Annotated in this window: 46 protein-coding genes and 5 tRNA genes; 22 read left to right on the forward strand and 29 right to left on the reverse strand. The window is 70.4% G+C overall.

The features are described from left to right. The 7 genes from rpmF to ACWD01_RS16145 all read right to left on the reverse strand — a co-directional run bounded on the left by rpmF (nt 1) and on the right by ACWD01_RS16145 (nt 7,228). Nucleotides 1–174: a 50S ribosomal protein L32 gene (gene rpmF, locus ACWD01_RS16115; protein ID WP_026165248.1), complete on the reverse strand. Its 174-nt coding sequence runs from the start codon at nt 172–174 to the stop codon at nt 1–3. Between the two features lie 2 nt (nt 175–176). Then, nucleotides 177–809, reverse strand: a complete 633-nt coding sequence (locus ACWD01_RS16120; protein WP_451162256.1) for a YceD family protein — start codon at nt 807–809, stop codon at nt 177–179. 135 nt (nt 810–944) lie between these two features. After that, nucleotides 945–2,042 carry an ATP synthase F0 subunit B gene (locus tag ACWD01_RS16125; protein WP_451162175.1) on the reverse strand — a complete coding sequence of 366 codons (1,098 nt, stop codon included), beginning with the start codon at nt 2,040–2,042 and terminating at the stop codon, nt 945–947. A gap of 94 nt (nt 2,043–2,136) precedes the next feature. Further along, entirely contained in the window at nt 2,137–2,619 is a 483-nt protein-coding gene (gene coaD / locus ACWD01_RS16130) for a pantetheine-phosphate adenylyltransferase (RefSeq protein ID WP_356895778.1), read from the reverse strand. A gap of 26 nt (nt 2,620–2,645) precedes the next feature. After that, nucleotides 2,646–3,227 carry a 16S rRNA (guanine(966)-N(2))-methyltransferase RsmD gene (gene rsmD, locus ACWD01_RS16135; protein ID WP_451162177.1) on the reverse strand — a complete coding sequence of 194 codons (582 nt, stop codon included), beginning with the start codon at nt 3,225–3,227 and terminating at the stop codon, nt 2,646–2,648. A gap of 111 nt (nt 3,228–3,338) precedes the next feature. Continuing rightward, nucleotides 3,339–5,522, reverse strand: a complete 2,184-nt coding sequence (recG, locus tag ACWD01_RS16140; protein ID WP_451162179.1) for an ATP-dependent DNA helicase RecG — start codon at nt 5,520–5,522, stop codon at nt 3,339–3,341. A 92-nt stretch (nt 5,523–5,614) separates the two neighbouring features. Beyond that, nucleotides 5,615–7,228: a DAK2 domain-containing protein gene (locus ACWD01_RS16145; protein ID WP_451162181.1), complete on the reverse strand. Its 1,614-nt coding sequence runs from the start codon at nt 7,226–7,228 to the stop codon at nt 5,615–5,617. Between the two features lie 292 nt (nt 7,229–7,520). On the opposite strand from ACWD01_RS16145, the gene rpmB reads away from it, so the two are divergent. Then, nucleotides 7,521–7,706, forward strand: a complete 186-nt coding sequence (gene rpmB, locus ACWD01_RS16150) for a 50S ribosomal protein L28 (protein WP_003957616.1) — start codon at nt 7,521–7,523, stop codon at nt 7,704–7,706. Nucleotides 7,707–7,841: 135 nt separating this feature from the next. Here the strand turns inward: rpmB and thiD are convergent, their stop codons facing one another. Together thiD and ACWD01_RS16160 are read right to left on the reverse strand one after the other, a co-directional pair. Continuing rightward, a complete protein-coding gene (gene thiD, locus ACWD01_RS16155) occupies nt 7,842–8,636 on the reverse strand; it encodes a bifunctional hydroxymethylpyrimidine kinase/phosphomethylpyrimidine kinase (RefSeq protein WP_451162184.1) in 795 nt (264 codons plus the stop codon). A 10-nt stretch (nt 8,637–8,646) separates the two neighbouring features. Continuing rightward, nucleotides 8,647–9,618 carry a thiamine-phosphate kinase gene (locus ACWD01_RS16160; protein WP_451162186.1) on the reverse strand — a complete coding sequence of 324 codons (972 nt, stop codon included), beginning with the start codon at nt 9,616–9,618 and terminating at the stop codon, nt 8,647–8,649. A 239-nt stretch (nt 9,619–9,857) separates the two neighbouring features. Between ACWD01_RS16160 and ACWD01_RS16165 the strand changes: the two genes are divergently transcribed. Both ACWD01_RS16165 and ACWD01_RS16170 read left to right on the forward strand, forming a co-directional pair. Next, nucleotides 9,858–10,091, forward strand: a complete 234-nt coding sequence (locus ACWD01_RS16165) for an Lrp/AsnC family transcriptional regulator (RefSeq protein ID WP_326785316.1) — start codon at nt 9,858–9,860, stop codon at nt 10,089–10,091. A 20-nt stretch (nt 10,092–10,111) separates the two neighbouring features. After that, nucleotides 10,112–10,582, forward strand: coding sequence for a DUF3515 domain-containing protein (locus ACWD01_RS16170; RefSeq protein ID WP_451162188.1), 471 nt, complete (start codon nt 10,112–10,114; stop codon nt 10,580–10,582). Nucleotides 10,583–10,610: 28 nt separating this feature from the next. On the opposite strand, the gene ACWD01_RS16175 is transcribed toward ACWD01_RS16170, so the two are convergent. From ACWD01_RS16175 to ACWD01_RS16185, 3 genes are read right to left on the reverse strand one after another with little or no spacing between them, the layout of a single operon-like run. Beyond that, nucleotides 10,611–11,768, reverse strand: a complete 1,158-nt coding sequence (locus tag ACWD01_RS16175) for a D-alanine--D-alanine ligase family protein (RefSeq protein WP_451162190.1) — start codon at nt 11,766–11,768, stop codon at nt 10,611–10,613. A gap of 34 nt (nt 11,769–11,802) precedes the next feature. Continuing rightward, the gene (locus ACWD01_RS16180) at nt 11,803–12,813 is read right to left on the reverse strand and encodes an NAD(P)H-dependent glycerol-3-phosphate dehydrogenase (RefSeq protein WP_451162192.1); all 1,011 of its coding nucleotides are present in this window, start codon (nt 12,811–12,813) and stop codon (nt 11,803–11,805) included. After that, complete coding sequence (locus ACWD01_RS16185; RefSeq protein WP_451162194.1) at nt 12,810–13,562, reverse strand: lysophospholipid acyltransferase family protein; 753 nt, start codon at nt 13,560–13,562, stop codon at nt 12,810–12,812. The genes ACWD01_RS16180 and ACWD01_RS16185 overlap by 4 nt, the downstream gene beginning before the upstream one ends. Before the next feature lie 147 nt (nt 13,563–13,709). On the opposite strand from ACWD01_RS16185, the gene cofC reads away from it, so the two are divergent. Further along, on the forward strand, nt 13,710–14,474 hold the full coding sequence (cofC, locus tag ACWD01_RS16190) for a 2-phospho-L-lactate guanylyltransferase (protein WP_451162196.1): 765 nt from the start codon (nt 13,710–13,712) through the stop codon (nt 14,472–14,474). Between the two features lie 173 nt (nt 14,475–14,647). Beyond that, nucleotides 14,648–14,851: a hypothetical protein gene (locus tag ACWD01_RS16195; protein WP_451162198.1), complete on the forward strand. Its 204-nt coding sequence runs from the start codon at nt 14,648–14,650 to the stop codon at nt 14,849–14,851. Between the two features lie 115 nt (nt 14,852–14,966). Here ACWD01_RS16195 and ACWD01_RS16200 read toward each other — a convergent pair whose 3' ends face one another. The 4 genes from ACWD01_RS16200 to leuC form a co-directional block, all read right to left on the reverse strand. Further along, complete coding sequence (locus tag ACWD01_RS16200; RefSeq protein ID WP_451162200.1) at nt 14,967–15,620, reverse strand: HU family DNA-binding protein; 654 nt, start codon at nt 15,618–15,620, stop codon at nt 14,967–14,969. Between the two features lie 144 nt (nt 15,621–15,764). Beyond that, nucleotides 15,765–15,992: an SCO5555 family protein gene (locus ACWD01_RS16205; RefSeq protein ID WP_451162202.1), complete on the reverse strand. Its 228-nt coding sequence runs from the start codon at nt 15,990–15,992 to the stop codon at nt 15,765–15,767. 104 nt (nt 15,993–16,096) lie between these two features. Continuing rightward, nucleotides 16,097–16,690, reverse strand: a complete 594-nt coding sequence (leuD, locus tag ACWD01_RS16210) for a 3-isopropylmalate dehydratase small subunit (protein ID WP_451162204.1) — start codon at nt 16,688–16,690, stop codon at nt 16,097–16,099. Nucleotides 16,691–16,695: 5 nt separating this feature from the next. Next, on the reverse strand, nt 16,696–18,120 hold the full coding sequence (gene leuC, locus ACWD01_RS16215) for a 3-isopropylmalate dehydratase large subunit (protein WP_451162206.1): 1,425 nt from the start codon (nt 18,118–18,120) through the stop codon (nt 16,696–16,698). Nucleotides 18,121–18,264: 144 nt separating this feature from the next. Between leuC and ndgR the strand changes: the two genes are divergently transcribed. Further along, nucleotides 18,265–18,981 (forward strand): IclR family transcriptional regulator NdgR, encoded by a 717-nt coding sequence (gene ndgR, locus ACWD01_RS16220; RefSeq protein WP_058942291.1) that lies wholly within the window; start codon nt 18,265–18,267, stop codon nt 18,979–18,981. Nucleotides 18,982–19,116: 135 nt separating this feature from the next. After that, a complete protein-coding gene (locus ACWD01_RS16225; RefSeq protein ID WP_356895560.1) occupies nt 19,117–19,365 on the forward strand; it encodes an SCO4226 family nickel-binding protein in 249 nt (82 codons plus the stop codon). A gap of 170 nt (nt 19,366–19,535) precedes the next feature. Here ACWD01_RS16225 and ACWD01_RS16230 read toward each other — a convergent pair. The 7 genes from ACWD01_RS16230 to ACWD01_RS16260 form a co-directional block, all read right to left on the reverse strand. Next, a tRNA-Glu gene (locus tag ACWD01_RS16230) sits at nt 19,536–19,608 on the reverse strand. 17 nt (nt 19,609–19,625) lie between these two features. After that, nucleotides 19,626–19,697: transfer RNA gene (locus ACWD01_RS16235), tRNA-Gln, on the reverse strand. Between the two features lie 16 nt (nt 19,698–19,713). Beyond that, nucleotides 19,714–19,786 (reverse strand) — tRNA-Glu (locus tag ACWD01_RS16240). A gap of 86 nt (nt 19,787–19,872) precedes the next feature. Beyond that, a tRNA-Glu gene (locus ACWD01_RS16245) sits at nt 19,873–19,945 on the reverse strand. Nucleotides 19,946–19,966: 21 nt separating this feature from the next. After that, nucleotides 19,967–20,038, reverse strand: a tRNA-Gln gene (locus tag ACWD01_RS16250). A gap of 90 nt (nt 20,039–20,128) precedes the next feature. Further along, nucleotides 20,129–20,848, reverse strand: coding sequence for an HAD family hydrolase (locus tag ACWD01_RS16255; protein ID WP_451162209.1), 720 nt, complete (start codon nt 20,846–20,848; stop codon nt 20,129–20,131). Between the two features lie 64 nt (nt 20,849–20,912). Next, nucleotides 20,913–21,593, reverse strand: coding sequence for a DUF4241 domain-containing protein (locus ACWD01_RS16260; protein ID WP_451162259.1), 681 nt, complete (start codon nt 21,591–21,593; stop codon nt 20,913–20,915). Nucleotides 21,594–22,108: 515 nt separating this feature from the next. Between ACWD01_RS16260 and ACWD01_RS16265 the strand changes: the two genes are divergently transcribed. From ACWD01_RS16265 to ACWD01_RS16285, 5 genes are all read left to right on the forward strand, one after another. After that, nucleotides 22,109–22,252 (forward strand): hypothetical protein, encoded by a 144-nt coding sequence (locus ACWD01_RS16265; protein ID WP_451162211.1) that lies wholly within the window; start codon nt 22,109–22,111, stop codon nt 22,250–22,252. Nucleotides 22,253–22,369: 117 nt separating this feature from the next. Beyond that, nucleotides 22,370–22,849 (forward strand): DUF6507 family protein, encoded by a 480-nt coding sequence (locus ACWD01_RS16270; RefSeq protein ID WP_451162213.1) that lies wholly within the window; start codon nt 22,370–22,372, stop codon nt 22,847–22,849. Beyond that, nucleotides 22,846–24,888: a hypothetical protein gene (locus ACWD01_RS16275; RefSeq protein ID WP_451162215.1), complete on the forward strand. Its 2,043-nt coding sequence runs from the start codon at nt 22,846–22,848 to the stop codon at nt 24,886–24,888. The genes ACWD01_RS16270 and ACWD01_RS16275 overlap by 4 nt, the downstream gene beginning before the upstream one ends. Further along, complete coding sequence (locus ACWD01_RS16280) at nt 24,885–25,733, forward strand: hypothetical protein (RefSeq protein ID WP_451162217.1); 849 nt, start codon at nt 24,885–24,887, stop codon at nt 25,731–25,733. The genes ACWD01_RS16275 and ACWD01_RS16280 overlap by 4 nt, the downstream gene beginning before the upstream one ends. Nucleotides 25,734–26,093: 360 nt before the next feature. Continuing rightward, nucleotides 26,094–27,539: a DUF6177 family protein gene (locus ACWD01_RS16285; protein ID WP_451162219.1), complete on the forward strand. Its 1,446-nt coding sequence runs from the start codon at nt 26,094–26,096 to the stop codon at nt 27,537–27,539. Between the two features lie 126 nt (nt 27,540–27,665). On the opposite strand, the gene ACWD01_RS16290 is transcribed toward ACWD01_RS16285, so the two are convergent. Continuing rightward, complete coding sequence (locus tag ACWD01_RS16290; RefSeq protein WP_451162221.1) at nt 27,666–27,974, reverse strand: GntR family transcriptional regulator; 309 nt, start codon at nt 27,972–27,974, stop codon at nt 27,666–27,668. Nucleotides 27,975–28,135: 161 nt separating this feature from the next. Between ACWD01_RS16290 and ACWD01_RS16295 the strand changes: the two genes are divergently transcribed. Together ACWD01_RS16295 and ACWD01_RS16300 are read left to right on the forward strand one after the other, a co-directional pair. After that, nucleotides 28,136–28,483, forward strand: coding sequence for a hypothetical protein (locus ACWD01_RS16295; RefSeq protein WP_451162223.1), 348 nt, complete (start codon nt 28,136–28,138; stop codon nt 28,481–28,483). Continuing rightward, nucleotides 28,480–28,725 (forward strand): hypothetical protein, encoded by a 246-nt coding sequence (locus ACWD01_RS16300; RefSeq protein ID WP_451162225.1) that lies wholly within the window; start codon nt 28,480–28,482, stop codon nt 28,723–28,725. The genes ACWD01_RS16295 and ACWD01_RS16300 overlap by 4 nt, the downstream gene beginning before the upstream one ends. 383 nt (nt 28,726–29,108) lie before the next feature. Here ACWD01_RS16300 and gltX read toward each other — a convergent pair whose 3' ends face one another. The 3 genes from gltX to ACWD01_RS16315 form a co-directional block, all read right to left on the reverse strand. Continuing rightward, nucleotides 29,109–30,584 (reverse strand): glutamate--tRNA ligase, encoded by a 1,476-nt coding sequence (gene gltX / locus ACWD01_RS16305; RefSeq protein WP_451162227.1) that lies wholly within the window; start codon nt 30,582–30,584, stop codon nt 29,109–29,111. Then, on the reverse strand, nt 30,577–31,350 hold the full coding sequence (locus ACWD01_RS16310; protein ID WP_451162229.1) for a fumarylacetoacetate hydrolase family protein: 774 nt from the start codon (nt 31,348–31,350) through the stop codon (nt 30,577–30,579). The genes gltX and ACWD01_RS16310 overlap by 8 nt, the downstream gene beginning before the upstream one ends. A 493-nt stretch (nt 31,351–31,843) precedes the next feature. Then, a complete protein-coding gene (locus tag ACWD01_RS16315) occupies nt 31,844–32,020 on the reverse strand; it encodes a hypothetical protein (RefSeq protein WP_451162231.1) in 177 nt (58 codons plus the stop codon). 607 nt (nt 32,021–32,627) lie between these two features. Between ACWD01_RS16315 and ACWD01_RS16320 the strand changes: the two genes are divergently transcribed. From ACWD01_RS16320 to ACWD01_RS16355, 8 genes are all read left to right on the forward strand, one after another. After that, nucleotides 32,628–36,296 carry a nitrate- and nitrite sensing domain-containing protein gene (locus tag ACWD01_RS16320; RefSeq protein WP_451162233.1) on the forward strand — a complete coding sequence of 1,223 codons (3,669 nt, stop codon included), beginning with the start codon at nt 32,628–32,630 and terminating at the stop codon, nt 36,294–36,296. Nucleotides 36,297–36,304: 8 nt separating this feature from the next. After that, nucleotides 36,305–36,718, forward strand: a complete 414-nt coding sequence (locus tag ACWD01_RS16325) for a roadblock/LC7 domain-containing protein (protein ID WP_005311457.1) — start codon at nt 36,305–36,307, stop codon at nt 36,716–36,718. Nucleotides 36,719–36,853: 135 nt separating this feature from the next. Beyond that, nucleotides 36,854–37,258, forward strand: a complete 405-nt coding sequence (locus tag ACWD01_RS16330) for a DUF742 domain-containing protein (protein ID WP_005311458.1) — start codon at nt 36,854–36,856, stop codon at nt 37,256–37,258. Continuing rightward, nucleotides 37,239–37,820: a GTP-binding protein gene (locus tag ACWD01_RS16335; protein WP_137993156.1), complete on the forward strand. Its 582-nt coding sequence runs from the start codon at nt 37,239–37,241 to the stop codon at nt 37,818–37,820. The genes ACWD01_RS16330 and ACWD01_RS16335 overlap by 20 nt, the downstream gene beginning before the upstream one ends. 351 nt (nt 37,821–38,171) lie before the next feature. Next, a complete protein-coding gene (locus tag ACWD01_RS16340; RefSeq protein WP_451162235.1) occupies nt 38,172–41,468 on the forward strand; it encodes a nitrate- and nitrite sensing domain-containing protein in 3,297 nt (1,098 codons plus the stop codon). Between the two features lie 10 nt (nt 41,469–41,478). Continuing rightward, entirely contained in the window at nt 41,479–41,892 is a 414-nt protein-coding gene (locus ACWD01_RS16345) for a roadblock/LC7 domain-containing protein (RefSeq protein ID WP_005311461.1), read from the forward strand. 120 nt (nt 41,893–42,012) lie between these two features. Beyond that, nucleotides 42,013–42,630, forward strand: coding sequence for a DUF742 domain-containing protein (locus tag ACWD01_RS16350; RefSeq protein WP_451162237.1), 618 nt, complete (start codon nt 42,013–42,015; stop codon nt 42,628–42,630). After that, nucleotides 42,611–43,192, forward strand: coding sequence for a GTP-binding protein (locus ACWD01_RS16355; protein ID WP_050791473.1), 582 nt, complete (start codon nt 42,611–42,613; stop codon nt 43,190–43,192). The genes ACWD01_RS16350 and ACWD01_RS16355 overlap by 20 nt, the downstream gene beginning before the upstream one ends. Before the next feature lie 425 nt (nt 43,193–43,617). Here the strand turns inward: ACWD01_RS16355 and ACWD01_RS16360 are convergent, their stop codons facing one another. Next, the gene (locus ACWD01_RS16360; protein ID WP_451162240.1) at nt 43,618–43,827 is read right to left on the reverse strand and encodes an acyl-CoA carboxylase subunit epsilon; all 210 of its coding nucleotides are present in this window, start codon (nt 43,825–43,827) and stop codon (nt 43,618–43,620) included. A 26-nt stretch (nt 43,828–43,853) separates the two neighbouring features. Then, a partial coding sequence (locus ACWD01_RS16365) for an acyl-CoA carboxylase subunit beta (protein WP_451162242.1) occupies nt 43,854–45,130 on the reverse strand: 1,277 nt, incomplete at its 5' end.

The raw sequence follows: 45,130 nt of genomic DNA on the forward strand, positions 1-45,130 counted from the left end.
TCAGACCTCGAGGACCTGGCGCTTGTTGTAGGTGCCGCAGCTCGGGCACGCGATGTGCTGCTGCTTCGGCTCCTGGCAACGCTCACACGAAACCAGGGTGGGGACCGCAGCCTTCCACTGCGACCGGCGGTGGCGCGTGTTGCTGCGCGACATCTTCCGCTTCGGAACAGCCACGGCTACTTCTCCTGCTTCTCGTCGACGCCCGCTTCGGCGCCGCCCATGTTGTCCTTCTCGCCGTCCTGAATGGTCTCGGCGAGTCCCTGCAGTGCCGCCCAACGGATGTCGACGGCGTCGTGGTGGTGGTCCGGGTTCTCGTCCAGCCTGACCCCGCACTGGGGGCACAGGCCTTCGCAGGTCTCCCGGCACACCGGCTGCATCGGCAGTGCGAGCACCACCGCATCACGCAGCACGGGTTCGAGGTCGAACAGGCCGTCCTCGATGAAGAGCCTGTCCTCGTCCTCTTCGCCGTCGACGGGCTCCGCGGTGCGGCCCCTGTCGTCGGCGTCGGGGTACGTGAACAGCTCCTGGAAGTCCGCGGCGACGTCATGGCGCAGCGGCTCCAGACACCTTACGCACTCCCCCTCGGCGCTCGCACGGGCGGTGCCTGTGACGAGCACACCTTCCATGACGGACTCGAGGCGGAGGTCCAGCTCCACCGGCGCGCCTTCCGGCACACCGACGACATCGGCGATGCCGAGGTCCTTGGGAGCGTCGACCGTGCGGGAGATCCGCTGGAGCGCACCGGGCCGCCGCCCCAGCTCGTGCGTGTCGAACACGAGGGGGTTGCGATGGTCGAGGCGCGTGCTCAGGGGACTTCCTGCTTTCGGTTCGTGGGGAGGGCCGTCCCGGTTCGCGGTGCGAAGCGGGCAGCCGGGATCGCGGAACTACGCGCGACCGAAGGACCAGGGTACTTCAACTGCCGCGATAGACCCAATCCGGGCCGTTCAGCGCCCCTGCTCGTAGCGGTTCAGCTGATCCAGGTCGATCATGCCGGTGTCGAACAGGCTGGTCTCGTCCAGCGCGGCGCCCTGCTGCGCCTGCGGCTGGTGCTGCGGGGGCGCGGGCGGCTGCGCCGGGACGGGCGGCTGGGGCTGTCCGTAGCCGTACGCGCCCTGGTGCTGGTAGTTGCCGTACGACGTCTCCTGGCCGTACGCCTGGTCCTGGCCGCCGTATCCGCCCGCCGCGTACGGGTCGGGCTGCTGGTAGCCCGCGTACGCCTCCTGCGGCTGGTACGGGTACGGGTCGGGCTGGGCGGGCGGCTGGGGCTCGGGCTGCCGGTAGGCGTACGCGTCCTGGCGCTCGCGCTCGGGGGCCGGCTCGGCGATCTCCGCGAGGCCGGCGAGGTAGTCCGCGTCGCTGGTGTGCTGGTGGCCCGCGGCGTCCTGGGCGGCCATGTGCGCGCCGAGATCGTCCGTGGCGATGCGTCCGTGCAGCTTCTGCCGGCCCCGGCCGACGGCGTCCAGGGTCTTGGTGAGCACGGCCTCGAAGGCGCCGAGCTTGGTGTCGACGTACTGGTCGGCGCGCTGGATGAGGGTCTGCGGGTCGTCGCTCGGCTCCGGTGCGTCCTCGTCGGCGTAGCCCTGCTCGTCGAGGCCGGGGCCACGGCCGAGGAGCTTCTCGCGGCCGCGGTCGACCGAGCCGATGGTCTTGGTGAGGACGACCTCGAAGTTGGCGAGCTTGGAGTCGACGTAGTCGTCGGCCTCCGCGCGGATCTCGTCGGCCTCGCGGCGGGCCTCGGAGAGGATGCGGTCGGCCTCGTCCTGGGACTGCCGGGCGACCTGGGTGTCGGAGACCAGGGAGCCGACCTCGGCGCGGGCGGACCGGATGATCTGCTCGGCCTCGCGGCGGGCCTGGTCGACCAGCTCCTCGCGGCCGCCGATGAGCTCCTGGGCCTGGGCGAGCGAGCCGGGAAGCGCGTCACGCACCTCTTCGAGCATGGCGAGCAGCTCGGCGCGGTTGACCACGCAGGACGCCGACATGGGCATGGAGCGGGCGCCCTGGACCACTTCGACGATCTCGTCGAGCTTCTTCTGCACGTCCACCGTGGTTCGCCACTCTCTACTGCGGATTGGAGACGGACGGGCACGACTGTACGGCCAGTCCGCGGCCGCCCGGCACCGGATGACGGATTGTCCGTCAGCCCTTCTCCGCGAGCCGCTGGACGAGCGCCCGGTGGACCGTCGCCGGCAGCAGATGTGAGACGTCGCCGCCCCAGGCGGCGACCTCCTTGACCAGGCTGGAGGAGAGGAAGCTGTAGGTCGGGTTGGTGGGGACGAACAGCGTCTCCACGCCCGAGAGGCCGTTGTTCATCTGGGCCATCTGCAGCTCGTAGTCGAAGTCGCTGACCGCGCGGAGCCCCTTGACGATCGCGGGGATGTCGCGTTCCTTGCAGAAGTCGACGAGGAGGCCGTGGTGGGACTCCACCACGACGTTCCCGTAGTCACGGGTGACCTCGCGGATCATTTCCATCCGCTCGTCGACCGTGAACAGCCCCTGCTTCGACTTGTTGATCATCACCGCGACATGTACGACGTCGTACAGCTTGGAGGCGCGGGCGATGATGTCGAGGTGTCCGTTGGTGATGGGGTCGAACGACCCCGGACAGACTGCGCGGCGCAACTGAAGTCCCTCGCTCTCCGGTCCGGTCATGGTGCGTCTTCGCACGTGGCGGCGCGACCGTACCAAAGCGTTCCCTCGCCGTAGCGACGGGACCGCAGTGGAGTGAAGCCCATGGGCCACTTGAATTCTCCGCCTCTGGTGCTGCGCTCCACGGTGACGAGAGCATCGTCCGTGAGCCAGCCCTGAAGACGGAGTGTGAGCAGGATCTCGCGAAGATCGTCATCTGTGACGGCGTACGGCGGGTCGAGGAAGACCACGCCGTAGGGGGCTTCCGGCGCCGGTCCTGTGACGATCTGTTCCGCTTTGCCGGTCCGGACCTCCGCGCCGGGCAGCCCGAGCACCCGTACGTTCTCCCGTACGACGCGGGCCGCGCGGGCGTCCGCCTCGACCAGCAGGGCGTGGGACGCGCCACGGGACAGCGCCTCCAGGCCGACGGCGCCGGAGCCCGCGTACAGATCGGCGACGCGGGCGCCCGCGATGGTGCCGAGCTGGGCCTCCCAGCTGGAGAACAGCCCCTCCCGGGCACGGTCGGACGTGGGGCGGGTGCCGGTGCCGGGCGGGACGGCGAGGCGGCGTCCGCCGGCGGTGCCGGCGATCACGCGGGTCATGAAGGGCCTCTCTGCCTCTCTGTGCGGGCTTGCCTCTGGTGCGGGGAAAAGGGCTTACGTGCGGGAGCCGACGGCGCCCCGTCACGAGTACGGGCTGACGTGGCCAGTCTCTCAGCCCTTGTCGAGATACTGCTCCCGCTCCGTGTCGAGAAGCGCGTCCAGCGCGACGCGCAGTTCGGGCAGGTGCGCCAGCTCCGGGTCGGCGGCGACGACGGCGACCGCCTCCTCGCGGGCCGCCGCGATGACCTCCTCGTCCTCGATGACGGCGAGCATCCGCAGCGAGGAGCGCACCCCGGACTGGGCCTGGCCCAGCACATCGCCCTCGCGGCGCTGTTCGAGGTCGATCCGGGAGAGCTCGAAGCCGTCGAGCGTCGCGGCGACGGCGGCCAGCCGCTGACGCGCGGGGCTCGCCTCCGGCATCTCGCTGACCAGCAGGCACAGGCCGGGCGCCGAGCCGCGGCCGACGCGGCCGCGCAGCTGGTGGAGCTGCGAGACGCCGAACCGGTCGGCGTCCATGATCACCATGGCGGTGGCGTTGGGGACGTTGACCCCGACCTCGATGACGGTGGTGGCGACCAGGACGTCCACCTCGCCCGCGGCGAAGCGGCGCATCACGGCGTCCTTGTCGTCGGGCGGCATCCGCCCGTGCAGCACCTCGACGCGCAGCCCGCTCAACGGCCCCTTCGCGAGCTGGTCGGCGACCTCGACGACGGCGAGCGGCGGACGTTTCTCCGCCTCGTCCTCCGCCGTCTTCTTCTTCGGCTCGTCGTCGTCGCCGATGCGGGGGCACACCACATACGCCTGGTGGCCGTTCTCCACCTCTTCGCGCACGCGCTCCCACGCGCGGGCGAGGAAGTGCGGCTTGTCGGCGGCCGGCACCACATGGCTGGCGATCGGCGAGCGGCCCGCCGGCAGCTGGTCCAGGACGGAGGTCTCCAGGTCGCCGAAGACGGTCATCGCGACCGTGCGCGGGATGGGGGTGGCGGTCATGACCAGCAGGTGCGGCGGCTGCTTCCCCTTGGAGCGCAGGGCGTCGCGCTGCTCCACGCCGAAGCGGTGCTGCTCGTCGACCACGACGAGGCCCAGGTCGTGGAACTGGACCTTGTCCTCGATCAGGGCGTGGGTGCCGATCACCAGGCCCGCCTCACCGGTCACCAGGTCGAGCAGCGCCTGCCGGCGGGCCGCCGCGCCCATGGAGCCGGTCAGCAGCACGACCTTGGTGCCCTGCTCGGCGCCGCCGAGCATCCCGCCCTCCGCGAGCTCGCCCATCATCTCGGTGATCGAGCGGTGGTGCTGCTGGGCGAGGACCTCGGTGGGGGCGAGCATCGCGGCCTGGCCGCCCGCGTCGACGACGGCGAGCATGGCCCGCAGGGCGACCAGCGTCTTGCCGGAGCCGACCTCTCCCTGGAGGAGCCGGTGCATGGGGTGCTCGGTCGCCAGGTCGTCGAAGATCTCCTTGCTGACCGACTGCTGGCCCTCGGTGAGCGTGAAGGGCAGTCTGCCGTCGAACGCGTCGAGGAGTCCGCCGGGGACGGGGCGGCGGGCCACCGCGGGCAGCTGGGTGTCGGCGTACCGCCTGCGGGCGAGGGCGACCTGGAGGACGAACGCCTCGTCCCACTTGAGCCGCTGCCTGGCCGTCTCGATGTCCGCCTTGGTACGCGGCCGGTGGATCTTGCGCAGGGCGTCCGGCAGGGCCGCCATGCCACGGCCCTCGCGCAGCGCGGGCGGCAGCGGGTCCACTGCCTCGACGGCCCGGTCCAGCACCGCGTCGATCGCCTTGGAGATCTTCCAGGACTCGAGCTGCTTGCAGGCCGGGTAGATCGGGATGAGCTGATGGGCGAAGGCGTCCACCGCGTCGGCCGCGCTCGCGCCGCCGCTCAGCGGCTCGTACGCCGGATGGGACAGCTGGAGCTTGCGGTTGAAGACGGACACCTTGCCGGCGAACATCGCGCGGGTGCCCGGCAGCAGGTCCTTGTGCGGCTTGTGGACGCCCTTGCCGAAGAAGACCAGTTGGAGCCGGCCGCTGCCGTCGGTGATCGTCACCTCCAGCCGCCGGCCGCGGCCCTGGTTGAAGGTGTGGACACGCGCGTCGGCGACCTGCGCCACCACCGTGACGTGCTCGTCGAGCGGCAGCTCGGACAGGGAGGTCAGCTCGCCACGCTCCGCGTACCGCCGCGGATAGTGGTGCAGCAGGTCACCGAGGGTGTGCAGATCGAGATGCTCGGCCATCACCTTCGCGGTGGCGGCTCCGAGCGTCTTCTTGAGGGGTTCGTCGAGCGCGGGCACGCGTTCCATTCCACACCACGCCACCGACACTCGTCGCGCATCTGTGGACGAACCACGGGCGGGGCGGCGGTCGTCCGCGGGGACTGCCCCGTGCAGGCGGGCTACTCGACGCCGATCAGCAGCGGCGTCGCCCGGTCGCCGCCCTCGTACGTGACCGTGTCCACCGCCAGGTACCCCTCCCGGACGTGGGCCTCCAGACGGGCCGACAGGCCCTGCGGGGACGTCCCGCCGAGGACGAGGGTGACCAGTTCGCCGCCGGAGGAGAGCATGCGGTCCAGCAGGGTGAGGGCTGTCTCCGTGACGTCCTCGCCGATCACCGCGACGTCGCCGTCGATCAGGCCCAGTACGTCGCCCGCCTGGCAGACGCCCGCCGAGGTCCAGGACTGGCGTTCCGCCACCGCGAGTTCGGCGTAGCGCGTCGCGCCGGCGGCGGCCGTCATGGCGACGACGTCCTCGTCGAAGCGGCGGTCCGGGGCGTGGACCGCGAGGGCCGCAATGCCCTGGACCGCGGAACGCGTCGGGATCAGAGCGACGCGGACGCCCTCCGCGCGGGCCTGTTCGGCGGCCGCGGCGGCCGTGTGACGCAGGGCCGTGTCGTTGGGAAGGAGGACCACCTCGCGGGCGTGCGCCCGGCGGATCGCCTCGACGAGCTCCCCGCTGGCGGGCGGCTCCCCGGCGCGGGTGAGGACCGTGGTCGCGCCGGCCTCGCCGCACAGCGCCGCGAGCCCCTCGCCCTGCACCACGGCGACGACGGCCCGCTGCGCCTGCTCACGGGGGTCCGGGCCCGCCTCTGCCGCCGTGTCGAAGTGCGTGATGCGGATCCGGTACGGCCGGCCCGCCTCGACGCCCGCCTCCACCGCCGCACCGGCGTCGTCCACATGGACGTGGATGTTCCACAGGCCGTCGCCGCCGACGACGACGAGGGAGTCGCCGAGGACGTCGAGCCGGGCGCGGAGCCGGGCGACGGCCGCGTCGTCCGCCTCCAGGAGGTAGATCACCTCGAAGGCCGGGCCGCCGTCGGCGCAGGAGCCGGCGGCCGGCGGGTCCTGGGGGTCCGGCCGGGTGGGCCGGCTGTGGAGGAGCACGGGGACCTGCGGCGCCTCGCCGCAGACCGCCTGGACCAGGGCACCGAGGACCATCAGCAGGCCGCGCCCGCCCGCGTCCACGACCCCCGCGCGGTCCAGTACGGCGAGCTGCCGCGGGGTGGCGTCCAGCGCGGCGCGGGCGCCGGCGTACGCCGCGCGTACCGCGTCGGCAGGGGCGGGGTCCGCGGCTCCCGCCGCGTCCGCCGCCGCGCCGGCGACGCTGAGGATGGTGCCCTCCACGGGGTGCGCGACCGCCTCGCGGGCGAGTTCGGCGGCGCGCCGCAGGGCCCCGGCGAGGTGGTCGCCGTCGCCGATCCGCTCGGCCATGCCGCGCAGGAGCTGGGCCAGGATCGTCCCCGAGTTCCCGCGGGCGCCGAGGAGGGCGCCGTGAGCCATCGCCCGGATCACATCGGCGAGGGCGGGCGCCGAACCGCCGGTCTCGTGCGCGGCGAACACCGCTTCCACGGCCTGGTTGGCCGATTCGACGGTCAGATACAGATTCGTGCCGGTGTCCCCGTCCGCGACGGGGTACACGTTGATCGCGTCGATCTCCTCGCGCTCCCGGCCCAGGGACTCCAGCGCCAGTGAGCACCAGGCGCGGACGGCCGATGCGTCGAGACTCTGCGGCACCGGGTGATCCTCCTTGTGCGGCCGGGCCGGCCCCGGTGGGCCGCACGGGGCTGCGGACGCCGTGGGGCCGCGGGTCGTCCCGCAGCGTAGACCGGGGCCGGGTCCGGCAGCGGGTCGGGGGCGGGCCGGAGCCGGCCTGCGGATGCTGGTTTCGTGTCTCGGAGACAGTGGATGTATGCTGCTCCAGTTGCCCGATGAGAATCGGGCCATTCCCCCGGCAAGCCACTTCAGATCTCTGATTCCGGCGCGCCGGAATTCACTGTAAGTGCATCTGAAGTCTTTGGAGTGACCCGTGGCTGCCAACTGCGACGTCTGCGGCAAGGGGCCGGGCTTCGGCAACAACATTTCGCACTCGCACCGCCGTACGTCTCGTCGCTGGAACCCCAACATCCAGCGTGTGCGTGCAGTGGTCGGTCGGACGCCGAAGCGGCTCAACGTCTGCACCTCGTGCATCAAGGCCGGCAAGGTCTCGCGCTAAGTGATGCTCCCCCGCGTCAGCGGGGAAGATCCCGCCGACGCTTCGTCGTAGCGCAGCCCCTGCGGTTGCCTTGAAAGCCGGTCCACCTCGGTGGGCCGGCTTTCGCCTTTCCCGTCACGGGTCCGGAGGCGGGCGCTACGGCGTCCGGAAGCGCCAGCCGTGGTCCACCGGCCCGATGCCCGCGCCCAGCGCGAACCCGGCCGCGATCGCCCCGGTGACGTAGTCCTTGGCCGTCCGGACCGCCGCCGGCACCGTCAGCCCCTTCGCGAGGCCCGACGCCACCGCGGACGCGAGCGTGCAGCCCGTCCCGTGCGTATGGCGGTTGTCGTGCCGGGTGGCGCGCAGCCACAGCTCCACGCCGCCGTCCGTGAGCAGGTCCACCGCGTCGCCGGACAGATGACCGCCCTTGATCAGGGCCCAGCGCGGCCCGAAGCCGAGGACGGCGTCGGCGGCGCGGCGCATGTCCGTCTCGTCGCGGACCTCGATCCCGGTCAGCTGGGCCACTTCGTCCAGATTGGGCGTGGCCACGGTGGCCGTGGGGAGCAGCTTCGTCCGTACCGAGTCGAGCGCGGAGGCCGCGAGCAGCGGGTCGCCGTGCTTGGAGACGCCCACCGGGTCGACGACGACGGGCGCGTCCGTGCCGGCGAGCAGTTCGGCGACGGTCTCGACGAGTTCGGCCGAGGCGAGCATGCCGGTCTTCACGGCCTGGACGCCGATGTCGTCCACGACGCTGCGGTACTGGGCGCGGACGGCCTCTGCGGGCAGCTCCCACGCGCCCTGGACGCCCAGGGAGTTCTGCGCGGTGACCGCGGTCAGCACGCTCATGCCGTGCACGCCGAGGGCCAGCATGGTCTTGAGGTCGGCCTGGATGCCGGCACCGCCGCCGGAGTCGGAGCCGGCGACGGTGAGCACGCGAGGGGGTATGTCCATACCGGGGAATCTACTTGCCGTCCTCGATGTCCCCGAAGTGGTCCCAGCCGCCCTTGTTGGTCCAGGGCGCCCCGTCGACGGTCACCTGCGGCAGCGCGGACGGGTTGAGCACCTCGCCGATGATCTTCCAGCGGGCGGGCAGTTTGGCGTCCGGCGGGAAGGTGGCGACGATCGCGTGGTCCTCTCCGCCGGTCAGCACCCACTGGAGCGGGTCGACGCCGACGGCCTGGCCGATGTCGTTCATCTGCGAGGGGATGTCTATCAGCCCGGACCGCAGATCGATCCGGACCTTGCTGGCCTCCGCGATGTGCCCGAGGTCGGCGACGAGTCCGTCGCTGATGTCGCACATGGCGGTGGCGCCGAGCCCGGCGGCGGCGGGGCCCGCGTGGTACGGCGGTTCCGGCCGGCGGTGGGCCTCCACGAAGGCGCGCGGGGAGCGGAAGCCTCGGGAGAGGACCGCGTGGCCGGCCGCGGACCAGCCCAACCAGCCCGTGTAGGCGACGACATCGCCGGGCTGCGCGCCGCCGCGGGTCACCGGTTCGTGGTTGCGCAGGTCCCCGAGGGCGGTGATGGCGATGGTGATGGTGTCACCGCGCACGACGTCGCCGCCGACGACGGCCGCCCCGGCGACCTGGCACTCGTCGCGGATGCCGTCCATGAGCTCGGTGGCCCAGGTCACCGGGAGTTCGGCCGGGACGACGAGTCCGAGGAGCAGGGCGGTCGGGACCGCACCCATGGCGGCGATGTCCGCCAGGTTCTGCGCGGCGGCCTTGCGCCCCACGTCGTACGCGGTGGACCAGTCGCGGCGGAAGTGCCGCCCCTCCAGCAGGATGTCCGTGCTGGCCACGACCCGCCGGTCGGGCGCGGCCACGACCGCGGCGTCGTCACCGGGCCCGATCCGTACCGCGGGGGTGGTGGTGAGCTTGGAGGTGAGCTCTCTGATGAGGCCGAACTCCCCCAACTCGCCCACAGTTCCCTTCACCGAGTCACCTCTCCTTGTCGTGGACGCCGCGCGCTGCTTGCGCGCTCGCGGGCCGCCACTGCTGTCGGTACCGTCAAGAGACACGTCAACTTCTGTTCGCCGTACGCCACGCTGCGGGCGCCGCCCGCCGCGAGGGTCTCCCCGCAGCCCGCGGCGACGCGATACCGTGGCGACCCCTCTTCCCGGGATCTCCCCACCGACGGTAGGGGACATGATCCTCGTGCCGAGCTGGAGGCTCCGTGGTACAGGCGTACATCCTCATCCAGACCGAAGTGGGCAAGGCGTCGACGGTCGCCGAGACCATCGCGAAGATCCCCGGCGTGATCCAGGCCGAGGATGTGACCGGCCCGTACGACGTGATCGTGCGGGCGCAGGCCGACACCGTCGACGCGCTGGGTCGCATGGTGGTCGCCAAGGTCCAGCAAGTGGACGGCATCACCCGGACCCTGACCTGCCCCGTCGTGCACCTGTAGCCCCCGTCTACGCTTGGCCGGTGACGTCCTTCCGCCGCCGGCCCCTGTTCCTGTCCGCTGTCGCCGTGCTGGTCGCCGCCGCGGGCTGCTCCTCCACGGACGCTTCGCCGCCGATCGCGGTTCCCAGCCCCCCGGCCGAGGAAGCAGCCCTGTGCCGCGCACTGGACGGCGAGCTGCCCGAGTCGGTGGACGGGCGGAACCGCGACGACCCCGAGCCGTCGTCCGAACTCACCGCCGGCTGGGGCGACGCCGCGATCGTACTGCGCTGCGGCGTGCCCCGGCCGGTGGGGATGAGCGATCCGCAGGGCCAGGGGGTCGATGTGGACGGGGTCAACTGGCTGCTGGAGGAGCGCGACGCCGGCCCCCGGTTCACCACCACGTACCGCGAGACCTACGTGGAGGTCACCCTGGGCACCCGGTACATGCACGACCTCGGCCCGCTCACGGAGCTGGCCGGACCCGTCAAGAAGACGGTCCCGGCCTCGCTCTGATCCGAGCCTGCCTGCCGCGGGCAGCGGTCTACCGCAGGCCCGTCGAGCGGGTGAGCGCGGCCTGGATCAGCCGGTCCACCAGCTCGGGGTAGGCCACGCCGCTCTCCTGCCACATCCGCGGGTACATGGAGATCGGGGTGAAGCCCGGCATGGTGTTGATCTCGTTGATGACGAACTCGCCGTCCTCGGTGAGGAAGAAGTCCGCACGGACCAGGCCCTCGCACGAGGCCGCGTCGAACGCCGCGACCGCCAGCCGCTGCACCTCGGCGGTCTGCTCCTCGGTCAGCGGCGCGGGCACCAGACCGGCCGCGGAGTCGATGTACTTGGCCTCGAAGTCGTAGAAGTCGTGCGACGTGACCGGCGGGATCTCGGCCGGCACGCTGGCGCGCGGGCCGTCCTCGAACTCGAGGACGCCGCACTCGATCTCGCGGCCGCGCAGCAGCGACTCCACGAGGATCTTGGGGTCGTGGCGCTGCGCCTCGGCGACCGCGTCGTCGAGGCCGGCGAGGGAGTCGACCTTGGTGATGCCCATGGACGAGCCGCCGCGGGCGGGCTTGATGAACAGCGGCCAGCCGTGCTCACCGGCGAAGTCGACGATCTTCTTCCGGGCCGCGGCCGGGTCGTTCGCCCACTCGCGCGGCCGGATCACCTCGTACGGGCCGACCGGCAGGCCGAAGGAGACGAAGACGCGCTTCATGTACTCCTTGTCCTGGCCGACGGCGGAGGCGAGCACGCCGGAGCCGACGTACGGGACGCCGGAGAGCTCCAGCAGGCCCTGGAGGGTGCCGTCCTCGCCGTACGGGCCGTGCAGCATCGGGAAGACGACGTCGACCTCGCCCAGCACCTTGGGCACCGAGCCCGGCTCGCTGTAGACGACCTCGCGGCTGCCGGGGTCGACGGAGAGCACCACGCCGCCCTCGTCGGACTCCGCGAGCTCGTCGACGTTCGGCGTGCGGCGGTCGGTGATCGCCATGCGGTCCGGTTCGTCGGCGGTGAGCGCCCATCGGCCGTCGGCGGTGATGCCGATCGGCAGGACGTCGTACTTGGTCCGGTCGACGGCCCGCAGCACCGCGCCCGCGGTGACCACGGAGATCCCGTGTTCGGAGCTGCGGCCGCCGAAGACGACCGCCACGCGCGGCTTACGGAGCGGCTGCTCAGGGCTCTGGGGGAGGTTCTCGGTGCTCATATCGCGATGAGACTACCCGCTGGTTCGAACGACGTCAGCGTCGCTCGGGCTTGGCGGCGCGGGACATCAACTCCTTGAGAGCAACGACCGGCGGCTTCCCCTCGTGGACGATCCCGACGACCGTCTCGGTGATGGGCATGTCGACGCCGTGCCTGCGGGCCAGGTCGAGCACCGACTCGCAGGACTTGACCCCCTCCGCGGTCTGCCTGGTGACCGCGATGGTCTGCTCGAGCGTCATCCCGCGGCCCAGGTTGGTGCCGAAGGTGTGGTTCCGGGACAGCGGCGAGGAGCAGGTGGCCACCAGGTCGCCGAGCCCGGCGAGTCCGGAGAAGGTGAGCGGGTCGGCGCCCATCGCGAGGCCGAGGCGGGTGGTCTCCGCGAGGCCGCGGGTGATCAGCGAGCCCTTGGCGTTGTCGCCGAGCCCCATGCCGTCGGCGATGCCCACGGCGAGTCCGATGACGTTCTTGACCGCGCCGCCCAGTTCGCAGCCGACGACGTCGGTGTTGGTGTAGGGGCGGAAGTACGGCGTGTGGCAGGCGGTCTGGAGGCGCTGGGCGACCGCCTCGTCACGGCAGGCGACCACGGCGGCCGCGGGCCGGCGCTGGGCGATCTCCTTGGCGAGGTTGGGGCCGGTGACCACGGCCACGCGCTCGCCCGGCACCTGCGCGACCTCCTCGACGACCTCGCTCATCCGCTTGGCGGTGCCGAGTTCGACGCCCTTCATCAGGGAGACGAGCACGGTGCCGGCGGGCAGCTTCGGCGCCCACAGGGCGAGGTTGGCGCGCAGCGTCTGGGACGGGACGGCGAGGACGGTGAAGTCCGCGCCGTGCAGCGCCTCTACCGGGTCGGTGGTGGCCCGCAGGTTCTCCGGGAGTTCGATCCCGGGCAGATAGTCGGGGTTGGTACGGGTCGTGTTGACCGCGTCGACCAGGTTCGCGCGGCGGCCCCAGAGGGTGACCTCGCAGCCGGCGTCGGCGAGCACCATGCCGAACGCCGTACCCCACGAACCCGTTCCGAAGACGGCCGCCTTGACGGACTGAGTCACTTCGCTTCCTCCCCGGCGGCCTTGCGGCGCTGCTCCGCGCGGACTTCGCGCAGGTCGAACGGGCTCGACGGCGCTTTCTCGCCGCGCAGGTCCTCGAGCTCGCGGGTCACCGCGGCCATGATGGCCTCGGTGGCCTCCCTGAGGACGTCGGGCGTGGGCTCCAGGCCGTAGAAACGGGCGAGGTCGACCGGCGGACCGGCCTGCACCTGAAGTGTCTTGCGCGGAAAGAACCGCACCTTGTTCTCCTTGGCGTACGGCGGCATCGCCAAGTTGGCCCCCCACTGGGCGACGGGGATGACGGGCGCCCTGGTCTGCAGCGCGGCCCGCGCCACACCGGTCTTGGCGGTCATCGGCCACATGGCGGGGTCGCGGGTGAGGGTGCCCTCGGGGTAGAAGGCGACGCACTCGCCGCGCTCGACGGCCTCGACGGCGGCGCGGAAGGCGCCGACGGCGTTGGTGGACTCGCGGTAGACGGGGATCTGGCGGGTGCCCCGCAGCAGAACGCCGACCACGGGCGTCTTGAAGAGCGCGGCCTTGGCCAGGAAGCGCGGAACCCGTCCGCTGTTGTACTGGAAGTGGCCGTACGAGAACATGTCGAGGTACGAGTTGTGGTTGATCGCGGTGATGAATCCGCCCTCGGCCGGAATGTGTTCCATTCCCCGCCAGTCCCGCTTGAACAGAAGCAACAGCGGCGGCTTTGCGATGACCGCGGCCAGGCGGTACCAGAAGCCGATTCTACGGCGGGACACTCGGACACCTTCCTCTTACGACCGGGCCATTGCCTGGCTGCCGGGGGTCAAGTGTCGCCCCAGGCCTCTGGTCTGTCGAGAACACGGTACGCCCCGGCCACCGCCCCTCCCCCGGGGCCTTCTCCGGTTCGGGCGACAATGGGCGCGATGCGCATGGACCCGGAGCTCGCCCCGAACCCGAAGCCGGTCCCCGCACCCGCCCTGCTCTGGTCCCTGGTCGTGCCGCTGAAACCCCTGGCCCTGGCGAAGAGCAGACTGGCGGGCGCGGCGGACGGCAGGCTGCGGCCCCGTCTCGCCCTCGCCTTCGCCCAGGACACCGTGGCGGCGGCGCTGGCGTGCCCGGCCGTGCGGGATGTGGTGGTCGTCACGGACGACACGAGCGCGGCGGCCGAGCTGGGCGCGCTGGGGGCGCGCATCGTGCCGGACTCCCCCGCGGCCGGCCTCAACGCGGCGCTGGCGCACGGCGCCCGCGCGGTGCGTTCCGCGCGTTCCTCCGCGGCGGTCGCGGCGCTCAACGCAGACCTGCCCGCATTGCGTACCACCGAATTGGGCCGGGTGCTGGCGGCTGCTTCGGAATTTTCCCGGGCATTTCTGACGGACGCCGCCGGAATCGGCACGACTTTGCTCTGCGCCCGGCCGGGCAGTGAATTGCGGCCCGCTTTCGGCGGCTCTTCGCGCCGTGCGCATTTGGCTTCCGGCGCGGCGGAAATCGCTTCCTGCGACGTCGATTCCGTACGGCAGGACGTGGACACCGCCGACGACCTCGCGGCGGCGCTCGCGCTGGGCGTGGGCCCGTACACGGCGCGGCGCCTCGCGGCCGGCGCCGGCGCGGCACCGGGCGGAGGCGGTGCGGCACCGGGCGGAGGCGCCGCGGTGGCCGGTCCCCGCGGGGCCCGCCCGGCGGACCACTAGGGCCTTTGGTCCGGATCGGGCCGGATCAGTGAGGGGGGTCCGGTGCATGGAATCTCCCCGGGCCCGCCAGGACCGAGGACGGGAGAGTCGGCGACGGAGGACAACGCGTCGAGGTGCGGTGCCGGGCACGGCAGCCCGGCGGGATCCGGAACGAGAGGCCCTAAGCTGGCGGCATGCAGGCGACCTCGTACACATACGACCCGGAGACCCGCGGCGGAAGCGTGCTGCTGGACGACGGCACCCCGGTCGAGTTCGACGCGGCGGCCTTCGACGCGGGCGGCCTGCGGCTGCTGCGGCCGGGGCAGCGGGTGCGGATCGAGATCGAGGGCGAGGGCGAGAGCCGCCGCATCACGCTGGTGACGCTGTACACGTTCTGAGCCGGCCGCGGCCGGGCACGCCGCGGGCCGGTCTCCCGGAAGGAGACCGGCCCGGCGCGTGAGTGGCTGTGCGGCCTTGTGCCGCTTACGTCTTGGGGCGTCGGCGCCCGCGCTGCTACTTCTTCCTCGCCGTGGTCTTCTTGGCAGTGGTCTTGCGCGACGTGGCCTTCTTGGCCGGCGCCTTCTTCGCCGTGGCCTTCTTGGCCGGGGCGGTCTTCTTCGCCGCGGCCTTCTTGGCGGTGGCCTTCGCCGGGGTCGCCTTCTTCGCGGCCGCCGTGGTCTTGGCGGTCGTCTTCTTCGCGGTGGTCTTCTTGCCGGCGGCCGCGGTCGTCTTCTTGGCCGCCGTCTTCTTGCCGGCCGCGGTGGTCTTCTTGGCCGCGGTCCGCTTCGCCGCGGCCTTCTTGGCCGCCGACTTGGCGATGGTGGGGGGCGGGCCGGAGAGGCTGCCCTTGGGCGCCTTCTTGACGGCGACCTCGCCGCCCTTGGGCAGCTTCTTCGAGCCGCTCACCAGGTCCTTGAAGCCCTGCCCGGCGCGGAACCGCGGGACGGACGTCTTCTTGACCCGTACCCGCTCACCCGTCTGCGGGTTGCGGGCGTAACGGGCGGGGCGGTCGACCTTCTCGAACGAGCCGAAGCCGGTGACCGACACCCGGTCTCCGGCGACCGTTGCGCGGACGATCGCGTCAAGCACCGCGTCGACAGCGTCCGCGGCCTGCTGCCGGCCGCCGAGCTTGTCGGCAATCGCTTCTACGAGCTGCGCCTTGTTCACGTCTTCCCCTTCGGAGACATTTGGCCGGAACGATGGCGTCCTGGCTTTTTCGCACGTTAGGCAGATATATACCGCAAATCAAACACGAAACGGGCTAATCACCCTAGTGCCGCAACGAAGTCGACCTTGGCGGAGTTCTTCAGGTCAGTCACCTTCAGGGAAACGGCCCTCGTCGAGGTCCTTCATCAACCGGTCCAGACGCCTTGCCGCATCCGGGAGATCGTGCTTCGTGGCCGCCGTGACGACCAGCAGCTTCCGGGAGAGCGCCATCTTCACGCCCTCTGGTGCTTGCAATTCGCGCACCTTGGTGTGCGCTTCCTTCAATCGGGCCGCGACTTCCGCGCAGAGCTCGAGTTGGCTGTCGCGTTCCATGCACCGATTGTGCCATCTGGGGCGAGTTGTCGCCCGACAGGACATCAACATACGACTGCGCCCCCCGCCGGAAGGCGGGGGGCGCAGTTCGGGAAAAGCGCTGCTCAGACCTCAATCGTCCGGGGCTTGAAGGCCGGTCGGCCCGCCTCGTACGCCGCGATGTCCGCTTCGTTCTGAAGGGTGAGGCTGATGTCGTCCAGACCGTTCAGCAGCCGCCAGCGGGCGTTCTCGTCGAGCTCGAAGTCCGCGGTGACTCCGGGCGCGAGGACCTGTCGCTTCTCCAGGTCGACGGTGATCTCGACGCTCGGGTCGTTCTCGGTCAGCTCCCACAGCGCGTCCACGACGGACTGCTCGAGGACCACCGTCAGCAGGCCGTTCTTGAGGGAGTTGCCACGGAAGATGTCGGCGAACCGGGAGGAGATGACCGCCCTGAAGCCGTAGTTCTGCAGGGCCCAGACGGCGTGCTCGCGCGAAGAGCCGGTGCCGAAGTCGGGGCCGGCGACGAGCACCGAGGCGCCCTTGCGCTCGGGGCGGTTGAGGACGAAGTCGGCGTCCTTGCGCCAGGCCTCGAAGAGACCGTCCTCGAAACCGTCGCGGGTGACCTTCTTCAGCCAGTGCGCGGGGATGATCTGGTCGGTGTCGACGTTGCTGCGGCGCAGCGGAACGGCCCGGCCGGTGTGTGCGGTGAAGGCTTCCATCGTGTTCAGACTCCGGCGGGGGCGGGGGTTTCGGACAGGTCGGCGGGCGAGGCGAGGTGGCCGAGGACCGCGGTGGCGGCGGCTACCTGCGGCGAGACGAGGTGCGTACGGCCGCCCTTGCCCTGCCTGCCTTCGAAGTTGCGGTTCGAGGTGGAGGCGGAGCGCTCACCGGGAGCCAGTTGGTCGGGGTTCATGCCCAGGCACATGGAGCAGCCCGCATGCCGCCATTCGGCGCCGGCGTCCTTGAAGACCTTGTCCAGGCCCTCCTCCACGGCCTGCAGCGCGACCCGGACGGAGCCGGGGACGACGAGCATCCGTACGCCCTCGGCGACTTTGCGGCCGCCCAGGATGCCGGCGGCCGAGCGCAGGTCCTCGATGCGGCCGTTGGTGCAGGAGCCTACGAAGACGGTGTCGACCTTGATGTCGCGCAGCGGCTGCCCGGCGGTCAACCCCATGTACTTCAGGGCGTTTTCCGCGGCGAGGCGCTCCGAAGCGTCCTCGTACGAAGCCGGGTCGGGGACCTGCGACGACAGGGGCGCGCCCTGGCCGGGGTTGGTGCCCCAGGTGACGAACGGGGCCAGTCCGGCGGCGTCGATGAAGACCTCGGCGTCGAAGACTGCGTCGTCGTCGGTGCGCAGCGTCTTCCAGTACTCGACCGCAGCGTCCCACTCCTCGCCCTTCGGGGCGTGGTCGCGGCCCTGGAGATAGTCGAAGGTGGTGCGGTCCGGGGCGATCATGCCCGCGCGGGCGCCGGCCTCGATCGACATGTTGCAGATGGTCATCCGCGCTTCCATCGACAGCTTCTCGATGGCAGATCCGCGGTACTCGAGGATGTAGCCCTGGCCGCCGCCGGTGCCGATCTTGGCGATGATGGCGAGGATCAGGTCCTTGGCGGTGACGTCCTCGGGCAGCTCACCCTCTACGGTGATCGCCATGGTCTTCGGGCGCGCCAGCGGCAGCGTCTGGGTCGCCAGCACGTGCTCGACCTGGGAGGTGCCGATACCGAACGCCAGCGCGCCGAACGCGCCGTGCGTCGAGGTGTGGGAGTCGCCGCAGACGACGGTCGTGCCGGGCTGGGTCAGACCCAGCTGGGGGCCGACGACGTGCACCACGCCCTGCTCGACGTCGCCCAGGGGATGCAGCCGTACGCCGAAGTCCGCGCAGTTCTTGCGCAGCGTCTCCAGCTGGGCGCGGGAGACGGGGTCGGCGATGGGCTTGTCGATGTCGAGGGTCGGGGTGTTGTGGTCCTCGGTCGCGATGGTGAGGTCGAGGCGGCGCACCTGCCGGCCGTTCTTCCGCAGACCGTCGAAGGCCTGGGGGCTGGTCACCTCGTGCAGCAGATGCAGATCGATGAAGAGGAGGTCGGGCTCGCCCTCGGCGCGCCGGACGACATGGTCGTCCCAGACCTTCTCCGCGAGTGTCCTACCCATCGCTTTCCCTCCGGCCGGCTGTGCCGCCGACGCAACTAGAGATCTTGTGCAGTGCCCGTTGGTCCGCGGGCCGCCACTACAGCGTGGCAAGTTCTCGAGCAAATTGAACTTGCGTTTCACAGAGTGAGACGCGAGTATCGTTGCATGGACAACTCTAGCGGCGTCGGCGTCCTCGACAAGGCAGCCCTTGTCTTGAGCGCCCTGGAGTCCGGTCCGGCCACCCTCGCGGGGCTGGTCGCGGCCACGGGACTCGCACGACCTACAGCACATCGCCTGGCAGTGGCACTGGAGCACCACCGTATGGTGGCGCGCGACATGCAGGGCCGTTTCATCCTCGGTCCGCGACTCGCGGAGCTCGCCGCCGCGGCCGGCGAGGACCGGCTGCTGGCCACGGCCGGGCCGGTACTCACACATCTGCGCGACGTGACCGGCGAGAGCGCGCAGCTCTACCGCAGGCAGGGCGACATGCGCATCTGCGTGGCGGCGGCCGAGCGGCTGTCCGGGCTGCGGGACACCGTACCGGTCGGCTCCACGCTCACGATGAAGGCGGGCTCCTCGGCCCAGATCCTGATGGCCTGGGAGGAGCCGGAGCGCCTCCACCGCGGACTGCAGGGCGCGCGCTTCACGGCGACCGCCCTCTCCGGGGTACGGCGCCGGGGCTGGGCCCAGTCGATCGGCGAGCGCGAGCCGGGCGTGGCCTCGGTGTCCGCGCCGGTCCGCGGGCCCTCGAACCGCGTGGTCGCCGCCGTCTCGGTCTCGGGACCGATCGAGCGCCTGACCCGCCACCCGGGCCGGATGCACGCCCAGGCGGTCATCGACGCCGCCGGCCGGCTGAGCGAGGCGCTGCGCCGCAGCGGCTGACCTGTCCCTTCGTACGTCGCACCGGCCGGCCCCTTCAACGCCGCAGGGGCCGGCCGGACGTGTTCCGGGCCCGTCGGGTGCACCATGGAAGACAGTGCTCGAAGCAACGAGGCGAGCGACGGAGGTGCGGGACCGATGACCGAGTTCATGGACGTACACCGCGGGATGAAGGGCATCACCGGCGAGCAGCTGATGGAGGCGCACAACGCGGATCTGGCGATCGAGGGCGAGGAGCGTGTGCACTTCAAGCAGGCGTGGGCGGACCCGGAGACGGGCACCGTCTACTGCCTGTCCGAGGCGCCGTCGGCGGACGCCGTGCAGCGCATCCACGAGCGCACGGGGCACCCGGCGGACGAGATCCATCCGGTGCCGCTGACCGTGTGAGGCGTGCGGGCCCTTCCCGGGGCCCCGCCGCCCCCGTCGCGGCAGGATCGCGCGCTGCCGGGGCGGTGTCCCGATCATCGAACTGCCCCCGTACTCACGGCAGATGGGTGAGTCGGCCGGCGAACGCCGAAGGGGCCTTCCGACTGCTCGGAAGGCCCCTTCGGACTCTGTACCCCCGACCGGATTCGAACCGGCGCTACCGCCTTGAGAGGGCGGCGTGCTAGGCCGCTACACAACGGGGGCATGCATCCTGCGACGCGCTGGGCTACCAGGACTCGAACCTAGACTAAATGAACCAGAATCACTCGTGCTGCCAATTACACCATAGCCCATGGTGGTTTAGACCAGTACCCCCGACCGGATTCGAACCGGCGCTACCGCCTTGAGAGGGCGGCGTGCTAGGCCGCTACACAACGGGGGCCCTAGCGATCCTCACCCGGTGGTAGCCGGATGTTGTCACCGCGATGCCATCGGGTGCGACCCTGAGGACTTCGCGGGATGGATCTGTACCCCCGACCGGATTCGAACCGGCGCTACTGCCTTGAGAGGGCAGCGTGCTAGGCCGCTACACAACGGGGGCGTTGCAGATAAGCTCTGCGAGCTGGCCTACCAGGACTCGAACCTAGACTAACTGAACCAGAATCAGTCGTGCTGCCAATTACACCATAGGCCACCAAAACTCAACCCCCGAGCGGGGGTTTTGTTCGGTCTGCGCTTCCGGCTCCCGAGCTTTCTGCCCGCTCCCCTTGGCGCAGGAAGAACATTACCCGAAGGTGGACGGCGCTCCAAAACGGGTATCCCCGCGCAGCAGCGCGGGCAGCTCGTCGAGGCCGGTGATCCGGACCAGCTCCGGGCGGCCGCCGAGCCCGCCGCGATCGAGCCAGATGCCGGTGAGTCCCGCCTCGACGGCGCCGCGGGCGTCGATGTCGGGCTGGTCCCCCACGTACGCCACCTCGGCGGGAGCCAGTCCCATGGCCTCGCAGGCGGCCAGGAAGGCGCCGGCCTCCGGCTTGGAGATGCCGATCTCGACGGCGCACACGACGGCCTCGAAACGGTCCCGCACCCCCAGGGTGCGCAGCTTGCGCTCCTGGTGGCGGAAGCTCGAATTGGACAGGATGCCGTGACGATAGTCATGAGCGAGGAGATCCAGTACGGGCACGGCGTCGGGGAAGAGCGACCACGCCGCCTCGTAGTGCACCACGTGCCGCCCGAACCACTCGTCGGCCTCCGCGTCGGTCATCTCCCGGCCGAGGAAGTCCCGCACCCGGTCGCGCCGCTGCCCCTGGAAGTCGGTGAGGCCGTCGGCGACCCGGGCCCAGTGGACGTCGGTGATCCGCTTCCACGCGACGAGTGCCTCTTCGGCGGTCGCGTACCCGTCGGGCAGGCCCTCGTTCTCCAGATGCCTGCTCATGCCGATCCGGTCGGCGCCCGCGTAGTCGAAGATCGTGTCGTCGATGTCCCAGAGCACGGCGCGGATCGGCATGCCGCCGAGATTACTCGGCGGGGCCAGGCTCGGGAACGGCGCGTCACGTCACGCCACGGGCGCGTCAGGGGACGTCGTGCTCGGAGGGGACGACGAAGAAGTCCGTGACGAAGCAGGTGACGGCCCCGTCCGTGTCGCGCCCGATCCAGGTCGGGTAGGCGCCGTCGCCCCAGCCGGACATGAACGCGACCAGCTGGTGGCCCGTGTCGGGAGCGGTGATCGTGTGCGGGCCGAGGTAGGAGTCGCCGCCCGCGTCGAAGGCGTCCCACAGGGGGCCCTTGTCGCCCGCGCAGTCGGGGAAGGACTCGTCACAGGCCGCGTCGTAGAAGCAGCCGGTGCCGGCGTCGACCCCGTACGCGAAGAACTCGTCGTCGGCCAGCTCCGCCGGGTCCTGGCCGGCCTGGTGGGCGATCTCCCAGGACACGGCGGGTGTCTCCTTGATCACCAACCGGGCGGCGGCGATCCGCAGATGCGGCGGCTCGCCGTCGGCGGGCTCCTCGTGTGCCTCGTTGATCGTGGCGACGGCGCACTCGACGCGGTACCGGCCGGGTGCGACGTCCGCCGTGAACGGCTCGGACTCACCGGTGCCGAGCGCGACAAAGGGGTCGCAGGCCACGACCCTGCCCGTGGGGAGCCACAGTTCACCGGCCGGGACCAGGGACATGGTGCCGCTCTGTCCGCCCTCGTCCTCGAACCGGTTGCCCGGTGTGAAGTGCCAGGAGAAGTCGGGCGCGCGCATGGGCATGAAGGTGTCCCCCAGGGAGCCGTTTTCGTTCGGGATCACCGCGAACACTAGTCCCAGACGCGGACAACGCCTCAGGGGCGGCAGCGGGTTTCGGCGGGGGCGCTCGCCCAGCGAAGCGCCTGGGCGCGGGCGGGCGACGGCCCCGGTCCGGCCGTGGGTCGTGACGCGCGAGCGGCAGTACACCCGGCACCGCCGACGCATGGCCTTGGTGTCGGCGTGGACTTCTCTGCGCTCGGGCTTCCCGCCACTCGCCGCCGCCACAGCGGACGACCGCACGTCAACAGAGCGTTGACCTCTATATGGCGGTGCGTAGTCGCCGTGCCACCAGGCCGCTGAGCAGGCGAGTGCGGTGCGATCCCCTGCGGCCGCCCAGCAACCGCGGAAACCTCCGGGGAGGGCACGTGCACCTTGGCATCACCGGGCCCTTTCACGGCCAGGAGATCATCATCGAAGCAGACGGCACCCCACGCGCATCGGGCTCCGTCGTCCGATGACCTACGGGAAGGGAAGCGGGCATGTCAGACGCAGTCGGTTCCACGGCATGCGAGAAGACTCCCGCCGCCGTCCGCGCGGCGCTTGAGCGTCGTCCGGACTGGCAGCAGGGTTTCGAGCAGGACTTCCTCAAGGCCGCGGCCGATTTCGACCAAGAGGCGACGTGAGAGCGTCTGACGCGTCAGCCCGACCTTGACCTCCAGGCTTCAACAGGCCGCGACCGCAGGCGCTTTGGCCGGAATTGCATCGCTACCGTCCCCGTCCGGCTGGTAAAGATGGAGATCTTGTCGCCCTTCGCGCAGGCGATGGCGACCTGGTCGATGACAGTCGGATCGGCCGAAGACAACACGGGGGTTGTTGTGACGGGGTGGGACATCGCGCCCGGAGGGGTGCAGTCCGTGATCTCGCAGGTGCGGGAAGCGGCTGACGGTATGAACGCCGGGATCAAGCTGTACGGGACGAGTGTGCAGGGGGCGATGGAGTCTGCCGGCATGCTGGCCTTCGGCGAGGGCAGCACCGGGTCAGGCGGCGGGGCCGGCGGGCTGGTGGCTGCGGCGCTGGGGCAGTTCGCCGAGGGGACCGAGGCGGATGTGGCGTTCCTCCCTCTGCGTGCGAGCAATTCGGCGAACGGAGCCGTCGAGGCGACCAACGCGTACATCGCCGGGAATCTCGAGCAGGCGTGGAACGCCCAGCGGCAGGCGATGCTCGCTCCTGATGTGACGGCGCTGTTGCAGGCTGCCCGGAGCAGGGCGGGCGAGAGGTGATCAGCCCCGAGAAGATACCCGTCTTCACCGGTGACCTGCCCGGGCTGGGGCGGGAGATCATCGCGCTGCGGCAGGCGGCGAAGGCGGTCCGCGACGGCGGCGGTGACGTCCACACGCGCTTCCAGAACTTGGCCTCCTCGTACCGGGCTCCGGAGGCCGGGCAGCTGTTCTCGACGACGCAGGCCGTGCAGGAGGGCTCGGGCCGCTTCGCCGACCGGTTGGAGACGGTGGCCGGGGCGCTGGAGACGTACGCGCTCGAGGTCGTCGAGATCGTCAAACAACTGGACCTGCTGCGCTTCCAGGCGACGAGGTTCGTCGAGTCGGTCCGGCACGATGACGGGCCGCTGGGCAACTGGCGCAAGGACCAGGCCAAGGTCGACGAGCATCAGGGGATCTGGGACGGCGTGAACGCGGCGGTCGCCGCGTTCCAGGCGGCCGAGGTCGGCTGCGCCGACAAGATCACCGCGCTGGTGGACGGCACCCGGTGGCACATCAACGACGGCAGCCCCGAGCAGCAGAACGCGTACGGGTTCAGCGCCGAGCAACTGGCCGAAGCCGACTCGCTGCCGTGGGGCCGCCCCGAGCACCGCGAGATCTATCCGTTCGGCATCGACCATCACCTGAAGCAGGCCGGGATCAGCATGTGGGACAACGCCGCAGGCTCGGTCGAGGGACTGATCGACCTCTTCAGCCCCGGCGAGGAGGGTGGCGCCGCCCGCGAGGGGCTGCTCCGGGTGATCGTCGGCGCGGAGGGCTACCTCCTCGACCCGAACGGAGACCGCGACGACATCGCCCCGGCGCAGAAGAAGCTGATGGACGACAGCAAGCCGTACGCGAAGGAGTTCGCCAAGGCGTTCGTCGGCTGGGACGACTGGGGCTCCAATCCCGGCAAGGCCATGGGGACGGTCATCTTCAACGGCCTCACCCTCGGAGCCGGCCCCCTCGGCGCGGCCTCGAAGGCCGGCTCTGCGGCCGGCAAGGCCGGCACGGCCTCCCGCGTCGCGGGCGCCGCGGCCAAGATCGGCGAGGTCCTGGACCCGATCGGCGCGGCGGCCAAGACGGCCGGCGTGGCGGCCCGTGGCCTTCCCAGGGTCGCCGAACTCACCGCAGGGATCCGTGGCGCCACCGACGCGGCGGCGGCCTCGGACGCCGCCTACAGCGTCATCGAATACCCGAACGGCGCGCAGCTCCGCATCCAGGACGGCGAGTTCATCCCCGGCAACAGGGGCGTCCCCGACTCCACACCGGCGCCATCCGAATTGCCAGCCGCCGACCGGACCCCCTCGATCGAGGCGCCACGCAAACAGGAACTGGTGGGCGCGGGCACCCACACGCCTCCCGCCACCGCGCACACGAGCGAGAACCGGCCACCGCAGGCCCATAATGAAGCGCCGCAACGCTCGCCAGGCGGCGAAGAGCGGGCTTCCGGCCCGAACGGCCCTGGCGGTCACGGTTCCGCCTCTCCGGACATCACCGGTGACGCCCCCCACGGCCCTGGTCACCCCGCTGACCCTGTACCGCCAGGTCACGGCGGCGGTGGAAGAGATTCAGCGCAAGGTGGTGAACTTGCTGCGGACCGGCGGCCGGCCCCCGTGAAGGAATGGCAGGCCGCAGATGACATTGTCGGGACAGCCAGAGGGAAGCTTCTCCTGTATCCAAATTACCGACACGAGCTGAGTGGAGTCAGAAGTGGGGCCGTTGACACAAAGAATACCGTGATCCTTCCGGAGGCGCGAGCCAAGGTGCGGCAGGATATAGCCGAGATCGCTGCAGGCCGGGCACAGTTCAATGCCCAATCCCAGCTCTACAGCATCAATGGCAGACGGTATGCCGTTGAACCGAGCGGGCGAATTTTCCCCGTGGACGGCCCGGGGTTCATCGACATGAACCGTATCGAATACAATGCATTGAAGCAGATAATGCGCGCCGACGGAGACATGAGCAAGGTTCAGGTCATGTTCAGCAAAGCTCCACAATTTCGCGATAACCCGGAAGCCGTAAAGAAGGCAATTGACCTGTATAGGAAGTACTACCCATGATCTACGGTTTCCTGGCTACTGGCAGCGGGATCATCGAGGCGATGCCCGAGATTCTCGCTGCGGCGTTTGATGTCCGAATCTCCGAAGTCGACGTTTCGGATTCCTCTGAGCTCGACTCCCGGAATTGGGATGCGCTAGTCACCTGCGAGTATGACCGACTCGACGGTGACTTGAACTGGTCGCTCTCTGTCTATATCATTGATGACCTGAAGAACCAGTTTTCCGAGGAGCAGTTGGCCCTGATTCTCTCGCGAGGCTTGAAAGCTTCTGTGTTCTTCACCTGGGGAGATCGAATTCCTTGGGTCCGCAAGGTTGCTGATCCCGCTGGAGGGCTCACCTTGGCGCGCGTCTCGGAACTCGACCCGCCCCACTCCGGATTCAGAGTCACAGCGACCGAAGCCGCTGTCTCGGAGTTTCCGGACGTACCTGTAATCAACTTTCCGGAAGTCGTCCGAGCCTTCCGCATTCCGACGCCAGTGACTGATCTGGCTATTCCAACTGGATCCACTCAGGAGTTCGAGGTGATTCGCGACCTGTTTGCGAATTGGGAGCGCCTCTGCATTAGAATGCGGAATGGATGGCCGCCGTCCGGTTGGTATTCGGTGGAAATGTATAAAGCGGATTTGGAACTTCGGGATCGAATTGAAACTGAACTGCGAAAAGTTCCCACAGCTGGACGGTCGGCGCTGGAGGAGTGCCTTTCCGTCCTGGATGCCCAATATCGAGAGGTATCCATCGAGGACAGCGGAAATGCCCTCTCGAGGGCTCTGGGCGAGGACGTCGCTACCATGATCAGCCGGTCATGGTACTGGCGTCGACGACCTGCTGCCCTGCCCTGGCAGTGACGTGAACTTGATAGCGGACAGCCACAGCCACCGCCTCATGGATGCGCAGGTCAAGATTGCTCCGCGCATCGCGAGAATGCGGCTCCTGGTTCTGCGACCCCGATGCCACAGGCATCACAAGCGGCCTGGAACTCACGATGCCCTTGGGCGACCCGGGGCCTCCGCAGCAACTGATGGGCAGGCGCCCCGCCTCGTATACCACCACTGGGATCGCCGACCTACAAATCGGCACCGGCACGTGACTGCTTGCGGCACCTGAACAGCCCATGCCGCCCGAGTGAGTCTGTGCCCAGGCTTCCCTGAGCCGTGCACCAACCGGCACACCGGGACCTTTCCCCCGCAGATCTCCCAAGGAATCTCGTGACACAGGACGTCGTCGCCCTCACCCCCACCATGCCCGACGCCCGGAGCGTGCTCGCCGGGCTGTACGCCGGTGGGCCCGGGCTGCGGGTGGGGAGCGGTGGCGATGGGGCCGTCGTCCGCCTGTACGGGCAGGACGGCGGGGCGGTGGCGGCGGTGGAGGTGCCGCTGTTCGTGCAAGTGCCGGGTGAGGTACGGCGGTTGCTGGGCGCCGAGGTAGCAGTCGACGCGCCCGTGTGGTGGACCGAGGTGCGGGCGGCCACCGCAGTCGCGGAAGCGGGACGGCTTGCAGGGTCGGTGGCCGGGCGGCTGACGTCGCTGCTGGGCGGGGCCACATGGCCGGCCGAGGCCGCGCATACCGGTGTGGTGAGCATCCCCGGCACGGACGACGAGAACGGCGACGACGCCGAGCCGTTCGGCGTCGACGTGCTCACCGACCGCGCAGTCGTGATCGTGCAGGACCGGCCCGTGGTCGCGGCGACGACCTGGCTCACCGATCTGCTGCGGACCACTGTCCCGTCGGGGCGCGAGCTCCAGATCGTCACCCCGCCCGGCACCCGCCTGACCTTTCCCCTGCGCACGCTGATGGCCGACGTCCCGGCCCGATGGGTGGTCCGTGACGTTGATCGGGCGTACTACGACGGGCTCACCGGGGCGGTCCTGTCCTGGCATGAGGGCCGCTTCGCGCCGGTCACCGGCACGGACGGCAGCACGCCGATCGCCGACGGCTTCCGTGCCCGGTCCGTCGCGCCGGCGGAGCAGCAACTCCACCTGTCCATCCGCACCACCCACCCCGCCACCGGCGGCCTTCGCCTCGGCGGGGCGCTGGAAGCAGCATGGCGGGCCCTCACCGGAGCGCCGCCCGCGGGATGGTCGACATCCGAGCCCGTCGCCCTGCCCTGGTCGCCCCGGCAGCTGACCGAGTTGGCCCGCAGCCGGGCTCAGCGCTCCAGTCCGACCTGGCTCGTCGCCGTCGGCGCGCCCGGCAGGCCGGCCGTCGCCACCTGCCGTGTCGTCCGTACGCCGGATGGAGTCGAGGAGCACATCTCGCTCGCCGTCGGCCACACACCGGACCGGCCTCCGCTGCTCGACACCCTCCCGGGGCTGGCCGAGACCCTGGCTGTACGCCACGGGCTCGTCTCGGTGCTCACCCACCGGCGCGCGGCCCGCGCCGACCTCACCACCCCGCCCCATCACGAGCCGCTCCAGATCCCGGTCTCGTTCACGCTCGGCCCCGACGCCGTACACGGCATCGGCCGCAGCCACGCCGAATCCGCCCCGTTGCCGCGCCCGACGCGCCTCGGCCCGGCCGCACGTCCCGCGCTGCACTACGCCTTCGGCGACGGCACCGACGCCACGGCCTGGCACCATCTTCAGCGCCTCGACAGGCACTTGAAGTCGCCAAAGGGCTCCACTGACGCAGGTGCGGCCATATCAGGCCGCTGACGGCGGTCGGGCGCTCGCAACGTGTTCAGTTCGCCCGGAATCTCGTCCTACGGCCGTCGGTCCTTCTCCGGAATCAGATGACGAACCAGTGATCAACTATCGGTCTCACCTCGCGCCGCGACTCCATCACGAGGTGGACTCGTCACCTTCGGGCGACTTAGCAGGTGTCACGCGCTCAACGAAGCTCCCACGTCCGGGCACCGTGCGCACCATCCCCTGGTCGGCAAGAAGGGCAATCGCCTTCCGGGCCGTGCCGCGTGCGACTCCGAACTCACCCATGATCTGGCTTTCACTGGGGATGGCTCGTCGCGGCGGGTAGTCGCCCCGCTTGATGCGAGCCACGAGGATCGCGACCAACTGAAGCCACACCGGATCGGGCCCCTCGTAGTCGATCTCCTCGTCAGGGGCGTAGCCCTCGGGAATCTCCGGTTCCATACCACGACCGTAGGCGTGTGGTGACGCGATTACACTTCCGTGTGCGTCCATGGACGTCCCTGTGCGGGCGTGTATAGGCTCGCTGTTCCAAGCCGTAGTGACCCCCGCGACGGGTGGAGCCGTCCGGGGGCATGGCCACCAACTGCAACGGAGTTGATGACGTGAGCATTATCCATGCGCTGCTGCGCTGGGCCCTGGATCTCCTGGCACCCGGCACGGGCAAACGCCGGGCGACCCTGTTCCCGGCGCGCCCCACAACTGCCACCAACCGGTCCGGCGCGCACGGCCCCCACTCCCCCGCTCCCGCCTCTCGGCTCCCGGGACACCGCTCCCCGTACGGCCGCGACGTCCCGCTCGACGGCCACGCGACCGCCCTCGTACGGCCCTACCTCGCGACGCACGAGCGGCAGCGCGCCCAGCATCGCCGACGGCTGACGCTCGTACTCGCGGCGGACTTCGGGATCGACCTGGACCGGCACCTCGTCGGCGCCGAGGGGAGCCCGGCGTGAGCGAGCGGAAGGAACACGACCAGCAGGCGGACGCCCCCGAGCCGCCACGACGGCCCGTGCGCATGTGCGTGCGGTGCCAGGCGGTCACCGAGGACCCGACCGTGGTCTACGAGGTGCACCAGAACACCGGACCGGGCTTCAACGTGTACGCCTGCGAGGCGTGCGCGCCGCTCTTCCCGCCCGCGCCGGACGTGTTCGCGTTCCTGCCTGTACGCCGCCGCCCGGCAGAAGGCGACCGGTGAACGCCGGCACCCCGCCGGAGCCCGGCATGTCCCGCCTGACCATCGAGACGTACCGGGTCACACCGGCCGGGGAGCGGGTCGGCCGGACCCGTCACACGGTCAGAGCCGACCCTGACCGAACGCGGCCCGCCGATTCGGGGCGGTGGCCTCCGTGCCGCTGCGACCGCTGCCAGGCCGATCGCGCGCCGGCCCGGACGACCGAAGTCCGACCATCCCGTCGACACTCGTGGCCGTCGGCTTGACCTCGTGGCCGACTTGCCATGACCGGGCGCCAGACCTGCGACGGGCTGCCTCCGCCGCCGTAGGCGAGGGAGCCCGCAGCACAACGCCTCAGGGGCGGCAGCCGGATCGGCTGCCGCCCCTGAGGGACGCGGGATGCGGGGTTACGCGGCGAGCTTCGTCAGGGCCGCGTCGATGCGGGCCAGCGTCTTGTCCTTGCCCAGGATTTCCAGGGACTCGAAGAGCGGCAGGCCGACCGTGCGGCCGGTGACCGCGACGCGGACCGGGGCCTGGGCCTTGCCGAGCTTCAGGCCGTGCTCCTCGCCGGCGGCCAGGACGGCCTCCTTGAGGGACTCGGGGCTGGTCCAGTCGGCGGCCTCGAGCTTGGCGCGGGCGGTGGTGAGCAGGGCCACCGGGTCGCCCTTCATCGCCTTCGTCCAGGACGCCTCGTCCTCGACGGGCTCGTCCAGGAAGAGGAAGTCGACGTTCGCCGTGATGTCGGAGAGGACCGTCAGCCGGGTCTGCGCGTGCGGGGCGATGGCCTCCCACGCGGCGCGGTCGAAGTTCTCCGGCGCCCAGTTGGCGTGCGGGGCCCGCAGCCACGGCTCGCACGCCTCGGTGAACGCCTTCACGTCGAGCATCCGGATGTGGTCGGCGTTGATCGCCTCGGCCTTCTTGAGGTCGAAGCGGGCCGGGTTGGCGTTGACGTCCGGGAGGTCGAACTTCGCAACCATCTCGGGGACGGTGAAGATGTCCTGGTCGGCGGAGAAGGACCAGCCGAGCAGCGACAGGTAGTTGAGCAGGCCCTCGGGGAGGAAGCCGCGCTCCCGGTAGAGGTTGAGGGACGCCTGCGGGTCGCGCTTGGAGAGCTTCTTGTTGCCCTCGCCCATGACGTACGGCAGGTGTCCGAAGGAGGGGATCTCCTTGGCGACGCCGAGCTCGATCAGCGCCTTGTAGAGCGCGATCTGGCGGGGTGTGGAGGAGAGCAGGTCCTCGCCGCGCAGGACGTGGGTGATCTCCATCAGCGCGTCGTCGACCGGGTTGACCAGCGTGTACAGCGGGGCGCCGTTGGCGCGGACGATGCCGTAGTCCGGGACGTTCTCCGGGGTGAAGGTCAGCTCGCCGCGCACCAGGTCCGTGAAGGTGATCGGCTCCTCGGGCATCTTGAAGCGGACGATCGAGTCGCGGCCCTCGGCGTCGTACGCCGCCTTCTGCTCGGCGCTCAGCGTGCGGCACTTGCCGTCGTAGCCGGACGGCCGGCCGGCGGCGCGGGCGGCGTCGCGGCGTGCCTCGAGCTCCAGGGCGGTGCAGTAGCAGTGGTAGGCGTATCCACCGGCGAGCAGCTTCTGCGCCACGTCCTGGTAGATGTCCATCCGCTGCGACTGGCGGTAGGGGCCGTGCGGGCCGCCGACCTCGGGGCCCTCGTCCCAGTCGAGGCCGAGCCAGCGCATCGAGTCGAGGAGCTGCTCGTACGACTCCTCGGAGTCGCGGGCCGCGTCGGTGTCCTCGATGCGGAAGACCATGGTGCCGCCGGTGTGCCGGGCGTAGGCCCAGTTGAACAGCGCGGTGCGGACCAGGCCCACGTGGGGGTTGCCGGTCGGGGAGGGACAGAAACGTACGCGGACGGAGCCGTTAGCCACGCTTGATCACCTTGTTGGTGAGAGTGCCGATACCTTCGATGGTGACGGCGACCTCGTCGCCGACGTTGATCGGGCCGACCCCCGCGGGGGTGCCCGTGAGGACGACGTCGCCCGGGAGCAGCGTCATGGCCTCGGTGATGTGCACGATCAGGTCCTCGACGGACCGGACCATCTCGCTGGTGCGCCCCAGTTGGCGCTGCTCGCCGTTGACCGTGCACTGGATGGTCACGTCGGCGGGGTCGAGTTCGGTCTCCACCCAGGGGCCGAGCGGGCACGAGGTGTCGAAGCCCTTCGCCCTGGCCCACTGCTTCTCGCGCTCCTGCGCGTCGCGTGCGGTGACGTCGTTGGCGCAGGTGTAGCCGAAGATGACGTCCTTGACGCGTTCGCGCGGCACCTCGCGGCACATACGGCCGATGACGACGGCGAGCTCGGCCTCGTGGTGCAGCTCGTTCGAGAACGAGGGGTACTCGATGGCGTCGCCGGAGCCGATCACCGAGGTGGTGGGCTTGAAGAAGGCGACGGGTACGTCGGAGACCTCGTTGCCGAGCTCCGCCGCGTGCGCCGCGTAGTTGCGGCCGATGGCCACGACCTTGTTGGGCAGCACGGGCGGGAGCAGCCGGACCTTGCTCAGCGGGACCTTGGTGCCGGAGAGCTCGAAGTCGGCGTACGGAATGCCCTTGATGATGTCGAGAACGAGGCCGTCGGGCCCGTCCTCGACCGCGCCGAAGGCGACATTGCCGTCGATGGAGAACCTGGCGATGCGCACGGGTGCTGTCGCCCCTCACTTCACTTGGTCGCTGGCCGGAGACTGACGCTCCAGGCTAACGCGGTGAGGGGACCCTCCTCGTACGCATTGCCGCCGACCGCAGCGAGCGCCTACGTCCGGTTCCCGCCCGGGCACCTCCCTGACGACCGGGCCGCCCCGACGGGCCACACGGGCAACCGGGCCAGTCTCCCAGGACCGCCCACCCCGTGGGTCCACCTTCCCGACCGGGCCGGGCCCGTGAGGCCGCCCGGCCCATGGGTCTCAGCTCACAACCCGGGTCCGCCCCGTGGGCGAGTGAGCCGAAGGGGCGCGCGGCCCGCGGCCGGAGGCCGCTGTGGATACAGCGAAAGGGAGAACGCGCGGAGATCGCGAGGTACGTGGGGGCACCTCCCGGACGGAGTCTGGGAGAGATCGAGCACGATCGACCGTCAGCAGTCGCACAGCGCGCCCCGGTGGGGGTGCCCCCGGCGAAGCCAGGGGGAGAACCGAGCCCCTAATGAGAAACAGGCGCGTCCATGAGGATGGTGCGGCGGGGGTTCGCGGTCTGGGTGGGAAGATCGAGTGAGTGCTCCGGCTGCTCCGGCGTCTGGAGTTCTTCCGCGTTCTCGAGGTGCGCGAGGGTGGTGCGCCGGGGGTTGGCTATGTTGCGGAACATCGTCGTCGTCTTCATGTGTGGTGTCTGACCTTGTCGGGTGCGGCGCCGCGGGAGCAGCGCGGTTGACGGAGTGTCCAGCCTTGTAAAGCGTCAGGCTAAACACCAAATTCCCGTCGAAAGCCTGGAAGACTCAACGATCATCGTGTGAGTTTCCTCACCACAGGCCGGGCAATCCCGGCAATCCGGACTCCCGATCTTCGACCCGGAATCGGGCATTACGCACCTGAAGCCACCATTCCGCTCCTGATCATCGCGACTGGGACACCCCCCACCCCTAAGCGACTCGTAGCGTAAAGTCCGGTTTCTCCGAGAACGGCTTCTACGACTTGTGACCCACTGCTTACACGGTGTCATCCAGGTCACAGCCCGGTACGGGGCCCTTGTTGGAGATCCTGCACTGTGCTGGAATTCCACGGACCGCCGCAGGTTTCAGAGCCGGCGCGCATGGGCGCAACGCAGCGCCGAGTTGCGGCGGGAAAGGGGGAGCAGCGCCGGTCAATCACGACCACCATGGGGCTCGATCCAATGCCCCAAGACGCCGACACCGTCCCGCCGTACAAGCGGAGGGACGCCTGGTCCAGAGGTTGCGACGCTAGTGCAGGGACGTTTCAAGAGGGATGGCATGGGGCGTCCCCAGGCCCACCAGGGCCAAGGGGAAGCTGCATCAGAACAGGAGCCGCGCGGCGGGACCGACCGCGGCGCCTCACCCCAGCACACCCACAACCAGGGACCCACCGCGCCCGGTGACGGCGGTGAACGCTCAGGCCGCACCGGCGCCCGGGCGTCCGGCGGCAAGACGTCCGGTGCGAAGGCGCCCTCCGACACGGCGGGCTCCCCCACCCCGCCGAAGGGCCCCACGGACACCGGTTCGCGAATAGCGCTGCGCAACTGGCGCATCAGCACGCGACTGGTGTCGCTGCTGACGCTGCCGGTCGTCGCGGCGACCACGCTGGGTGGACTCCGTATCAACGAGTCCATGGACGACATGAAGCAGCTGGATCACATGCAGCTGCTCACCAAGATGACGACGGAAGCGACCGAGCTGGCGCACGCGCTCCAGCAGGAGCGCGACCTGTCCGCCGGTCCGCTGGTCAACGGCGCCGTCGAGACCGACTTCAAGGTCTCCGGCCCGCGCACCCAGACCGACCGCGCCCGCAAGGCGTTCCTCGACGCCACCCGCTCGATCCCGAACAAGGACGACGATCAGGCGCTGGAGTCGATCCGCGCCAACGCCAACCAGATCGCGGTCCAGGTCAACAACCTGAAGAACATCAGGAGCAGCGCCTACAAGGGGACGATCCCGAAGTCCCAGACGGTGGAGAGCTACAGCCGTCTGATCGAGTCGCTGCTGAGCCTCTCCGCGGACATGGCGCAGGCCACCAGCAACCCGGAGATGATCAAGCGGACCCGCGCGCTCGCGGCCTTCTCGTCGGCCAAGGAGTACGCGTCGATCCAGCGGGCGATCATCGCCGCGGCCCTGCCCGGCGGGGCCAGTGACTCGAAGGCGCCCACGCTCTCCGAGAACGACCGCCTCTACGGCCAGGCGGCCCTCGAGAACGGCGAGGCGGAGCTCAGGACCTTCGGCTCCATCTACGAGGCCATCGGCGGCGACTCCCAGGAGCTGATGGCTCCGCTGGAGAACGAGAACCCGACGATCACCGCGGCCGAGCAGTACGCGAAGCGGGTCCTGAACACGGAGGGCGCTCTGAAGGAGCTGCCCGATCGTTCCCACCTGGACTGGACCGACGACTACTCGGTCCGCATCAACGCGATGAAGACCATCGAGCAGACGCTGCTCGGCCAGATGGAGTCCGAGGCGCGCAAGCTGCGTGAGGCGTCCCAGCAGGACGCGATCATCAACGGTGCGCTGATCCTCATCGTTCTCGGTGTGTCGCTCGTCGGCGCGTTCGTCGTGGCCCGCTCCATGATCCGCTCGCTGCGGCGGCTGCAGGACACGGCGACCAAGGTCGCCCAGGACCGGCTGCCCGAGCTGGTCAAGCAGCTCTCGGAGTCCGACCCGCAGGACGTCGACACCTCCGTCGAGTCCGTCGGCGTCCACTCGCGCGACGAGATCGGCAAGGTGGCCGCGGCCTTCGACGACGTGCACCGTGAGGCGGTCCGTCTCGCCGCGGAGCAGGCGCTGCTGCGAGGCAACGTCAACGCGATGTTCACCAACCTCTCGCGCCGCAGCCAGGGTCTTATCCAGCGCCAGCTCTCGCTCATCTCCGAGCTGGAGTCGCGCGAGGCCGACCCGGACCAGCTGTCCTCGCTGTTCAAGCTCGACCACCTCGCGACCCGTATGCGCCGGAACGGCGAGAACCTTCTCGTCCTCGCCGGTGAGGAGCCGGGCCGTCGCTGGACGCGCCCCGTGCCGCTGGTCGACGTGCTCCGTGCCGCCGCCTCCGAGGTGGAGCAGTACGAGCGCATCGAGCTGGCCTCGGTGCCCGCCACCGAGGTCGCGGGCCGCGTCGTCAACGACCTCGTGCACCTGCTGGCCGAGCTGCTGGAGAACGCGACGTCGTTCTCCTCGCCGCAGACCAAGGTCCGCGTCACCGGTCACGCGCTGCCCGACGGCCGTGTCCTGGTCGAGATCCACGACACGGGCATCGGCCTCTCCCCGGAGGACCTCGCCGCGATCAACGAGCGGCTCGCGTCCCCGCCCACCGTGGACGTGTCGGTCTCGCGCCGCATGGGTCTGTTCGTGGTCGGCCGCCTGTCGCTGCGGCACGGCATCCGTATCCAGCTGCGTCCGTCCGACTCCGGTGGCACGACCGCGCTGGTCATGCTTCCCGTCGATGTCGCACACGGCGGCAAGAAGGCTCCGGCGAAGCCCGGTGCGGGCGGCCAGGGTGCCGCCCCGCCGGTCGGCGGCGGTACCCCGGCCGGTCTGCCCGGCCGTCCCGGCGCCGCCGGCGGCGGCCGCCCGGGTCTCGGCGGTGGCAACGGCGGCCAGCCCGGCGGTGCCCCCTCCGGCTCGGGCAGTGCGCCCGGCGGTCTGCTCGGCGCCGGTGCGCCGCGCGGTCAGGTGGGTGCCGGTTCGGCGCCTCGTGCCGCGCTGCCCGCCCGCGACGGCGCGGGACGCCCCGTCCAGGCCCAGCAGGGCCAGAACCCGCAGGGACCGGGCCAGTACGGCCAGGGCCGGCCCCCGCAGGGCCAGGGTCAGGGCCGGCACAGCCAGGGCTCGCCGCAGGACCCTTCGCGTCAGGGCGGCAACCTCTTCGGCGCCGGCCCCGCGCAGGGCGGCGCCCCGGCCCGTAACGAGGCCCCGCAGAACGGCTTCCAGAAGAGCGGCCCCGCCGGGGGCGACCGTGACCGGCAGCTGCCGGCGCTCGGTGGTCCGCGCGCGGAGCTGCCCGGTGGGCCGAGTGCCCCGCGGCGCGACGTGCCCGTCCCGCCGCGCCCGCAGACGACGAGCTGGGGCAGCGACCAGGGGTCGCAGCGGCAGCGCCCGTCCGCGGACATGCCGCGCGGTCACGAGGACCACGACAGCGGCCACGGCCCCGGCTCGACGGCCGAGTTCGCGCGGCCCGACTTCAACGCCCCTCCGCCGCGGGCCGACCGTCCGGCCGCGCCGGGGCAGTTCGTACGCCCCGACGTGTACGGCGGTCCGAACCCGGCCGGTCCCGGTCAATACGACCGTCAGGACGCGCAGGACCCGGCGTCCACGGCCCAGTTCGACCGTCCCGGCCTCGGGGCGCCGCAGCCGCCCGCTCCGCAGCGGCGGGACGAGTCCAGCTTCGCGCCGCCGCGTCCGGCGGCCGGGCTGCCCGCTCCGCACCAGCCGGAGGCGCTGCCGCCGGCCGGTCCGGGTGACGGCCGTACCCCGCTGTACGACACACTGGAGACCAACTGGTTCCGTGGTCCGCAGGGGGGCGAACGGCCCGCCGAGCCGCCGCAGGCGCCCCAGGCGCCGGCCGAGCGTCCCGCTCAGCCGATGCCGCAGCGCAGTCCCGCGCCGAACCCGGGGAACCCGGCAGGCGCTTCCCACGCGAGCGGTGCCTGGCGCTCCTCGCCCAATGACGAGTTGGTACGTCAGGCCGAGCGGGTCAAAAAGCCCGCGGCCGGCGGCGTCACCACCTCCGGTCTGCCCCGGCGGGTCCCCCGCGCCAACCTTGTGGCGGGAACCGCTCAGGAGCAGAACCACCAGGCCGGTCCGCAGGTCTCGCGTGCGCCCGATGACGTGCGCGGTCGGCTGACCAATCTCCGCCGAGGTATCCAGCAAGGCCGTCAGCAGAACAGCTCGACGACCGGAAGCTTCGACCTCGGCCCCTCTCACCAGCAGGAGCTTTAGTGAGCCCGATGAGCCAGGCGGCGCAGAATCTGAACTGGTTGATCACCAACTTCGTGGACAACACCCCAGGGGTGTCGCACACGGTGGTGGTCTCCGCCGACGGTCTTCTGCTGGCGATGTCCGAAGGTTTCCCGCGCGACCGCGCCGATCAGCTGGCGGCCGTGGCCTCCGGTCTGACCTCGCTGACCGCGGGGGCGTCCCGGATCTTCGAGGGCGGTCCGGTGAGCCAGACCGTCGTCGAGATGGAACGGGGCTTCCTGTTCCTGATGTCCGTGTCCGACGGGTCCTCGCTGGCCGTGCTCGCGCACCCGGACTGCGACATCGGCCTCGTGGGCTACGAGATGGCTCTCCTGGTCGACCGCGCGGGCAGCGTCCTCACGCCGGACCTGCGCGCCGAGCTCCAGGGAAGCCTGCTCCACTGATCCCCGAGCGCGAGCCGTACCCCACGCAACGGCTCGCCGTCCGCCACCGCACCGTCCCAGCACGGCCGCCCACGGCCCCCCACCGGCCCAACCAGACGGCACAGCCGACCACTTGCTGTCACGCCCGGAGGATTCATGACCCCGCCACCCGCCTCTCACGATCCGTACGGCACGTCGGTAGACGCGTACGGGGACGAGGGCGACCAGCCGCTGGTGCGTCCGTACGCCATGACCGGCGGACGGACCCGGCCGCGCTACCAGCTCGCCATAGAGGCGCTGGTCAGCACCACGGCCGACCCGGCTCTGCTCGCCGGGTTGCTTCCAGAGCACCAGCGGATCTGCCATCTGTGCCGGGAGGTCAAGTCCGTCGCCGAGATCTCGGCGCTGCTGTCGATGCCGCTCGGTGTCGCGCGGATCCTCGTCGCGGACCTGGCGGAGGCCGGCATGGTGGCCATTCACCAGCCGGGCAACGGAGAGGCCGGCGGAACGCCGGATGTGACACTGCTCGAAAGGGTGCTCAGTGGACTTCGCAAGCTCTAGCGGCGGTGCTGCCCGCTCAACCACCAGCGCGAAGATCGTGGTGGCGGGCGGCTTCGGCGTGGGCAAGACCACGTTCGTCGGCGCCGTCTCGGAGATCAACCCGCTGCGTACCGAAGCCGTCATGACCTCCGCCTCCGCGGGCATCGACGACCTCACCCACACCGGCGACAAGACGACCACCACCGTCGCCATGGACTTCGGCCGCATCACGCTCGACCAGGACCTCATCCTCTACCTGTTCGGCACCCCCGGACAGGACCGCTTCTGGTTCATGTGGGACGACCTCGTCCGCGGCGCCATCGGCGCCGTCGTCCTCGTCGACACCCGACGCCTCGCCGACTGCTTCCCCGCAGTCGACTACTTCGAAAACTCAGGACTCCCCTTCGTCATCGCCCTCAACGGCTTCGACGGACACCAGCCCTACAACCCCGAAGAAGTCCGCGAAGCACTCCAGATCGGACCCGACGCCCCCATCATCACCACCGACGCACGCCACCGCGCCGACGCCAAGAGCGCCCTCATCACCCTCGTCGAACACGCACTCATGGCCCGGCTCAAGTAGTTTGGCCAAGTAGACAGCGCAATACGGCGGTTGTCGTAGTTGACGCTGGGGCGGGCTGTGTCTTTTGACACGGCCCGCCTCCGTGTTCATAACATTTCGACAGAGAATTCCGGCGCAATGGACACCCGCCGCACACGCGCGGTACCACTGCGCTCACTTGAGCCTCGCCTTTTGACGGGGCTCGTTCTTTATGCCCGTTTTATGAGGGGCATGGGCCACTCGGAATCACTCATTCCGAGTGTTTGGATTGGAGCCGCTCGACGTGCTGGAATTCCTCGAACTGCCGAGTAGTACGGCTCTGAACGAAACACGGCACAGCGTAGGTGCCGACGCCGAGAGGTTGTTGGTCGAGTGAGGCGAAGCAATACGAGCTCCGCAGAGCAACAGGCACGGGGCAACTTCACCCCGCCGCCGCGCACCGTGGCGTCGCCTGCGGACGCGGTGGGAGCTTCCGGCACGTCCCCGGCCGTCGGCGGTTCCAGCGGTGAGTCAAGCCGTCTGTCCCCGCGCAACTGGCGGGTGCCCACCCGACTGAACGCGATCCTCCTCATACCCGTGATCGTCGGGCTGATGATGGGCGGCTTCCAGGTCAAGCAGTCGATCGACACCTGGAGCGAGGCGCAGGACGCGGAGAAGACGGCGCTGATCGTGCGCGCCGCCGCCGAGTACGGCCAGGCCCTCCTCAACGAGCGCGACCTGACCGCCCAGCCCCTGCTGCTGGCCACCAGCGAGGACGACCGCCAGGCCTCGGCCGTCACGGACGCCTACAAGAACACCGACGCGGCCCGGGTCAAGTTCGACGAGGCCATCGAGGACATGCCCGACGGGCAGGGCCTCGAGCGTCGTCTCCAGCTGTTCAAGCAGGAGGAGCCGAAGCTCGCCGATCTGCGCAAGGCGGCCTACACCAAGGCCCTCGACCCGGTGAAGACCGAAGAGGGCTACGTCCAGATCCAGCACGTGCTGATGGAGTTCGCCAACGAGCTCGGCCTCGGCACCGGCAACGTCACCAGCTACGGCCGTACCGTCTACGCGGTCCAGCTCGCCAAGGCCGCCGCCTCGCTCCAGCGCTCGATCGGTATGCACCTGCTGCTGCGGCCGAGCAAGGACGAGAAGGTCCTCGAGAAGCAGACGATCGCCTTCAACTCGTACAACTACCTCGAGCAGATCGCGATCGGCGAGTACGTCTCCGGCGGTACGGAGGCCGACACCGAGCGGCTCAAGGAAGTCATGACGGGCAAGGCCACCGAGGGCGGCAAGCGGCTGGCGGCCGCCGGCCTGAACCCGCCCAAGGGCGCCGACGGCTCCGTCTTCACCGGCATGGCGACCGCGATCGGCTCCGGCACGGCCCCCGAGAAGCTGGCGGAGCGGGACGTCACCCCCGAGACCTGGATGGGCGCCGCCACCGCGAAGTTCGACGGCTACACGGAGATCGAGAACGATCTCGTGGACCGGGCCGTGACAGAGGCCGCCCAGATCTCCGACGACGCCCGCAACGACGCCATCACCACCGGCGCCATCGTCGTCGTCGCGCTGCTCGCCGCCTTCATCCTGGCCGGCCTCATGGCCCGCCAGATGAGCCGCTCGATGCGCCAGCTGCGCACCGCCGCCTTCAGCATCGCCGAGCAGCGGCTGCCGATGCTCGTCGACCAGCTCTCCCGCACCGAGCCGGGCCGGGTCGACACCCGTGTCCAGCCCATCCCGATCAACACCCAGGACGAGATCGGCGAGGTCGCCCGCGCCTTCGACCAGGTGCACCGCGAGGCCGTCCGGCTCGCCGCCGAGCAGGCCATGCTCCGGGGCAACGTCAACGCGATCTTCACCAACCTGTCCCAGCGCAACCAGTCGCTGATCGAGGGCCAGCTGACCCTGATCACCGACCTGGAGAACAACGAGGCCGACCCGGACCAGCTGGAGAACCTTTTCAAGCTGGACCACCTGGCGACCCGTATGCGCCGCAACGGCGAGAACCTCCTCATCCTCGCCGGCGAGGAGCCCGGCCGCCGCTGGAACCAACCGGTGCCGCTGGTCGACGTGCTGCGCGCCGCCTCCTCCGAGGTGGAGTCCTACGAGCGCATCGAGCTCACCGGCGTACCGGAGACCGAGATCCACGGCCAGGCCGTGACCGACCTCGTGCACCTGCTCGCCGAGCTGCTGGAGAACGCCACCACGTTCTCCTCGCCGCAGACCAAGGTCCGCGTCACCGCGACCCGGCTGCCCGACGGCCGCGTGATGGTCGAGATCCACGACAAGGGCATCGGCCTCACCGCCGAGGACTTCGCGGACATCAACCACAAGCTGGCCAACCCGCCGACCGTGGACGCCGCGGTCTCCCAGCGCATGGGCCTGTTCGTGGTCGGCCGGCTGGCCGACCGGCACGGCATCCGCGTCCAGCTGCGCCCCTCCGGCGAACAGGCCGGCACCACCTCGCTGGTCATGCTCCCCGACGCCATCACCCACGGTGGCGGTGGCGAGGCGCTGCCCGAGGACGACTTCACGGTCTCGCAGATCATCCCGGAGCAGCAGGCGTACGAGCCGCCGACCTTCGAGGCGGCCCCGATGCGCACGGCGGCGGAGCTCGGCTTCGACGACTCGCGCTACGAGCAGCCCTCAGAGGACGCCTCGCAGCTCGACCCCGTGGGCCGCTCCCTGATGCGCGAGGAGCGCCGTGCGGCCCTGGAGGCCCAGGCACAGGGCGGCGAGCGGCCGCTGTACCGGGACGAGACGTCCTACGACCGGCAGGAGTCCCCGCAGCAGCCGCAGCAGGAGTACGGCTCCGGGTACGGCCAGGGCTACGCGCAGGACCAGCAGCCGGGGTACGACCAGAACCAGCAGCCGGGGTACGACCAGTACCAGGGCGGCTACCAGGAGGCGTACCCGCCGGCAGCCGGCGGCTACCCGGAGCACAGCGGCGGCCAGGACGGCCAGAGCGCATATGCGGAAGCCACATACCAGGAGCCGCAGAGCACCGAGCCGCAGTACGACGGCCAGTACAACACCCAGTCCCAGCAGGGAGGGTGGCCCGATCAGAGCAACTATCAGGACACGTACGAGCCGGAGTACCGGACCGAAGCGGAATCTTCGCCCGGCGCTCCCGCGAACGGCTCGGAACGCGTAGGCTTCGACCGTCCGGGACCGTCTCCGAGCAGCAGTCACGCGCTGACGGATGCGGGCCTCCCGCGGCGTGGCAGCAGCCAGGCGCCGTCGGCACAGCAGTCGCAGCAGCAGCCTCAGCAGTCGCAGTGGCAGCAGCAGGCCCCCGAGCCGGCTCCGTCCGCGGAGCAGAACGGGCAGGCCGCGGAAGGCAGCGGCGGCGACGCGGGCGGCCTCGGCGGCGGCGACGCGGGCTCCGAGCCCGACTCCTGGCGTTCGGCGAACGACGAGCGCTGGCAGCGGGCGGAGAAGCTCCGCGACCCGAAGGCGGGCGGGGTCACCTCGTCCGGTCTTCCCCGGCGGGTGCCCAAGGCCAACCTGATCGAGGGCACGGCCGAGCAGACCCCGCAGGGCGGCCCACAGGTCTCCCGTGCCCCTGAGGACGTGCGCGGCAGGTTGAGCAACCTGCGGCGCGGTGTCCAGCAGGGACGCAGCGCGGGAACGGACACGAACGGACCGGGCCGCGGCCCGGGCAGTACCTACAACCAGGAGCGTTAGTGTGAGCCCGATGAGCCAGGCGGCGCAGAATCTGAACTGGTTGATCACCAACTTCGTGGACAACACCCCCGGGGTGTCCCACACCGTGGTGGTCTCCGCCGACGGACTCCTGCTGGCGATGTCCGAAGGTTTCCCGCGCGACCGCGCCGATCAGCTGGCGGCCGTGGCCTCCGGTCTGACCTCGCTGACCGCGGGAGCGTCCCGGATCTTCGAAGGCGGCGCCGTCAATCAGACGGTGGTGGAGATGGAGCGCGGCTTCCTCTTCATCATGTCCATCTCCGACGGCTCCTCGCTGGCCGTCCTGGCCCACCCCGAGGCCGACATCGGCCTCGTGGGCTACGAGATGGCCCTCCTGGTCGACCGTGCCGGCAGCGTCCTCACCCCGGACCTGCGCGCGGAGCTCCAGGGAAGCCTGCTCAACTGAGCACTCGTGCTTCTTGATCAGTAGACAGACAGTGCGTTTCACGCCACCGCACCGCTAAGGTGCGGTGGCGCGGGCTCCACAGGGACAGGAACCGGCGGCAGGCAGTCGGAGGAGGAAATCGTGGCAACACCCCCAGGCGGGCGCCCTTACGAGGGCGGTCATCAGCCGTACGGTGAGCGCACAGACAACGGCTTCAACTTTCCTCCGGCACCCGGCAGAGGCGGCTCCCAGCAGCCCTACCAGCAGCCGCAGTCGCCGTACCAGCCGTCCTACGACCCCTCGTACGGTCAGCAGCAGCCGGGGCCGCAGGGCCCCGGCGGACAGCACAGGAACCGGCCGGGCGCGCCGCGGCGGGCCCAGGAGTCCTCCAACGCGTCGTCCGGCGGTTCCGGCCGGCACAACCCGCTGGTCCGTCCGTACGCCATGACCGGCGGCCGGACCCGGCCGCGATACCAGCTCGCCATCGAGGCGCTGGTCAGTACGACGGCCGATCCGTCAAGGCTGCAGGGGCAGTTGCCCGAGCACCAGCGGATCTGCCGGCTGTGTTTCGAGATCAAGTCGGTGGCTGAGATCTCGGCACTTCTCTCCATCCCCCTCGGCGTTGCCCGGATCCTCGTCGCCGACCTGGCGGAGGCCGGACTTGTCGCCATTCATCAGCCCGGCGGCGACGAGTCCGCCGGCGGCCAGCCAGATGTGACACTGCTCGAAAGGGTGCTCAGTGGACTTCGCAAGCTCTAGCGGCGGTGCTGCCCGCTCAACCACCAGCGCGAAGATCGTGGTGGCGGGCGGCTTCGGCGTGGGCAAGACCACGTTCGTCGGCGCCGTCTCGGAGATCAACCCGCTGCGTACCGAAGCCGTCATGACCTCCGCCTCCGCGGGCATCGACGACCTCACCCACACCGGCGACAAGACGACCACCACCGTCGCCATGGACTTCGGCCGCATCACGCTCGACCAGGACCTCATCCTCTACCTGTTCGGCACCCCCGGACAGGACCGCTTCTGGTTCATGTGGGACGACCTCGTCCGCGGCGCCATCGGCGCCGTCGTCCTCGTCGACACCCGACGCCTCGCCGACTGCTTCCCCGCAGTCGACTACTTCGAAAACTCAGGACTCCCCTTCGTCATCGCCCTCAACGGCTTCGACGGACACCAGCCCTACAACCCCGAAGAAGTCCGCGAAGCCCTCCAGATCGGACCCGACACCCCGATCATCACCACCGACGCACGCCACCGCGCCGACGCCAAGAGCGCCCTCATCACCCTCGTCGAACACGCACTCATGGCCCGCCTGCGGTAGCCGACGGGGTTCCCTGTCCCCCCTGGCGACGCGGCCCCCGTGGGCTCCCCTGTGGAGCCCACGGGGGCTTTCCGTTGCCCTGGGGGCGGGCGTGTGGTCCGGGGCCGCGCTGTTTCGGGGCCGCTGCGCGGGCTTGTTCCCCTCACCGCCCCTTCCCGCAACCCGGGGGCTCTGCCCCCGGACCCCCGCGCCTCAAACGCCGGCGGGGCTGTATTTCGCTGCGCGAAATCAGCCCGTCCGGCGATTGAGGACACCGCGCGAAGCGCGGTACCGGGTCCGGGCGGAGCCTGGTTACGGGAAGGGGCGGGGAGGGGACAAGTCCACCGCAGGCGCGAACGCGGGCGCGCAGAGCGGGGGTTGGCGGGGCGCCCGCATGCGTGAGGCCCCGCACACGGTCGTGTGCGGGGCCTCACGGGGTCGGGGCGTCAGCCCTGCCAGCTGTGGGAGGGCTGGAAGCCGCGCTGGCGCTCCAGGCGGCGCCAGCCGGCCGTGGTGCGGCCGCGGTGGGCCGGGGCCGTGTCGGGCCGGGCGGCCGCGCGGGCCATCAGGACCGCGGTGATGGCGGCCAGTTCCTCGGGATCGGCCTGGCCCTTCTCGACGCGGAGGAGGGAGGAGGGGTCGGTAGGAGTGCTCATGGTCGGGCTCCAGTCCAGTCGCAGGGTTACTGCGGGGGGTTGCCGTGCTTGCGGGACGGCAGGTCGGCGTGCTTGGTGCGCAGCATCGCCAGCGAGGCGATGAGGACCGACCGGGTCTCGGCCGGGTCGATGACGTCGTCGACCAGGCCGCGCTCCGCGGCGTAGTACGGGTGCATGAGTTCGGCCTTGTACTCCTTGACCATGCGCGTGCGCATCGCGTCGGGGTCCTCGGCGTCGGCGATCTGGCGGCGGAAGATGACGTTCGCCGCGCCCTCCGCGCCCATGACCGCGATCTCGTTCGTCGGCCAGGCGTAGGTGAGGTCCGCACCGATGGACTGGGAGTCCATGACGATGTAGGCGCCGCCGTACGCCTTGCGCAGGATCAGCGAGATACGGGGGACGGTGGCGTTGCAGTACGCGTACAGGAGCTTGGCGCCGTGGCGGATGATGCCGCCGTGCTCCTGGTCGACGCCGGGCAGGAAGCCGGGCACGTCGAGCAGGGTGAGGATCGGGATGTTGAACGCGTCGCACATCTGCACGAAGCGGGCGGCCTTCTCGGACGCCTCGATGTCGAGCACGCCGGCGAGGGACTGCGGCTGGTTGGCGACGATGCCGACGACCTGGCCGTCGAGGCGGGCGAAGGCGCAGATGATGTTGCGGGCCCAGCGCTCGTGGACCTCGAGGTACTCGCCGTCGTCGACGAGCTCCTCGATCACCTTGGCCATGTCGTAGGGCCGGTTGCCGTCGGCGGGGACCAGGTCGAGCAGCACGTCCGAGCGGCGGTCCGCCGGGTCGTCACAGGAGACCGTGGGCGGGTTCTCGCGGTTGTTCGAGGGGAGCATCGACAGGAGGAAGCGGACCTCCGCGATGCAGGTCTCCTCGTCGTCGTACGCGAAGTGCGCCACACCGCTCGTCTCGGCGTGTACGTCGGCGCCGCCCAGGCCGTTCTGGGTGATCTCCTCGCCGGTGACCGCCTTGACCACGTCCGGACCGGTGATGAACATCTGCGACGTCTCACGGACCATGAACACGAAGTCCGTGAGCGCGGGGCTGTAGGCCGCGCCGCCCGCGCACGGGCCCAGCATCACGCTGATCTGCGGGATCACACCCGAAGCCCGGGTGTTGCGCTGGAAGATCCCGCCGTAACCGGCCAGCGCGCTGACGCCCTCCTGGATCCGGGCGCCCGCACCGTCGTTCAGCGACACCAACGGCGCACCCGCCGCGATCGCCATGTCCATGATCTTGTGGATCTTGGTGGCGTGCGCCTCGCCCAGCGCACCGCCGAAGATCCGGAAGTCGTGCG

The organism is Streptomyces sp. NPDC002835 (assembly GCF_053591995.1).

Bases quoted from the DNA above. Each gene is read 5' to 3' on its own strand.
- cofC (WP_451162196.1), top strand. From the start codon at position 13,710: ATGCGCATGGACCCGGAGCTCGCCCCGAACCCGAAGCCGGTCCCCGCA.
- ACWD01_RS16290 (WP_451162221.1), bottom strand. From the start codon at position 27,974: ATGGAACCGGAGATTCCCGAGGGCTACGCCCCTGACGAGGAGATCGAC.
- ACWD01_RS16330 (WP_005311458.1), top strand. From the start codon at position 36,854: ATGACCCCGCCACCCGCCTCTCACGATCCGTACGGCACGTCGGTAGAC.
- ACWD01_RS16225 (WP_356895560.1), top strand. From the start codon at position 19,117: ATGACCGAGTTCATGGACGTACACCGCGGGATGAAGGGCATCACCGGC.
- ACWD01_RS16175 (WP_451162190.1), bottom strand. From the start codon at position 11,768: ATGAGCACCGAGAACCTCCCCCAGAGCCCTGAGCAGCCGCTCCGTAAG.
- leuC (WP_451162206.1), bottom strand. From the start codon at position 18,120: ATGGGTAGGACACTCGCGGAGAAGGTCTGGGACGACCATGTCGTCCGG.
- ACWD01_RS16265 (WP_451162211.1), top strand. From the start codon at position 22,109: ATGTCAGACGCAGTCGGTTCCACGGCATGCGAGAAGACTCCCGCCGCC.
- rsmD (WP_451162177.1), bottom strand. From the start codon at position 3,227: ATGACCCGCGTGATCGCCGGCACCGCCGGCGGACGCCGCCTCGCCGTC.
- thiD (WP_451162184.1), bottom strand. From the start codon at position 8,636: ATGGACATACCCCCTCGCGTGCTCACCGTCGCCGGCTCCGACTCCGGC.
- ACWD01_RS16260 (WP_451162259.1), bottom strand. From the start codon at position 21,593: ATGCCCATGCGCGCGCCCGACTTCTCCTGGCACTTCACACCGGGCAAC.
- ACWD01_RS16315 (WP_451162231.1), bottom strand. From the start codon at position 32,020: ATGAAGACGACGACGATGTTCCGCAACATAGCCAACCCCCGGCGCACC.
- ACWD01_RS16345 (WP_005311461.1), top strand. From the start codon at position 41,479: ATGAGCCAGGCGGCGCAGAATCTGAACTGGTTGATCACCAACTTCGTG.
- ACWD01_RS16320 (WP_451162233.1), top strand. From the start codon at position 32,628: ATGGGGCGTCCCCAGGCCCACCAGGGCCAAGGGGAAGCTGCATCAGAA.
- ACWD01_RS16325 (WP_005311457.1), top strand. From the start codon at position 36,305: ATGAGCCAGGCGGCGCAGAATCTGAACTGGTTGATCACCAACTTCGTG.
- ACWD01_RS16195 (WP_451162198.1), top strand. From the start codon at position 14,648: ATGCAGGCGACCTCGTACACATACGACCCGGAGACCCGCGGCGGAAGC.
- ACWD01_RS16205 (WP_451162202.1), bottom strand. From the start codon at position 15,992: ATGGAACGCGACAGCCAACTCGAGCTCTGCGCGGAAGTCGCGGCCCGA.
- ndgR (WP_058942291.1), top strand. From the start codon at position 18,265: ATGGACAACTCTAGCGGCGTCGGCGTCCTCGACAAGGCAGCCCTTGTC.
- recG (WP_451162179.1), bottom strand. From the start codon at position 5,522: ATGGAACGCGTGCCCGCGCTCGACGAACCCCTCAAGAAGACGCTCGGA.
- ACWD01_RS16255 (WP_451162209.1), bottom strand. From the start codon at position 20,848: ATGCCGATCCGCGCCGTGCTCTGGGACATCGACGACACGATCTTCGAC.
- ACWD01_RS16360 (WP_451162240.1), bottom strand. From the start codon at position 43,827: ATGAGCACTCCTACCGACCCCTCCTCCCTCCTCCGCGTCGAGAAGGGC.
- ACWD01_RS16280 (WP_451162217.1), top strand. From the start codon at position 24,885: ATGATCTACGGTTTCCTGGCTACTGGCAGCGGGATCATCGAGGCGATG.
- leuD (WP_451162204.1), bottom strand. From the start codon at position 16,690: ATGGAAGCCTTCACCGCACACACCGGCCGGGCCGTTCCGCTGCGCCGC.